The sequence below is a fragment of the Lentzea sp. NPDC054927 genome (assembly GCF_053610285.1).
On sequence record NZ_JBSGXZ010000025.1, the window covers coordinates 57,672 to 115,342 of the forward strand.

General features: G+C 67.9%; 48 protein-coding genes and 1 pseudogene (2 of these 49 cut by a window edge). 23 read left to right on the top strand and 26 right to left on the bottom strand.

Features of this window, described 5'->3' with window-relative positions:
- Positions 1-1,631, top strand: partial view of an SF1B family DNA helicase RecD2 gene (gene recD2 / locus ACWGE0_RS28100; RefSeq protein ID WP_452263888.1) — the 3' portion only. The gene continues 568 nt to the left of window position 1, outside the view; the window shows 1,631 of its 2,199 coding nt (coding positions 569-2,199); its start codon lies off the left edge, out of view; its stop codon occupies positions 1,629-1,631.
- Here the strand turns inward: recD2 and ACWGE0_RS28105 are convergent.
- On the bottom strand, positions 1,606-2,370 hold the full coding sequence (locus ACWGE0_RS28105) for an alpha/beta fold hydrolase (protein WP_452263889.1): 765 nt from the start codon (positions 2,368-2,370) through the stop codon (positions 1,606-1,608). The two genes, recD2 and ACWGE0_RS28105, sit on opposite strands and share 26 nt — an antisense overlap.
- Positions 2,371-2,688: 318 nt before the next feature.
- Here ACWGE0_RS28105 and ACWGE0_RS28110 point away from each other — a divergent pair, with 318 nt between their 5' ends.
- From ACWGE0_RS28110 to ACWGE0_RS28120, 3 genes are all read left to right on the top strand, one after another.
- Positions 2,689-3,966, top strand: coding sequence for a M14 family zinc carboxypeptidase (locus ACWGE0_RS28110; protein WP_452263890.1), 1,278 nt, complete (start codon positions 2,689-2,691; stop codon positions 3,964-3,966).
- A gap of 16 nt (positions 3,967-3,982) precedes the next feature.
- Positions 3,983-5,074 (top strand): serine hydrolase domain-containing protein, encoded by a 1,092-nt coding sequence (locus ACWGE0_RS28115; protein ID WP_452263891.1) that lies wholly within the window; start codon positions 3,983-3,985, stop codon positions 5,072-5,074.
- A gap of 81 nt (positions 5,075-5,155) precedes the next feature.
- Entirely contained in the window at positions 5,156-6,247 is a 1,092-nt protein-coding gene (locus ACWGE0_RS28120) for a serine hydrolase domain-containing protein (RefSeq protein WP_452263892.1), read from the top strand.
- Between the two features lie 52 nt (positions 6,248-6,299).
- Here ACWGE0_RS28120 and ACWGE0_RS28125 read toward each other — a convergent pair whose 3' ends face one another.
- Entirely contained in the window at positions 6,300-7,913 is a 1,614-nt protein-coding gene (locus tag ACWGE0_RS28125) for a glycosyl hydrolase family 18 protein (protein WP_452263893.1), read from the bottom strand.
- 334 nt (positions 7,914-8,247) lie between these two features.
- On the opposite strand from ACWGE0_RS28125, the gene ribB reads away from it, so the two are divergent.
- Both ribB and ACWGE0_RS28135 read left to right on the top strand, forming a co-directional pair.
- Entirely contained in the window at positions 8,248-8,862 is a 615-nt protein-coding gene (ribB, locus tag ACWGE0_RS28130; RefSeq protein ID WP_452263894.1) for a 3,4-dihydroxy-2-butanone-4-phosphate synthase, read from the top strand.
- Positions 8,859-9,530 carry an HAD family hydrolase gene (locus ACWGE0_RS28135; protein WP_452263895.1) on the top strand — a complete coding sequence of 224 codons (672 nt, stop codon included), beginning with the start codon at positions 8,859-8,861 and terminating at the stop codon, positions 9,528-9,530. Before ribB ends, ACWGE0_RS28135 begins: the two co-directional genes overlap by 4 nt.
- Here ACWGE0_RS28135 and ACWGE0_RS28140 read toward each other — a convergent pair.
- Complete coding sequence (locus ACWGE0_RS28140; protein WP_452263896.1) at positions 9,520-11,928, bottom strand: ATP-binding protein; 2,409 nt, start codon at positions 11,926-11,928, stop codon at positions 9,520-9,522. The genes ACWGE0_RS28135 and ACWGE0_RS28140 overlap by 11 nt on opposite strands.
- A gap of 204 nt (positions 11,929-12,132) precedes the next feature.
- Between ACWGE0_RS28140 and ACWGE0_RS28145 the strand changes: the two genes are divergently transcribed.
- Both ACWGE0_RS28145 and ACWGE0_RS28150 read left to right on the top strand, forming a co-directional pair.
- Positions 12,133-12,855 carry a response regulator gene (locus ACWGE0_RS28145; protein WP_452263897.1) on the top strand — a complete coding sequence of 241 codons (723 nt, stop codon included), beginning with the start codon at positions 12,133-12,135 and terminating at the stop codon, positions 12,853-12,855.
- Positions 12,856-12,996: 141 nt separating this feature from the next.
- The gene (locus ACWGE0_RS28150) at positions 12,997-13,857 is read left to right on the top strand and encodes a DNA-3-methyladenine glycosylase family protein (RefSeq protein WP_452263898.1); all 861 of its coding nucleotides are present in this window, start codon (positions 12,997-12,999) and stop codon (positions 13,855-13,857) included.
- On the opposite strand, the gene ACWGE0_RS28155 is transcribed toward ACWGE0_RS28150, so the two are convergent.
- The gene (locus ACWGE0_RS28155; RefSeq protein ID WP_452263899.1) at positions 13,763-14,713 is read right to left on the bottom strand and encodes a serine/threonine-protein kinase; all 951 of its coding nucleotides are present in this window, start codon (positions 14,711-14,713) and stop codon (positions 13,763-13,765) included. The genes ACWGE0_RS28150 and ACWGE0_RS28155 overlap by 95 nt on opposite strands.
- A gap of 418 nt (positions 14,714-15,131) precedes the next feature.
- On the bottom strand, positions 15,132-16,514 hold the full coding sequence (locus tag ACWGE0_RS28160) for an HsdM family class I SAM-dependent methyltransferase (protein WP_452263900.1): 1,383 nt from the start codon (positions 16,512-16,514) through the stop codon (positions 15,132-15,134).
- A gap of 52 nt (positions 16,515-16,566) precedes the next feature.
- On the opposite strand from ACWGE0_RS28160, the gene ACWGE0_RS28165 reads away from it, so the two are divergent.
- Positions 16,567-17,262 carry a PP2C family protein-serine/threonine phosphatase gene (locus ACWGE0_RS28165; RefSeq protein WP_452263901.1) on the top strand — a complete coding sequence of 232 codons (696 nt, stop codon included), beginning with the start codon at positions 16,567-16,569 and terminating at the stop codon, positions 17,260-17,262.
- An 81-nt stretch (positions 17,263-17,343) separates the two neighbouring features.
- Here ACWGE0_RS28165 and ACWGE0_RS28170 read toward each other — a convergent pair whose 3' ends face one another.
- The 3 genes from ACWGE0_RS28170 to ACWGE0_RS28180 form a co-directional block, all read right to left on the bottom strand.
- Positions 17,344-19,116 carry an alpha/beta hydrolase gene (locus tag ACWGE0_RS28170; protein WP_452263902.1) on the bottom strand — a complete coding sequence of 591 codons (1,773 nt, stop codon included), beginning with the start codon at positions 19,114-19,116 and terminating at the stop codon, positions 17,344-17,346.
- Between the two features lie 177 nt (positions 19,117-19,293).
- Positions 19,294-20,184 (bottom strand): helix-turn-helix transcriptional regulator, encoded by an 891-nt coding sequence (locus tag ACWGE0_RS28175; protein WP_452263903.1) that lies wholly within the window; start codon positions 20,182-20,184, stop codon positions 19,294-19,296.
- 38 nt (positions 20,185-20,222) lie between these two features.
- Positions 20,223-21,044 carry an oxidoreductase gene (locus tag ACWGE0_RS28180; protein WP_452263904.1) on the bottom strand — a complete coding sequence of 274 codons (822 nt, stop codon included), beginning with the start codon at positions 21,042-21,044 and terminating at the stop codon, positions 20,223-20,225.
- A gap of 133 nt (positions 21,045-21,177) precedes the next feature.
- Between ACWGE0_RS28180 and ACWGE0_RS28185 the strand changes: the two genes are divergently transcribed.
- Both ACWGE0_RS28185 and ACWGE0_RS28190 read left to right on the top strand, forming a co-directional pair.
- Entirely contained in the window at positions 21,178-21,705 is a 528-nt protein-coding gene (locus tag ACWGE0_RS28185) for a TetR family transcriptional regulator (RefSeq protein WP_452263905.1), read from the top strand.
- Between the two features lie 65 nt (positions 21,706-21,770).
- Positions 21,771-22,082: a hypothetical protein gene (locus ACWGE0_RS28190; RefSeq protein ID WP_452263906.1), complete on the top strand. Its 312-nt coding sequence runs from the start codon at positions 21,771-21,773 to the stop codon at positions 22,080-22,082.
- Here the strand turns inward: ACWGE0_RS28190 and cobF are convergent.
- The 7 genes from cobF to ACWGE0_RS28225 all read right to left on the bottom strand — a co-directional run bounded on the left by cobF (position 22,036) and on the right by ACWGE0_RS28225 (position 30,901).
- Positions 22,036-22,794 carry a precorrin-6A synthase (deacetylating) gene (gene cobF / locus ACWGE0_RS28195; RefSeq protein WP_452263907.1) on the bottom strand — a complete coding sequence of 253 codons (759 nt, stop codon included), beginning with the start codon at positions 22,792-22,794 and terminating at the stop codon, positions 22,036-22,038. The genes ACWGE0_RS28190 and cobF overlap by 47 nt on opposite strands.
- 10 nt (positions 22,795-22,804) lie before the next feature.
- Positions 22,805-23,971 carry an MFS transporter gene (locus ACWGE0_RS28200; RefSeq protein WP_452263908.1) on the bottom strand — a complete coding sequence of 389 codons (1,167 nt, stop codon included), beginning with the start codon at positions 23,969-23,971 and terminating at the stop codon, positions 22,805-22,807.
- The gene (locus tag ACWGE0_RS28205) at positions 23,965-25,185 is read right to left on the bottom strand and encodes a phenylacetate--CoA ligase family protein (RefSeq protein ID WP_452263909.1); all 1,221 of its coding nucleotides are present in this window, start codon (positions 25,183-25,185) and stop codon (positions 23,965-23,967) included. Before ACWGE0_RS28205 ends, ACWGE0_RS28200 begins: the two co-directional genes overlap by 7 nt.
- A gap of 3 nt (positions 25,186-25,188) precedes the next feature.
- On the bottom strand, positions 25,189-27,663 hold the full coding sequence (locus ACWGE0_RS28210) for an acyl-CoA reductase (protein ID WP_452263910.1): 2,475 nt from the start codon (positions 27,661-27,663) through the stop codon (positions 25,189-25,191).
- Entirely contained in the window at positions 27,660-28,796 is a 1,137-nt protein-coding gene (locus ACWGE0_RS28215; RefSeq protein WP_452263911.1) for a LuxE/PaaK family acyltransferase, read from the bottom strand. Before ACWGE0_RS28215 ends, ACWGE0_RS28210 begins: the two co-directional genes overlap by 4 nt.
- Positions 28,793-29,914, bottom strand: a complete 1,122-nt coding sequence (locus tag ACWGE0_RS28220) for a GNAT family N-acetyltransferase (RefSeq protein WP_452263912.1) — start codon at positions 29,912-29,914, stop codon at positions 28,793-28,795. Before ACWGE0_RS28220 ends, ACWGE0_RS28215 begins: the two co-directional genes overlap by 4 nt.
- Positions 29,915-30,259: 345 nt before the next feature.
- The gene (locus ACWGE0_RS28225; protein ID WP_452263913.1) at positions 30,260-30,901 is read right to left on the bottom strand and encodes a peptidylprolyl isomerase; all 642 of its coding nucleotides are present in this window, start codon (positions 30,899-30,901) and stop codon (positions 30,260-30,262) included.
- Positions 30,902-30,957: 56 nt separating this feature from the next.
- On the opposite strand from ACWGE0_RS28225, the gene ACWGE0_RS28230 reads away from it, so the two are divergent.
- Positions 30,958-31,221: a hypothetical protein gene (locus ACWGE0_RS28230; RefSeq protein ID WP_452263914.1), complete on the top strand. Its 264-nt coding sequence runs from the start codon at positions 30,958-30,960 to the stop codon at positions 31,219-31,221.
- Here ACWGE0_RS28230 and ACWGE0_RS28235 read toward each other — a convergent pair.
- A complete protein-coding gene (locus tag ACWGE0_RS28235) occupies positions 31,211-31,873 on the bottom strand; it encodes a DUF2306 domain-containing protein (protein ID WP_452263915.1) in 663 nt (220 codons plus the stop codon). The two genes, ACWGE0_RS28230 and ACWGE0_RS28235, sit on opposite strands and share 11 nt — an antisense overlap.
- 142 nt (positions 31,874-32,015) lie before the next feature.
- Here ACWGE0_RS28235 and ACWGE0_RS28240 point away from each other — a divergent pair, with 142 nt between their 5' ends.
- From ACWGE0_RS28240 to ACWGE0_RS28250, 3 genes are all read left to right on the top strand, one after another.
- Positions 32,016-32,435, top strand: coding sequence for a DUF2690 domain-containing protein (locus tag ACWGE0_RS28240; protein WP_452263916.1), 420 nt, complete (start codon positions 32,016-32,018; stop codon positions 32,433-32,435).
- A 78-nt stretch (positions 32,436-32,513) separates the two neighbouring features.
- Positions 32,514-32,939, top strand: a complete 426-nt coding sequence (locus ACWGE0_RS28245) for a hypothetical protein (protein WP_452263917.1) — start codon at positions 32,514-32,516, stop codon at positions 32,937-32,939.
- 33 nt (positions 32,940-32,972) lie between these two features.
- The gene (locus tag ACWGE0_RS28250; RefSeq protein ID WP_452263918.1) at positions 32,973-34,181 is read left to right on the top strand and encodes a peptidase inhibitor family I36 protein; all 1,209 of its coding nucleotides are present in this window, start codon (positions 32,973-32,975) and stop codon (positions 34,179-34,181) included.
- A gap of 1 nt (position 34,182) precedes the next feature.
- On the opposite strand, the gene ACWGE0_RS28255 is transcribed toward ACWGE0_RS28250, so the two are convergent.
- On the bottom strand, positions 34,183-36,855 hold the full coding sequence (locus ACWGE0_RS28255; RefSeq protein WP_452263919.1) for a BTAD domain-containing putative transcriptional regulator: 2,673 nt from the start codon (positions 36,853-36,855) through the stop codon (positions 34,183-34,185).
- Positions 36,856-36,907: 52 nt separating this feature from the next.
- On the opposite strand from ACWGE0_RS28255, the gene ACWGE0_RS28260 reads away from it, so the two are divergent.
- The 5 genes from ACWGE0_RS28260 (at position 36,908) to ACWGE0_RS28280 (ending at position 45,036) form a co-directional block, all read left to right on the top strand.
- On the top strand, positions 36,908-37,369 hold the full coding sequence (locus tag ACWGE0_RS28260) for a (2Fe-2S)-binding protein (RefSeq protein WP_452263920.1): 462 nt from the start codon (positions 36,908-36,910) through the stop codon (positions 37,367-37,369).
- Positions 37,366-39,198 (top strand): molybdopterin cofactor-binding domain-containing protein, encoded by a 1,833-nt coding sequence (locus ACWGE0_RS28265; protein ID WP_452263921.1) that lies wholly within the window; start codon positions 37,366-37,368, stop codon positions 39,196-39,198. Before ACWGE0_RS28260 ends, ACWGE0_RS28265 begins: the two co-directional genes overlap by 4 nt.
- A gap of 106 nt (positions 39,199-39,304) precedes the next feature.
- Positions 39,305-41,434: a bifunctional diguanylate cyclase/phosphohydrolase gene (locus ACWGE0_RS28270; protein ID WP_452263922.1), complete on the top strand. Its 2,130-nt coding sequence runs from the start codon at positions 39,305-39,307 to the stop codon at positions 41,432-41,434.
- Between the two features lie 27 nt (positions 41,435-41,461).
- Positions 41,462-43,435, top strand: coding sequence for an amino acid transporter (locus ACWGE0_RS28275; RefSeq protein ID WP_452263923.1), 1,974 nt, complete (start codon positions 41,462-41,464; stop codon positions 43,433-43,435).
- A gap of 50 nt (positions 43,436-43,485) precedes the next feature.
- On the top strand, positions 43,486-45,036 hold the full coding sequence (locus ACWGE0_RS28280) for a tannase/feruloyl esterase family alpha/beta hydrolase (protein WP_452263924.1): 1,551 nt from the start codon (positions 43,486-43,488) through the stop codon (positions 45,034-45,036).
- On the opposite strand, the gene pip is transcribed toward ACWGE0_RS28280, so the two are convergent.
- The 3 genes from pip to ACWGE0_RS28295 all read right to left on the bottom strand — a co-directional run bounded on the left by pip (position 45,033) and on the right by ACWGE0_RS28295 (position 47,279).
- Positions 45,033-45,980 (bottom strand): prolyl aminopeptidase, encoded by a 948-nt coding sequence (gene pip / locus ACWGE0_RS28285; protein WP_452263925.1) that lies wholly within the window; start codon positions 45,978-45,980, stop codon positions 45,033-45,035. The two genes, ACWGE0_RS28280 and pip, sit on opposite strands and share 4 nt — an antisense overlap.
- 184 nt (positions 45,981-46,164) lie before the next feature.
- On the bottom strand, positions 46,165-46,707 hold the full coding sequence (locus ACWGE0_RS28290) for a DUF305 domain-containing protein (RefSeq protein WP_452263926.1): 543 nt from the start codon (positions 46,705-46,707) through the stop codon (positions 46,165-46,167).
- Positions 46,708-46,796: 89 nt separating this feature from the next.
- Positions 46,797-47,279, bottom strand: a complete 483-nt coding sequence (locus tag ACWGE0_RS28295) for a hypothetical protein (protein ID WP_452263927.1) — start codon at positions 47,277-47,279, stop codon at positions 46,797-46,799.
- Between the two features lie 287 nt (positions 47,280-47,566).
- On the opposite strand from ACWGE0_RS28295, the gene ACWGE0_RS28300 reads away from it, so the two are divergent.
- From ACWGE0_RS28300 to ACWGE0_RS28310, 3 genes are read left to right on the top strand one after another with little or no spacing between them, the layout of a single operon-like run.
- Complete coding sequence (locus tag ACWGE0_RS28300) at positions 47,567-48,307, top strand: lytic polysaccharide monooxygenase (RefSeq protein WP_452263928.1); 741 nt, start codon at positions 47,567-47,569, stop codon at positions 48,305-48,307.
- A gap of 4 nt (positions 48,308-48,311) precedes the next feature.
- Positions 48,312-48,914 (top strand): DUF305 domain-containing protein, encoded by a 603-nt coding sequence (locus tag ACWGE0_RS28305; RefSeq protein ID WP_452263929.1) that lies wholly within the window; start codon positions 48,312-48,314, stop codon positions 48,912-48,914.
- Positions 48,915-48,950: 36 nt separating this feature from the next.
- Positions 48,951-49,973, top strand: coding sequence for an FAD-dependent monooxygenase (locus tag ACWGE0_RS28310; RefSeq protein WP_452263930.1), 1,023 nt, complete (start codon positions 48,951-48,953; stop codon positions 49,971-49,973).
- On the opposite strand, the gene ACWGE0_RS28315 is transcribed toward ACWGE0_RS28310, so the two are convergent.
- The 6 genes and pseudogenes from ACWGE0_RS28315 to eccCa all read right to left on the bottom strand — a co-directional run.
- Positions 49,942-50,463 carry a hypothetical protein gene (locus ACWGE0_RS28315; RefSeq protein WP_452263931.1) on the bottom strand — a complete coding sequence of 174 codons (522 nt, stop codon included), beginning with the start codon at positions 50,461-50,463 and terminating at the stop codon, positions 49,942-49,944. The two genes, ACWGE0_RS28310 and ACWGE0_RS28315, sit on opposite strands and share 32 nt — an antisense overlap.
- Positions 50,417-52,258 carry a BTAD domain-containing putative transcriptional regulator gene (locus tag ACWGE0_RS28320; RefSeq protein WP_452263932.1) on the bottom strand — a complete coding sequence of 614 codons (1,842 nt, stop codon included), beginning with the start codon at positions 52,256-52,258 and terminating at the stop codon, positions 50,417-50,419. Before ACWGE0_RS28320 ends, ACWGE0_RS28315 begins: the two co-directional genes overlap by 47 nt.
- Before the next feature lie 248 nt (positions 52,259-52,506).
- Complete coding sequence (locus ACWGE0_RS28325; protein WP_452263933.1) at positions 52,507-52,806, bottom strand: tetratricopeptide repeat protein; 300 nt, start codon at positions 52,804-52,806, stop codon at positions 52,507-52,509.
- A 136-nt stretch (positions 52,807-52,942) separates the two neighbouring features.
- On the bottom strand, positions 52,943-54,112 hold the full coding sequence (locus tag ACWGE0_RS28330) for an NB-ARC domain-containing protein (protein WP_452263945.1): 1,170 nt from the start codon (positions 54,110-54,112) through the stop codon (positions 52,943-52,945).
- Between the two features lie 456 nt (positions 54,113-54,568).
- A pseudogene (locus tag ACWGE0_RS28335) lies at positions 54,569-54,832 on the bottom strand (hypothetical protein); the annotation flags it as partial.
- Between the two features lie 778 nt (positions 54,833-55,610).
- On the bottom strand, positions 55,611-57,671 hold the 3' portion of the coding sequence (eccCa, locus tag ACWGE0_RS28340) for a type VII secretion protein EccCa (protein ID WP_452263934.1). Its footprint extends 1,956 nt past the window's final position; 2,061 of the gene's 4,017 nt are visible here — the last part of the coding sequence; its start codon lies beyond the right edge, outside the window; its stop codon occupies positions 55,611-55,613.

The following is a 57,671-nucleotide window of genomic DNA, read 5'->3' on the forward strand; positions in this document are numbered from 1 at the left end:
GTTTCAAGACCGCCGACGTGATCGCGAAGGCAGTCGGCATCCCGCACGACAGCCCGCAACGAGTCAAGGCCGGCCTGCAGTACACGCTCTCCGAGGCCACCACCGACGGCAACTGCTACCTGCCGGAACAGGCCCTCATCGCGGAGGCCATCAAGATCCTCCAGGTCGACACCGGCCTGGTCATCGACTGCCTGGCCGAGCTCGTCGACGAGGAAGGCGTGGTCCGCGAGGAGCTCCCGGACGACGAGATCGCCATCTACCTGGTCCCGTTCCACCGCGCGGAGATCTCGATGGCCGCGCAGCTCAAACGCCTGCTGCACAGCGACACGGACCGCATGCCCGCCTTCTCCGGCGTCGACTGGGGCAAGGCGTTCGCCTGGCTCGGCACCGACCTCGAGGAACACCAGTCGGCAGCGGTCAAGCTCGCGCTGACGCAGAAGGTCGCGGTGCTCACCGGCGGACCGGGCTGCGGCAAGAGCTTCACCGTCCGCTCGATCGTCCGCCTGGCCCAGGCGAAGCGCGCCAAGATCGTGCTCGCCGCGCCCACCGGCAGGGCGGCCAAGCGCCTCACCGAACTGACCGGCCACGAGGCCCGCACGGTCCACCGCCTGCTGGAGCTGAAGCCCGGCGGCGACGCGGCGTACGACCGCGACCACCCGCTCGACGCCGATCTGGTCGTCGTGGACGAGGCCTCGATGCTGGACCTGTTGCTGGCCAACAAACTCGTGAAAGCTGTTCCGCCCGGCGCCCACCTGCTGCTCGTCGGTGACGTCGACCAGCTGCCGTCCGTCGGCGCGGGCGAGGTGCTCAGAGACGTTCTGGCGCAAGGAAGCCCGATCCCGAACGTCCGCCTCACGCACATCTTCCGCCAGGCACAGGAGTCCGGCGTCGTCACGAACGCCCACCGCATCAACAGCGGCGATTATCCGTTGGTGCAAGGACTTCCGGACTTCTTCCTGTTCGGCACCGACGAAGCCGAAGAAGCGGCGACGATGACCGTGGACGTCGTGGCGAACCGCATCCCGCGCAGGTTCGGGCTCGACCCGCGCAAGGACATCCAGGTCCTCGCGCCGATGCACCGCGGCCCGGCCGGCGCGGGCTCGTTGAACACCGTGCTCCAGGAAGCCCTCACCCCGTCCCGCGACAACCTGCCCGAGAAACGCTTCGGCGGCAGGGTGTTCAAGGTCGGCGACAAGGTCACCCAGATCCGCAACAACTACGACAAGGGCAAGAACGGCGTCTTCAACGGCACCCTGGGCGTCGTCATCGCGCTGGACCCGGTCGAGCAGAAGCTGACCATCCGCACCGACGAGGACGAGGAGGTCGACTACGAGTTCTCGGAACTGGACGAGCTCAGCCACGCCTACGCCATGACCATCCACCGGTCACAGGGCAGCGAGTACCCGTGCGTGGTCATCCCGATCACGACCAGCGCGTGGATGATGTTGCAGCGCAACCTGCTCTACACCGCCGTCACGCGCGCGAAGAAGCTCGTCGTGCTGGTGGGCTCGAAACGCGCGATCGGCCAGGCCGTCAGAACCGTCGGGGCGGGCCGCCGCCACACAGCGTTGGCCCACCGCCTCAGAACAGCCGCCTCAGAACAGCTCAAACCGACGTCAGGTAGTCCGTGATCAGCCGCGCCCACGGCATCGCGGCTTCCAGTGCGATCGCGTGTCCGCAAGGGATGTCGGTGTACTTGGACCCCGGGATGAGGTCCGAGACCTGCTTGCCCAAGTCGTGCGACAGCAGCTGGTCACCGGACGCGCCGATCACCAGCGTCGGCTGCGACACCCGCGGCAGCACGTCGGTCAGGTCGATCTTGAGGATCAGGTCGACGTGCGCGGGGGACCCGGTCGGCACGCTCGCGCCGATCAGCTCGGCGAAGCCCTCCGCCTGCGCGGGCGTCAGCCTGGCCAGGTACTCCTTGCTGCACATCACCGAGAGGATGAACCGCGACAGCACCGCGCGGGACCCGTCCAGCAGCGACTTCCAGTGGTCGATCTTCGCCTTGGTCGCGTCGTCGATCTTGGTGAACGGCGTGCTCAGCACCAGCCCGCGCACCCGCTCGGGATGCCGGACGGCGATGGTGACGGCGACCGCGCAGCCCATCGAGTAGCCGGAGACGAAGAACGACTCGTGCCCTGCCTCGACCGCGATGTCCACCAGGTCGTCGGCGAGCTTGTCCAGGTCGAGCGCGCCCGCCGCCTTCGGTGAGCCGCCGGAGCCCGGCAGGTCCGGCGCGATGACGGTGAAGTACTGGGTGAGGGTGCCCACGATCGGGCCGTAGTTGGCCTGGATGCTGCCGCCGGCCCCGTGCACGAGCAGCAGGGCAGGGCCGGTGCCCTTGACGACGGTGGACAGGCCGGTCATGGGAAACCCCCGAGTTTCGTCAGTCCATGCTGCGGACGATGGTCGGCTCCAGTCCCTCGTCGTCGTCCGTGAGAGAACCGCGCCATGGGAAGTGGGAGATCTCAGTGACGTCGTCGTTGTAGAGGTGATCCATGGTTTGAGCTCTCCCGTTGTCTTCCCGAGAACGACAATAGCCGGTGCGGTTCTGGGAGAAAGCCTATTGATTTCCGTCACAACGCGCCAAGCGGTCGCTTTCTCGATCCCAAGCACCGGACGGTAATCATCCGGTCGGTCGAACGGACTGGCGGGACCGCGCAGGACGGTCGATCATCGTTGATCATGCGCACCGCCGTCGCCCTGCTCGCCTGTCTGGCTCTCCTGCTGGGCCCCTCACCAGCGCCGGCGGAGGGCCCGCCGACGACATACGTGCTGCGTGTGCCCGCCCCGCTGGGTGATTCCGCCCAGCGGTTGCTCGGACTGGGCTACGACGTGCTGGAGCAGCGCGACGGCGACGACCTGTTCGTGATGGGTGACGCGCACACCGCCGGCAAGCTGCGCTCCGACGGTTATGGGTCCTCAGTCGAGACGGCGATGCCTCCGTCTCAATGGGCGCCGCGCTCTCTCGCCGATACGACCTACTACGGCGGCTATCGGACCATTACGGCTCATCTCGCCCATCTCGACGAAGTGGCTCAGGCGCACCCCGAACTCGCGACCGTGGTCGATTACGGCGACTCCTGGCGCAAGACGCAGGGCAGCGGCGGACATGACCTGAAAGCCATCTGCATCACGCGGAAAGGCCCCGGCGACTGCGCATTGACGCCCACCGCGCCGAAACCGCGGTTGTTCGTGATGGGACAACTCCACGCCCGCGAAATCACGACCGGTGACATGGCGTGGCGATTCATCGACGACCTGGTCGGCTCGGACCTCGAGGCCATGCTCGGCGACGTCGAGGTCTGGGTCGTGCCGATCGCCAACCCGGACGGCGTCGAGATCGTCGAGTCCGGCGGCGACTCGCCGGTCCTGCACCGCAAGAACGCCAACGGCACCTGCAGCTCCGGCCCGCGCGGCGTCGACCTCAACCGCAACGCCGGCTCGCACTGGGGTGAGGTCGGCACGTCCACCAACAAGTGCAGCGACATATACCGCGGTCCGCGCGCCGACTCCGAGGTGGAGACCCAGGCCCTGGAGTCGTTGTGGCGCAAGCTCTACCGCGACACCCGCGCGCCCGGTGACACAGCAGCGGCCGCGGCGGACACCACCGGCGCCGTGATCTCCATGCACAGCTACGGAAACTACGTGCTCTTCCCGTGGGGCTGGAGCACGGAGAAGACCGGCAACGACGCGGCGCTGCGCAAGATGGCGAACGACATGGCTTCGCTGTCGGGTTTCCGCGCCGGACAGCCAGGTGAGCTGCTCTACAACGCTTCCGGCGCAACGGACGACTGGGTGTACGACGACCTGGGCGTGCCGAGTTTCGTGTGGGAGATCGGGGCTTCGTCGGGCACCTGCGGCGGTTTCGTCCCGCCGTACTCGTGCCAGCAGGACGTGCATTGGCCGAAAGTGCGTTCCATGCTCGTTTCGGCCATGAAAGCGGCGCCCAAGCCCTACTGACGGCATCTTGGACGTCATGGGGACACGCTTACTGGCAACTGTTGCCGCCTTCAGCCTGCTGTTCAGCGGCACCGCGGTCGCCGACGACCAGCAGACCGACCGCAAGATCGACCGCGAGGTCGTCCAGCGGGCACTCGACCAGATCACCGGCACCGCGGCCCAGGGCGCGCAGGTCCGCGTCACGGAAGGCCGCGACAGCTTCACCGCCCGGTCCGGCACCGCGGAACTGGGCGGCACCCGCCCGGTTCCGTTGAACGGCAGGTTCCGCGCGGGCAGCATCACCAAGTCCTTCACCGCGACGGTCGTGCTCCAGCTCGCCGGCGAGGGGAAGGTCGAGCTGGACGCGCCGGTCGTCCGTTATCTGCCCGGCCTGGTCGACGGCCGCATCACCGTCCGGCAGTTGTTGCAGCACACCAGCGGCCTCTACAACTACACGAACGCCATCGGGTTCAGCCCGCAGGAGTTCGAACCGATCAGGTTCAAGCAGTGGCCGCCGTCCGAGCTGATCGCGATCTCGACGGGCAGGCCGCTCCAGTTCGAGCCCGGCACCAGGTGGGAGTACAACAACACCGGGTTCGTCATCCTCGGCCAGTTGATCGAGAAGATCACCAGGCAGCCCTACGAGCGCGCGGTTCAGCAGCGCGTCCTGAAGCCGTTGCACCTCAACGACACCACGCTGCCCGGCGACAACCCGAACATCCACGGGCCGCACGCCCACTCGTACGGCATCGTGAACGGTCAGCCGACCGACACCACCCGCTGGAACCCGTCGGTGTTCTGGGCCGTGGGCGACATCGTCACGACCACCAAGGACCTCGACACCTTCTACGCGGCGCTGCTCAGCGGCAAGCTCCTCGAGCCAGCCCAGCAGGCCGAACTGATGAAGACCACGCCGGTCAGCCCGGAGTACGGCCTCGGCCTGTTCATCCAGAAGGCCCCGTGCGGCACCACGATCATCGGCCACACCGGCAGCGTCCCCGGCTTCGGCAGCTACGCGTTCTTCAGCCCGGACCTCGAACGCCGCGCCGAGCTGTCCGCCTCCGCGGGCGTCGGCACGGGTGATCCAACCCCTGGCTACTTCGGGCTGCTCAACGAGATCTTCTGCTGATCGGAGCAAGGGCAACCCCTAGGGCCTTCGTACGACTCAAGGTGGATGCGGCCGGCCCCGTGCCTCGACAAGGTGTGAGACATGGGGATTCGATTGGTAGCCACAGTCACCGCAGCCAGCCTGCTGGCCCTGACCACCGCGGGCGTCGCGACGGCGGACACGTCGAGCGTCGACCGCAAGGTCATCCAGCAGGCGTTGGACCAGATCACGCAAAGCGGGGGAGCGCTCGGCGTGCAGGCCAGGGTCACCGACGGGCGGCAGCGTTTCACCGCCCGTTCCGGCAAGGCCGACCTGAACAGCAACCAGCCGGTGCCGCTCGACGGCAGATTCCGCGTCGGCAGCATCACCAAGACGTTCGTGTCGACCGTGATGCTGCAACTCGCGGGCGAGGGCAAGGTCGACCTGGACGCCCCGGTCGTCCGCTACCTGCCCGGCCTGATCGACGGCCGCATCACCGTCCGCCAGGTCCTGCAGCACACCAGCGGCCTCTACAACTACACCGACGCACTGCCGCTCAGCCCCGACGAGTTCGAGAAGATCCGCTACAAGCACTGGTCGCCGCAGGAGCTTCTCGCGCTGTCCACGAGCAAGCCGCTGGACTTCGACCCCGGCACGAAGTGGAGCTACTCCAACACCAACTACGTCGTCGCCGGCCTGCTCGTCGAGAAGCTGACCGGCAGGCCGTACGCGAAGGCCGTCGAGCAGCGGATCCTGAAGCCGTTGCGCCTCAACGACACCGAGGTACCCGGCGACAACGTCAACATCAAGGGCCCGCATGCGCATGGCTACTGGACCGTGGGCGGCAAGCCGTCGGACATCACCCGCATCAACCCGTCGGTCGCCTGGGCCGCCGGTGAGATGATCTCGACGACCCGCGACCTGGACACGTTCGCCACCGCCCTGGCCGACGGCAAGCTGCTCAAGCCCGCGCAGCAGCAGGAAATCAGCAAGACCACGCCCGTCAGCCCGCAGTACGGCCTCGGCCTGCAGGTCGAGACCCTGCCGTGCGGCACCAAGGTGTGGGGCCACGGCGGCGGCATCCCCGGCTACTCGTCGCAGGTGCTGACCACGCCGGACAGCAAGAAGCGCTTCGAGCTCAACGCCACCAGCGCGCCGGTCGAAGGCAACCCCGGTGACGCCTTCAACAAGCTCCTCACCGAGGTTTTCTGCTGAACGCAAAAGGGGAGCTGGGTTGACCCAGCTCCCCTCCCGGCGTTGTGAAGAACTAGCCGAGCGCGTTCTTCATCGCTGTGATCAGTTCACCGTTCGCGGTGTCACCGGTGAGCTCCCAGAAGAACGCACCGCCGAGGCCCTGGCCACGTGCCCAGGAGATCTTGCTGGCGATGGTCTGCGGGGTGTCGTAGCTCCACCACTGGCCGTTGCAGAACGCGTAGGCCGTGCCGGCGACGGTGCCCGTTGCGGGGCACTTGGTCTTCAGAACCTTGTAGTCCTCGATGCCCGCCTCGTGCGTGCCCGGAGCCGGACCAGTGGCCGTGCCACCAGGTGCCGCCTGCGTCACGCCCGTCCAGCCGCGGCCGTAGAAGCCGATGCCGAGCAGCAGCTTGGACGCGGGAACGCCCTTCGAGCGCAGCTTGGAGATCGCGGCCTCGGAGTTGAAGCCCGCGGTCGGGATGCCCGAGTACGAGGTGAGCGGGGAGTGCGGGGCCGTCGGACCCTGCGCCGCCCAGGCACCGAAGTAGTCGTACGTCATGACGTTGTACCAGTCGAGGTACTGCGCCGCGGGACCGTAGTCGGCCGCGTCGATCTTGCCACCGGCCGAACCGTCAGCGGTGATCGCCGAGGTGACGAGGTAGTTCGAACCGAAGCGGGCACGCAGCGCCTGCATCAGGTTCTTGTACGCCGCCGGACCGCTGGTGTCACACGACAGACCACACGCGTTCGGGTACTCCCAGTCGATGTCGATGCCGTCGAACAGGTTCGCCCAGCGCGGGTCCTCGAGCAGCTTGTAGCAGGACTCGGCGAACGCGGTCGGGTTCGCGGCGGCCTGGCCGAAGCCACCGGACCAGGTCCAGCCACCGAACGAGTAGAGAATCTTGAGTTCCGGGTACTTCTTCTTCAGCTTGAGCAACTGGTTGAAGTTGCCGCGCACCGGCTGGTCCCACGTGTCGGCGACGCCGTCCACGCTCTCCGCCGCCGTCATCGCCTTCTCGAGGGCGGGGTAGGACTCACCGATGGTGCACTGCCCGTTCGACACGTTGCCGAACGCGTAGTTGATGTGCGTGAGCTTGCTGGCGGAACCCGAGGTGTCGATGTTCTTCACCTGGTAGTTGCGCGCCGGGTAGACACCCCACTCCGCGAAGTAGCCCAGGTTGATCTTGCCGGGAGGCGGCGGCGGGCCAGTCGTGGTCGTGGTGGTGGTCGTAGTAGTCGTAGTGGTGGACGTCGTGGTGGTGGTCGTCGGGTTGGTCCCGCCGGCGTCACACGAGCCACCGTTGATCTTGCAGTTCGTCGGCGCGCCGAACGCACCGGTGTAAGCGCCGTTGAAGCCGAAGCTCACCGACCCGCCGACACCGATGTTGCCGTTCCAGGTGTTCTTGACCGTGACGGTCTGACCGCTCGTCGTGTACGAGCCTTCCCACAGCGAGGTCACGCGGTGGTTGGCCGGCAGGGTGAACTCGACAGTCCACGACGTCAGGGCCGCCGAGCTGTCGTTCTTGATCGTGTACTTGCCCTCGAAGCCCGTTCCCCAGTCCGAACCCTTGGAGAACGTGGCGGAAACGCCGCCGGCGCCGCTAGCAGCGGGCACCACGACGATTCCGAGGACCAACGCGGCGACGGCCGCGAAGAGAGCAGCTAGATGCCATCGGAACTTGGACATCGGTCTCCTCAGTCGCAGGGGGTACCGGAACGATGTGGTTTAGACCACTTCCCGGTCAAGGTCTAGACCTCTGCCGTCACTCGAATGGAGCAGTCCGAAAACGGTTCCAGGACGCTCGCTGTCTGTTCTTCGTCTATTTGGTTAACCATTCGCGGTCCGGGAGACGACTGCGCAAAGAGGACTCTCGGCCGAACCTCGTTCCAGGCCAAAGCGGTTCTCCACACGTTCGGGTCAAACTGACCGGTCCGCCGAGCAACGCCACCCCGCGCGCCGTGACGATTGCGGAGTGAACTTCACCGTCCCTGAACAGGTACGACGCGACCAAACTCCCAGCTTGGACTCGGTCCAGGCGGCTCTCGCCGACCTCCGCGCGGGCCGCCCGGTGATCGTCGTCGACGACGAGGACCGGGAGAACGAGGGCGATCTGATCATGGCCGCCGAACACGCCACCCAGCACGCGCTGGCGTTCTACGTGCGGCACACGAGTGGCCTGATCTGCGCACCGCTGGCCCCGGAGGTCGCCGATCGGATGCGCCTGCCGTTGATGATCCAGGACAACGAAGACCCCGAAGGTACGGCCTACACGGTCTCGATCGACGCCGCCCAGGGCATCGAGTCCGGCATCTCCGCCGCTGACCGCGCCCACACCCTCCGGATCCTCTCCGACCCCGCGAGCACCCCGCTCAGCGTGCGCCGGCCTGGGCACGTGTTTCCGTTGCGCGCCAGGGCAGGCGGCCTCGCCGAACGGCGCGGGCACACCGAAGCCGCGGTCGAACTGATGAGGTTGTGCGGCCTCGAGCCGGTCGCGGTGATCAGCGAGGTGTGCAACGACGACGGCAGCGTCGCACGGCTGCCGCAGCTCAGGGTGTTCGCCGACCAGCACTGGCTGAAGCTGGTGTCCATCGAGCAGGTCGCGGCGTTCGTGCCGGAGAGGGCGGTGGCGCGGTGACGCTGCTTGCGACGGTTTTCGACCTCGACGACACGCTCGTCGACAGTGCCGCGACGTGGAACCAGGTGATCCGCGCTGTCGCGGCGCGGCACGACCACGTCTGGACCCGTGCGGACTGGGCGGCGATCCAGGGCACGTCCACCTGGGGCGCGTACCTCGCCGAACGTTGCGAGGGCCTCACGCCGGAGCGTGCGGTGTCCGAATGTGTCGACGGGATGGTCGACGCGATCACGCGCGGTGCGTTCGGGATGCTGCCGGGTGCCGCGGAACTCGTTGCCCTCGCGGCCGAACTCGGGCCCGTCGGGCTGGTGTCGGCCTCGCCGCGGCGTTACGTGCGGGCGGCCGCGTCGGCGTCCGGGCTCATGCGGCACGTGCAGGCGATCGTGACGGGCGACGACGTCACCAACGGCAAGCCCGCGCCCGATCCGTACCTGCTCGCCGCGCGCAAGCTGGGCCTGGATCCCGTGCACTGCCTCGCGGTCGAGGACTCCGCGTCCGGCATCCGCTCGGCGCACGCGGCCGGGATGACCGTGCTCGCGATTCCCAACGCCACCACGGCCCGCGATGCCGAGGTGCTGAAGCTGGCGGCGCATCAGGCGTCCACCGCCCAGGTGGCGGCCAAGGAAATCTGTCAACTGTGGGTAAACGTTTACGCGCTCAGCCGATAGCGCGTTCCGCACCCCAGGCCGCGATGTCCTCCCGGCTCTGCAGCCCCAGCTTGTCCCGCAGCCGCTGCAGCCGGGAGGCCACGGTCCGCACGGACACGTTGAGCCTGTTCGCGATCTGCTGGTTCGTGAGACCCGTGGCGAGCAGCGCGATCACCCGTCGTTCGTGGTCGTCCAACGAGTCGTGCGCCGCCTCCGTGCGATCCAGCCACACCTCGTCCTGAATGAACGCCTCGGTCTCCGCGGCGGTCAACGGCGTGGAGGCAGCCTCCGCGCACGCGACAGACAGCATCAGCCGTGCAGTGCGCATTGCGCCGGCCACCTTCTCCGCCCAGAACGGATCCGGCACCACACCAACTGACCTGCGCAACGCCCGTCCGGTCGCTTCTAGCCGTAGCGCGCGCTCAGCCTGACCGCGCATCAACGCAGCAACAGCCAAACCTTCCAGAGCATCAGGCGCGCTCAACGGATTGATGCCGTCCATCCGCAACGCTTCCTGGAATGCGTGCGTCGCCTCGTCGAGGTCGCCCTGCACCAACGCCACGACGCCGCGTGTGTTCAGTGCAGAGGCAATGCGCGCGGGAACGCCCGACGCGCGCGAGATCGGCAACGCCTTCATGACAGCCTTCTCGGCGCGTTCGTGCTTGCCCAGCGATAGTGCCGTGCGTGCCAAATCCACCAAGCACGTCGCACGCGCGAGGGGTTCGCCCAACAACTCGGCAACCCGCAGGCACTCGGTGTTGTTCTCGTCCGACGCTTCCCACTCGCCGGAAGACTGCTGCACCGCCGCCAACGTGCTGCGGCAACTCATCACCAGGGCCGGTTGGCCTAGCTCGCGCACCAACCGCGAGGCCTCGCCGGACAGTTCGATCGCCTCGTCGTGATCTCCTTGCTCAGCGGCGAACCGGGCGGCGTGGTTCAGCGCGACGCACCGGTAATCGTCCCGAGTGGACGGTCGCCGCAGCGCGTCCCGCAGCATCACCCGCGCCTGGCCGAGCCGTCCGCGCCGGGCCGCGCAGTCGGCGAGCGCGGAAGTCAGCAGCAGCAAGCGTTCGTCGCCGCGGTCCGCCGCCCACTCGACCGTGCCGAGCAGGCTGTCGACGTGGTTGTCGAGCTTGTCCTGCACCTCCGCGGGCACCGACATAGGCGCGGTGATCAGCACGTCCGACAGGTCCGTGAACCAGCGGGCCAGCGCCTCGTAGGCGATGTCCAGCTCGCCGGCTGCGAGCAGCTTCTCCCGTGCGTGCAACCGAACCGATTCCAGCTGCCGGAACCGTGTCGTGCCAGGGATCGCCGTCAGCAGCGACTTGGCCTGCAGCCGGGACAGCACGTCCAGCACCGGTTCCGCGGAACGTTCCGACGAGCAGACCTCGGTGGCCGCGGCCAGGTCGAAGCCGCCGTCGAACACGGACAGCCGCCGCAACGCGAACTGCTCGTCCGGCGCGAGCAACTGGTAGCTCCAGTCGATGGCCTCACGCAGAGAACGCTGGCGTGCGGGCGACTTCCGGCAACCCAGCGTCAGCAGTTCGAGTGGTTCGTCCATCCGGTCGCAGATGTCGATGACCGGCAACAACTGCACCCAGCGCGCCGCCAGTTCGATCGCGAGCGGCATGCCCTCCAGCCGTGCGCACAACAACGCGACCGCCGCCGTGTTCTCCGTGGTGAGCCGGAAGTCGGGCTTGCGTTCACGCGCCCGGTCCACGAACAACTTCACGGCCTCAGAGCGCGGCGCAGCAGTGGTGACGAGGTCTCGGTCCGTTGACGGCACCGGCAGGCCTTCTACGTGAAAGCTGACCTCGCCCGTGATCCACAGGGCTTCGCGTGACGTCGCGAGCACCCGCACGCCGGGACAGCGGTTCAGCAGCATGTCCGCGAGTTCGGCGCACGTGTCGAGAAGGTGTTCGCAGTTGTCGAGGACTACGACCACTTTCATGTTCACGAGCGTTTCTACGACTGTGTCGCGTAACGGTTCGTCGGACTGTGCGACGACACCGAGCGCGTGTGCGACGGCAGGCAACACGTCCTGAGGGCAGGTGACCTCGCCGAGTTCGACGAGGAGAACCCGGTCCGTTCGCCCACGTCGCAACCGTCCCGCGGCCTCCAGCGCGAGCCGGGTCTTCCCTGCACCCGCACTGCCCAGGAGCGTAACGAGACGGTGCCTGCGCATCAGCTGGTCGAGCTTCGACAGCTCTTGCTGGCGTCCGATGAACGTGTCGCGCGCTGCGGGCAGGTTCGCGAGCACGCGCGAGTTCTGCCTGGTCACGGGCGTTGGCGCCGGAACGGTGGCACGGCGGCGATAGGCCCGTTGGCGGCATGCGTTGGAGCAGTAGGACCTGCGCTGCTCGGAGGTGGCGGGAGGCAGCGTGCCGTCGCACAGGGCGCAACGTCCGGTGCTGGTCATGAGTCTCTCTCCTCCAGCCGTAACGGCAGGGCGTCCCTGTCTCGGTCCGGCATGTGCGCAGGTCGTGCGTGCTGACCTGCCGTGTGCAACCCGTTACACGTCTTTGCGTGCGAGACGGTTCGCACTGTGCTCGTTATGCCTGCCTTCCCGAGATCCTCGTTCGGGAACAAACTGGCGGCTGGTCCGGTCTGACAGGGAGTCCGTATGACGTTGACGACGAGCTCGTCCGAATACTCGTGGGCGAGCGGAGGTCTGCAACTGGTGGACAAGCCGCGCACGATCACCGTTGGCATCGCTGACGACGAGGTGCTGATCCGCACCGGAGTCCGCGGCGTGCTGGAACGTTCCGGCAACGTCGTGGTGGTCGGCGAGGCCGGCGACGGCGGCGGCGCCGTCGAGCTGGCCAGGCGCCACCGTCCACAGGTGCTGCTGATGGACGCCGCGATGCCCGGCATGGAAGGCCTCGCAGCGGTGCGCATGGTGCGCAGGCACGTGCCGGGAACGCAGGTGATCATGCTGTGCACCCCGCAGACCGAGGAGATGCTGTTCCCCGCTCTGCGCGCCGGCGCGGCAGGATTCCTGTTCAAGAACGGCGAACCCGACGCCCTGGTGAACGCCGTCCGCGTGGTGGCCGCCGGCGAGGCGGTCCTGTCGCCGTCCGCGACCCGCGCGCTGGTCGACCACTTCACCGGCGCCGACTCGGAACGCCGTGACGCCGCACGCGGACGCATCGGCCTGCTCACTCGGCGGGAGCAGGAAGTGCTCGTGTACCTGGCGCAGGGCATGGCGAACGCACGCATCGCAAGGCTCATGTACCTCTCGGAAGGGGCGATCAAGGCCCACGTCAGCCGACTGCTGACCAAATTGAGGTGCGACAACCGCGTCCAAGCCGCTCTCATCGCACGCGACGCCGCCCTTCCCTGCTGAACCGAGTACTGCTGCAACGGCGCAAAGGCCAGACTAGCCACGAATTTTCGCGCCGCGAAGCAGGTCACCCGGTTGGCTCCGTCCAGAGTGATGTCCTTTTCCCGCCAGCGTCTCGGTTGGAACGACGTCATGCTTGGCGGCATGCGGCTGCACAAGTTCTCGGAACGCTTGCCCTTTCAAGCACCTCTTTGCCCCGACAACCTGTTCGGTCACCTCATCGCCACCGCCGTTCCCGGCGTGGAGGAGTGGCGGGAAGGCGTCTACCGGCGCACTCTCCGACTCTCTTTCGGTTGCGGGATCGCGTCTTTGCAGCCGCACGCCTCCTACGTCGCGTGCACTGTGGAGCTGTCCGATCCTCGCGATCTGGCTAGTGCTCTAGACCTTTGCCGATTCCTGCTCGACCTCGACGCAGATCCATCCGCAATAGATGGAGCACTGTCCGCGGATCCAGTGCTGGCCCCACTGGTCTCCGCCGCACCCGGCCGCCGTGTGCCGCGCACGGTGGACGGCGCGGAGTTCGCCATCCGAGCCGTGCTGGGCCAACAGGTCTCAACCAAAGCCGCCCGCACCCACGCCGCCCGTCTCGTGTCGCGTTACGGCACTCCGGTCGGCGACCTGTTCCTCTTTCCCTTGGACTTCGATCCGGCGGACCTGGCCATGCCCGAGTCTCGCCGGCGCACGATGGCCGCTCTTCTGGCCGCTCTTCAGTCCGGTTTGGACCTCTCGCCCACAGCCGATCGCGCTGCCGCCCGGTCGTGGCTGACAACGCTGCCCGGCTTCGGCCCGTGGACGGTGGAATCGATTCTGATGCGCGCCCTGGGCGATCCGGACGCGTTCCTGCCAACCGACCTGGGAATCCGTTTGGCCGCCGAAGCCCTGGGTTTGCCGGTGACGCCCGCAGCTCTGGTCAGACGCTCGGAGGCGTGGCGACCGTGGCGGGCCTATGCGGTGCAACACCTGTGGGCGACGGGCGATCACGAGGTGAACCGAATCCCGGCGTGAACTGCACACTCGCGTACATCGCCGCCGCCGACCCGTCCCGCACAAACCCGGGCAACGGCGGCAGATCCTGCGCAAACCCTTGCAAATCCCCAAAAACATCCACCGCCGTAGCGGGACGATCACCAGGATCCTTGGCCAGCAACCGCTGCACCACCGGGTCAAGCACCCCCGGCACCCTGCGCGGCGCCTCCTTGACATGCTTGTCGAACACCGCATACGCCGTCGGCCCGGTGAACAACTGCTCCCCGGTCAACATCTCGTGCAACACACACCCCAGCGCATACAGGTCGCTGCGCGGCTCGGCAATCCCACGCTGAATCTGCTCGGGCGCCATGTACGACGGCGTGCCCAGAATCTGCCCGGCACGACTGAACGGCGCAATGTCGCTCTCCTTGAGCAACGCGAGCCCGAAGTCCAGCACCTTCACCGCACCGTCCGGCCCCAGCATCAGGTTGGTGGGCTTGAGATCCCGGTGACAAATACCGTGCTCATGAGCCGCCGCGAGCACCGCGGCGGTCTGCGCGGCAATGGTCGCCGCCCAAGCCTCCGGCAGCGGCCCGAACTCACCCACCAGATCCGCGACCGTAACGCCGTCCACGAACTGCATGACCTGGAACAGCCGCTGGTCATACGTCCCGAAGTCGTACAGCACCGGCACCCCGGGATGCTCCAGCCGGGCCACGATCCTCGCCTCGCGCGCGAACCGGTGCTGCACCTCCTCGTCGCTGCCGGGCAGCCGCAGGAGCTTGACCGCGACCCGTCGATCCAGCCGCAGGTCCCGGCCCTTGTGGACGGCACCCATGCCACCCCGCCCCAACGGCAGGTCGTCGATCTCGTAGCGGTCGGCGATCAGCACCCGCGAAGCCTAACCGCCACTGCCCGCCGCCCAGCCCTCGTCGCCTGACCCGCGGCCGCTGCTGCTGGGTGCCCGGTCTCCGCTGCCTGGGATCCGGCCGCTGGTGCCAGACACCCGGTCCTCATCGCCTGACCCTCGGTCGCTGCTGCTGGGTGCCGCGACCCCGTTGCCTGGCGCCCGGTCTCCGCTGTCTGGCGCTCGGCTGCTGCCGGCTGCCCAGTCGCCACTGTCTGGCCCGTGGCAGTTTCCTGGCGTCCGGTCTTCGTTGGCCGGCGTCCGACCAGCCCTGCCCGATGCCCAGCCGCCGTTGGCTGGTGCGTGGCCGTCGGTGTTCGTTCGCCGGCCCCGCGCGCTTCCTCGTTTGCGAGGGATTGGTAACGGCGTTTCAGGACATCCCGATCGGGTGAATCTGTCCCGCTCACGCCGGGCCGATCTGGCCGCTCAGGAGTCCACCATACCCCAAACGGACTAGGGTGGCGGCGTCTTCCAGGCCCGCTTCCAGGGCTTTGAGCTGCGCGAATGCTTGGCCATAGCGGCGTTGTGCGTCGAGGGGGAGTGAGGGCACCTGGGTTCGGCGGACGTCCAGCCTCGTTGAGCCGGTCGGGGTGCGGGCGAACGCCGCGCGCAGGACGCCTTCCAGGAAGTCCGGGTCCAGTTTGCGCGGGTTGATCTCGTAGGTGGCGCCGGTGGGGGAGGTGACCGCGTGATTGCCGGGGGCGGTGCGGATCAGTTCGCCGATGGTGGTCATCGGCAGGCCGGACTGTGCATGGAGGGCGGGCAAAGGCGGTAGGGCGAAGGTTGGTTGGGCGGCCAGGTAAGCGGAGGCGTCGGTGCCGGTGTGGCGGGCTGGGCTCAGGTCTACGTCGTCGTCGAGGAGGTCGATCACGCGTGTGTTCGGTTCGATCGGGCCGGGGTTTTCCAGCAGGGCGATGTGTTCGGGGGCGCGGCCGATCGGGTTGCGCAGCAGCCAGAGGTCGCGGCCTGGCTGGACGGTCATGACGGCGCGGAGGGCGCCGGCGCGGAGGAGGTTGCCGCGGATTCGTTTGCCTGGGCGGCGGGAGGCGGCGGCTGAGGGGAGTAGTACGGCTGCCAGGCCGCCTGGTTTGGCGAGGGAGAGGCAGTGTTGCACCCAGGCCAGTTCTGGTTCGCCACGTGGGGGGAGGCCGTAGGTCCAGCGGGCGTCGCCGATCAGGTCCTCGTGGCCCCAGGTGCGGTCGTGCCAGGGCGGGTCGCAGATCACGGCGTCGGCCTGGTGGACGATGCCGTTGTGGCGCAACGAGTCGCCGGTGATGATCTGGGCCGCGGGCAGGCGGCGGCGGGCGATCACGGCTGAGACGGGGTCCAGTTCCTGGCCGATTTTGTGGCGGGCGGCGGAGGCCTTCAGGAGGGAGCCGGTGCCGCACGCCGGGTCGATCACGGTGTCGCCGTCGGTGGTGGCCAGGACGATGTCGATGACTTCGGGTGGAGTGGGGTTCAACAGCCGTGAGTGTGCTTCGAGGTAACGCTCGTGCAGGAACTCGAACGTGACGGCGTCTGTGTCGACTGAGGCCAACGCGTTGCCCAGTCGTAGGTCGTCGACGGTGCGTAGCTGGGTCCACAGGCGTTCGGCCGGGGAGACGCGGAACGGCTTGCCGTTGCGTCGTAGCCATGCCTCGACGTCGCGCAGCAGGTACAACGGACTGGAGGCCGTTCCGCCCACCGGTGACGGGAAGTCCTCGAACCGCCGCCGCCAGTTCGACACGGCCGCCCGCCCCACGTCGGCTAGGCGCGCTATGTCGCCGGCGTTGACCGTCTCATCCATGGGCGTAACCGTATTGCTTGTGAAGTGACTTCACAACTGATCTACTGGAGACATGACACACGAGCTGCGCATCGCCGTGGCGACCGATCCTGGGCTCGTTCGTGAGCACAACGAGGACTCGGTCTACATCCGCGCGGACTTGCAGGCCGTGGCGGACGGCATGGGCGGCCACGAGCACGGTGAAGTCGCCAGTGCGCTCGCGGTGGACGTGCTCGCGGGGTGGCAGGGCGATCTTGGCCCCGCGGTGGCCGAGATCGCGCGCAGGCTCGACGCCGAGGCCCCGCAGGGCGCCGGCACCACGCTCACCGCGATGCGCTGGGAGGGCCTCGAGTTCCAGCTCGCGCACATCGGCGACTCCCGCGCGTACGTGCTCAGGGAGGGCGAACTCCGCCAGATCTCCCACGACCACACCATGGTCCAGGCTCTCGTCGACGCCGGCCGGATGACGCCGGAGGAGGCCGCGAACCACCCGCGCCGCGCGTACGTGCTGCGCGCCCTGCAGTCCGGCAACTCGCACGAGCCGGACCTGTCGTGGCACCAGGCCAAGATCGAGGACCGCTACCTGCTCTGCAGCGACGGCCTGACGGACTACGCGCACCTCGAAGACGTCCACGAGATTCTGCTGTCCACAGAGGACGGAACCGAGGCGGCCTGGCAGCTGATCGCGCTCGCGAACGGCAACGGCGGCCCGGACAACATCACCTGCGTGATCATCGACGTGGCCAAGAAGAAGTGGTGGCAGCGCTGAACAAGAGCGCTGAACCAAGCCGTCGAGCAAATGGAAACGGCCCCCGGCGGGACGCGCCGGGGGCCGCAGCTATAAAGGGTGTTACAGGTTGGCCGGCATGCCCGACTCGTCGGCCGCCCCCGTCGAGGAACCGCTGAGCAGGTCCTTGACGATCTTGTTGGCCTCCTTGACGGCAGGCGTGATCATCTTGATCTTCACCTTGCCGTTGGTCAGCTTGCCGCCGACGTCGAACGTCTTGTCCTCGCCCGGCAGCGGGAGCGCCTGGCAGCCGGTGAACTGCTTGCGCGGGGTCGCACCGGTCTGGAAGTAGAAGACGATCGGGTCGTCGACGCAGTCCGTGTTGTACGGGAACAGGCCGTGCGAGCCCTCGTTGTCAACGCTGATCAGCTTCGCGTTCGGCAGCGCCTTGGCCGTGGCCAGTCCGCCCTCGTAGGCGGTGGCGGCGTCGAGCTCGGACTGCGCGACCAGCAGGCGCGGGAACGTCTTCTTGTCCGGCTTCGGCATCGAGTTCTTGGTCGGCCAGTAGGCGCACAGCGGGGTGCTCATGAACGGCGCGATGAACGGCGCGTTCACGGTCAGGTCGGCCAGCCAGTAGTTCCAGTAGTGCAGGTTCTGGTTCCACTGACCGTCCTGGCAGCGGATCGCCTCGAACGTCGCGTCCCAGCTCTCGACCTCGGCGGCGGCGGTCGTGGCCTTCACCGCGACGCGCTCCTTCTTGGCGATCGCGGCGAGCGCGTTGCTCTTGCCCTTGGCGATGAACGCCTTGTTCTCGGCGGAAAGGCCAGGCGTGGCAAGCATCTTCGAGACGAGTGCCTCGACCTTCTCGGAGTCCGAGGAAGCCGGAGCCGAGTCACCGATCACCGCGGCCACCGCGGACGCGGCCGTCGGGTACTGGGTGGTGTCGTACATGGCCGGGATCACGAACCACGCGACGAACAGCTGGCCGATGAACTCACGGGTGCCGCCGGCCTTCTCCCACTTGCGGCGGATCTCCATCGGGTCGGTGCCCTGGGCGTACGTGGCGTCGTTGCGCGCCATGTACGGCAGCAGCGCCTCCTGGAACTGGCGGTCGCGGGTGCGTGGCTGCAGGTCCCAGGTGTTCTCGAGGGTCGACTGCGAGGCGTCGACGGCCGAGTCGAGCAGCATGCGGTGGACCTTGCTCGGGAACGTGGCGCCGTACCACGTGCCGAGCCAGGTGCCGTAGGAGTAGCCGATGTACGAGGTCTTCTTCTCGCCCAGCAGGACGCGGATGAAGTCCATGTCGTACGTGGTCTGCTCGGTGGTGATGAACTTCGTCAGCGGGTTCTCCAGGCAGCCCTGGACCTTCGCCTTGTTCAGCACGTTGATGTCCGTGCTGTTCGGCACGGTGTAGCTGCACGTCAGCGGCGTGGAGAGGCCGACACCGCGCGGGTCGAAGCCGATGAAGTCGTACTGGCCGGCGAGAACCGGGGTGCGCAGGGCCATCGCCGCGCCCCACGGCAGGCCGGAGCCGCCCGGGCCACCGGGGTTGACCAGCGCGATGCCCTGACGGCTGGTGCCCTTGTACGCGGTCTCGGTCTTGGAGACCCGGATGCCGATCGTGTTGCCGTCGGCCGGGTTGTGCCAGTCGCGCGGGACCTGGATGGTCGCGCAGGCCAGACCCTTGACGGTCTTGAACTTCTTGACGGTTTCCTCGGCCACGCCGGGGAACGTGCACTCTTCCCACTTCACGGACTGGGTGGCCAGCGCGCCCGCCAGCTTCGCCGTGTCCGGGTCCTGCTGAGGCGCCGCGCCGGCCGCCGGCGTGAGCACGATGCTCGTGGCGGCCAACACCCCTGTCACCGCGGCGATGCCGCCTCTGAAGTACTTCCTCACGGTGGATCCCTTCCTGCCCCCGCACGACCGAATGAGGCCGCGCTTGCAACAGAGGAGAAAGGGAAAAGCCCTCGTTTAACACTCCTGGGTGATGGCAGAAAGTCGCCATGTCTGGAAACTGTCACGAATGATGTTCACAGAGTGATGAACACTCCTCATCTTCGTTACTACGTGTGATCAGAGCCATCCGCGCCGTGACGCCTGGACGCCGAGCTGAAACCGGGTCTGCGCGCCCAGCAACTGCTGCAGCCGGCTCACCCGGCGGTGCACGGTCCGTTCGCTGACACCGAGCTCGCGCGCGATCGACTCGTCCGTCAGACCGGCGCTGAGCAGCGCCATCAGCCTGCGGGTGGCCGTCGTCGGCTCCTCCTGGGTGTCCTCCTGACCGCCAGGGGTGATCGACACGGCCATCCGCCAGAACGCCTCGAACAACTCGATCAACGCACTCAGTAGCACGGACGGGTGAATGAGCAGTGCCACGACGTTCCCACCGGTGACCGTCGGCACCGCGATCAACGCCCGGTCCGAGTCGGCGATCACGAGCTTGAGCGGCACGCCGGGGAACGTCCGCGCCTGCTCGCCCACCGCGATGCTCTCCTGCACCGACGCGAACCCCAGTTCGGTCTGGAGCAACGACGACTCGTAGACGACCCGGTAGCCGACGCCGCGAGCCAGCGCCGGAGGCTGGGCAGGACTCGCCTCCGGCTGCGGACTCAGGTACGAACCGGGATCGAGCGCCCGGATCTCCGTCTTGGCCTGGCTCTGCATCTCCTCGAACGCGCTGATCACTTCGTCCGCGTCCTTGAGGACCTCGACGAAGTCGACCTCTTTCGCGCCGTGCACGGCGTAGGCGGCGGCCAGGACCTCCGCGGTCTCCCTGGCCCTGGCGGCCGCGGCCTCGTGGCTCGACGCGATCGCGGCCAGCGCCGAACGCGGCGGGCGCACGTCGTGGTTGCGGACCAGGCCTAGTCGTTCAAGCTCTTCGTGCGCCGCGCCGGGCTCGCTCTGCGCGCCTTGCAACATCGCCAGGTACAGCTTTTCGGCTTCCTGCGACAGCCCCTCGTGCACACGACTCCCCTCGGTGGTTCTGAACCGAAGGTACCTGCTCAGACACGCCCTGCGCGGCGCATGGCCCCGAGGAACAGCGCGTCGAATCCGCGGTCGGTCAACACCCTGCGGGCGAACAGGATCGGGCCCGCGCCGAACCCCGCCGCGTACCGGGTCTTCGGCCGCCGGGCCTGGGCCGCCTTCACGATCACGTCCGCGATGACCTTCGGTTCCGAGCCGCGGTCGGCCTGGCCGAAGAACGCGGACAGCTGCCGGACCTGCTCCTTGTACGCGCCCTCACCGGACGTTTTGCGCAGGTTGTCGACCGCGATCCCGCCCCATTCGGTCTTGATCGCGCCCGGCTGGATCACGATCACGTCGATCCCGAACGGCTTCAGCTCGAGCCGCAACGAGTCGCTCAGGCCCTCGACCGCGAACTTCGTCGAGTGGTACCAGCCGCCGAGGGGCTCGTAGATCTTGCCGCCGATCGACGACACGTTCACGATCCGTCCGCTCTTCTGCTTCCTCATGTGCGGCACGACCAGCTGCACGAGCCGGGCCAGCCCGAACACGTTCACCTCGAACTGGTACTTGCCCTCAGCCAGCGGCACGTCCTCGAACGCCCCGTACGACCCGTAGCCGGCGTTGTTCACCAGAAGGTCGATCCGGCCGGTCTCGGCGATGATCTGCTTGACGCCCGCGACCATCGACTCGTCGTCCGTCACGTCCATCTCCAGCACCCGGACGCCCTTCGCCGCGAGCCCCTCCATCCGCTGCACCCGGCGCGCCGCCGCGTACACGGTGTATCCGGCTTTGTGCAGCTCATCCGCCGTGGACTCGCCGATCCCCGACGAGGCTCCCGTGACCAGTGCGACCTTCATGACGCTCTCCCGACTAACCGGTTGGCTGGACCAACTAACTGTTTGGTTGCTAAAACCAGGCAACCACGCCGGCGCCGGTCTGTCAACCAACTAGTTGGTTGCTTCTACCAACCGGTTGGTTAGAATGGGAGGCGTGGTGAGGGACAAGGAAGCGACCAAGGCCAAGCTGCTGGAAGCGGCCCTCGACGAGTTCGCCGAGTACGGGATCGCCGGCGCGCGGGTCGATCGGATCGCCGCGAAGGCGGGCTGCAACAAAGCGATGATCTACGCCTACTTCGTCAGCAAGGATGGGCTGTTCGAGGAGCTGCTGAGGATCCAGATAGACCGCATGATCAAGTCGGTGCCGATCACGCCGGAGGACCTGCCCGGCTACGCGGGCCGGCTGTTCGACTCCTACGTCGAGAGGCCGCAACTGCTGCGGCTCGCGGCCTACCACCGCCTGGAGAACGGCTTCGACAGCGTTCCGGCGCCGGAGGCCGAGGCCTACCAGCACAAGGTCGCGGCCATCGCGCAGGCGCAGATGGAAGGCAAGGTCTCCGCCGCGTTCAACGCCTCGGACCTGCTGGACCTGGTCGTGCACACGTCGATACTGGCTTTCAGCACCCCGAACGCGACCAGGGATCTCGTCGAACGCGCGGTCCGGCGCCTGATCGCCGAGTAACGTCGGCCGCGGAACGAAACCACTGGTTCAGCGAGAAAGCCGGGCAACGGATCGTCGTGTCCTTTGTGGATGAACTCGACGAACACCTGCGAGAAACAGCCGAAAGGCTGGGCCTCGTCTGGATCGTCGACGAACCACGCGAACCACTGCCCGGCGTCACCGTCATCGTCGACGACGGCCAGATCGCCGGCCTGTACGGCATCGGCAAGGCCTCCGCGCTGCTCGACGCCAACCTCCGCGTCGAAGCGATCGTGCCGGAAGGCGAGCGGATCCCGGACCTGCCGGATACCGAGCTGGCCGCGTCGGTCCTGACCGTACCCTGCCGTTCCTCTACGACGAGGCGGGAGAAGCCCTGCGCAGCAAGTAGGTGTCCATGATCCAGCCCTTGCGCGCACGGGCTTCCTCACGCACCGAACGGATCTCCGCGGCCACGTCACCGACGCGGCCGGAGATCAGGATCTCGTCCGGCATGCCCAAATACGCACCCCAGTAGATCCACGTGTCCGGGTCCACGCCCTCGAACGAGTACTTGGCGTCCAGCATCACGGCCACGTCGTCCACGTCGGAGGGCCACCCGGCCGCCAGCCGCCGCCCGGTCGTGATCTGCACGGGCTTGCCGACCTGGTTCAACGACACCCGGTGCCCGGCCGTCAACGCCGCCACCGACGTCACGCCAGGGATGACCTCCACCGAGAACTCCGAGCCGCGCGCCAGCAGGTCGTCGAGGATCGCCAGCGTCGAGTCGTACAGGGACGGATCGCCCCACACCAGGAACGCCCCGACCTCGTCCTCACCGAGCGAGGAGAGCAGCGAGAGACACACGTCCGCGCGGGCCCGGCGCCAGGCGTCGATCGTCGCCACGTAGTCGGACGGGTTCCGGTCGCGGTCCGGGTCCCGGCCCTCGACCCATCGGTACGGCCGCGTCACGTGCGCTTCCAGGATCGACGAGCGCAGGTCGACGAGCTCCTGCTTCACCGAACCCTTGTCCAGCACGAAGAACACGTCGACCGTCTGCAACGCCTTGACGGCCTGCACCGTCAGGTGGTCGGGGTTGCCCGCGCCGATACCGATGACCAGGATCTTTCGCACGGGCCACACCCTAACCGAGCGCTGGAACAGGCTCCTTCACGCGCGACAGCACAGCGCCGAGAGCGAGCAAGCCCACACCCTGCACCACCACGAGCACCTGCGCGCCCAGCAGATCGCCGAAGACACCGAAGCTGAGGAACGCCACCGGGAACGTGAAGCTCAGCACCGCCGTCAACGCGGCGAAGAACCGTCCCTTCGCCGCGGGAGGCACGATCTGCTGGAACAACGTCATGAACTTGACGTTGCACACCCCGAGGCAGAACCCGCTCAACACCAGCGCCACCACGTAGACCGGCAGCGACACCACGACACCCGGCACCGCGAGGAACACCCCGAACAACGCCACGCAAACAGCGCCGAACGACGTGATCGAGCCACGAACCGGAATGCGCGGCGCCAGCAAGGCACCCGCGATCAGCCCGAACCACACCGCCGATTCCAGCAGCGCCAACGATCCGGCGCCCGCACCCAGCACGGACTTCGTGTACAGCGGCAGCACCAGCACGGTCGGAGTCGAGAAGAAGTTGACGCCGGCGAACACCAGCATCACCGGCTTCACCCCGGGCAACGTGCCGAGGAACGCCCACGTGCCGCGCTCGCCAGGAACACCGGGAACGGACTCGAACCGGGCCAGCAGCAGGCAGAACACCGAGATCAGGTACGTCAGCGCGTTGACCACGACCGCGCCGGAGAACCCGACGGAAGCCAGCAACACGGCGCCGAACGCGGCTCCGGCGAAGTTCGCGACGGGCTGCGTCGACGATCCGTAGCTGACCGCCCGCGGCACGTCGGCGGGAGAAACCAGCTCCGGCAACGCCTTCATCAGCGTCGGGTCGAAGAACGCCTGGCAGGTCGCCAGCACCAGCCCGACGACGTAGACACTCCACACCGGAGGGTCGCCCAGCAGCACCAACGACGACACCGCGAGGAACGCCACCGCCTCGGCCCGCAGCAGCACGGTCCGCGCCGGCACCCGCGAGATGACCCGCCCGATGTAGCCGACGAGCGTCAACGACGGCAGCACGCCGACCACCAGGAACGCCCCGGCCGCGAGCCCGCGCGACGACGCCGGCATCTGCTCGAGCAGCCACCACAGCAACGCGATCTGGTACAGCCGCGTGCCGCCCTGGCTCAGCACCTGGCCGAGCCACACCAGCCGGAAGTCGCGGGTCAGCACGGTCGTTCGTCGATCAGCCGCACGGTCTTCCCGCTGCGGGGATTGACCTCCAGCGCCGGCACCCACTCCACGGCCAGCGGTGCCACGGTTCCGCGCCCGACCTGCAGTTCGAAGCGCGGGCTGATCACGTACACCTCGTCCCGGACAGCGTCGAAGTCCTGGGGCTCAGCAGCGATCCGCAGCACCAGCTGGTCCCGCGCGTCCACCCGCCGGATCACGATCTGCACGCCGTTGTGCACCACACCAGCGCGATCGACAGCCGCCCGCAGGTGGTCGAGGTGCAACGTGACGGGTCCGACCCGCGCGCCCTCGTCCGCCCGTCCGAGCAGCCGGAAGATGCCGTCCTCGACGTCGACCCATTCGGCCAGGTCGCCGACGGGGTAGCGGATCATCGGCTGCAACCGCCGGGTCAGATCCGTCTGCAACAGCCTGCCCGGCCGGCCCGGTGCGGTGATCAGCTCGCCGGTCTCGACGTCGACGATCTCTAGCACAGAGCTGTCCACAAAGGAGCGGAACACCCGCGGGTCGTCGGACCCGAGCACCGCGGTCCCGATGATCCCGCCGTCCACGCTGCCGTAGACGAACGACCGGAACTCGGCTTGAGGGAACGCTTCCGACAACAACGCGCGCTGGTCGTCGTAGAGAGCCTCGCCGCTGAACAGGATCAGCCGAACCAACGGCAGCGAACCGACCTCACCAACCACGTGAGAAGCCAGGCGGCACAACGTCGTCGGGAAACCCGCCACGACGGTCGCGTCGAAGTCCTGCATCGTCGTCAGCGTGAACTCGACGGGCGCGCTGCCGGTGATCGGCAGCTGCACCAGGTCGATCGGCGACCGCTGCAACGAGTTCAGCGCGAAGATGAAGCTGGAGTACAGCTCACCGGCCGCGAACAGGTTCGCGATCCGGTCGCCGTGCCGCAGTCCCGCCGCGGGCAGGGTGTCCGCATACGTGCGGCACATCGCGTCCCATTCCTCGTTGGTGTAGAAGGAAACGCGCGGAGCCTTGGTGGTGCCGCCGGTCTTGAAGATCAGTCCGTCGGTGTGGGCACGGGTCAGCACCTTGTTGTCGCGGATGGTGTTCGCGGCCCAGAACGCGGCCTGGTCGATCACCGGCAGGTCGGCCAGCGGCGCCGACGAGTCGATGTCGTCGTACAGCTCCTTGTAGAACGGGGAGTGCGTGCGGGCATAGCAAACGAGGTCGAGCACGGACACGGTTCACACACTCCTGCTGCTGCGCTGGTCGACGACACCGATCAACTTGCCGCTGCTCTTCGTGCGCAGGAAGTCGGAGAGCGGCGCGTTCTCCACTCGCAAGGTCAGCAGCTTGTCCTGTTCGACCGCCTCGGCGACCTCGGCGTACTTCGACAGAAGAGTGATCCGGCTGGCGGCCGGCTCCGGCGCACGACCGTGCTCCAGCCGCACGACCAGCTCCTCGCCGGAAGCGGACTCGGTCAGCTCGATCTGCACCGCGCCGGCGTAGCTGTGCTCGTCCTCCATGATCGTGAGGAACCGGCGGTAGTTCAACGTCTGCGCGGCGGCCCGGAACACGTCACCGGTGCGCCCCAGCAGCTCGAACCGCGGGGTGCGGCGGCCGCACGGGCAGTCGCCGGGAACCCAGCGGCCCAGGTCGCCGATCTCGTAGCGCTCCAGCCGCTGGCCACGCCGGGTGTGCGTGGTGAAGACCAACCGGCCTGGCTCGGATCCCGGGACGGGCCGATCCGTCTCGGGATCGAGGATCTCCAGCGTGTGCAGGCCGGTGAACAGGTGGTGCACCTTGCCGGACGACTCCTGGCACTGGTAGCCGACCGGGCCAGCGTCGACGGTCGCGTAGGCGGCCGAGCGAATCGTCTCGATGCCGAACTCGTCGCGCAGCCGGGCGATGGCCTGGGCGCCGAAGTGCTCTCCCGCGTAGAAGATCTTGCGGATCCCGCCGTACGCCTTCAGCTGGTCACCGTGCTCGGCGAAGAGGCGCTGCACGAACGAAGGCGCGGTCAGCAGCGTGTCGACCCGGTTGTCCACAATGGCCTGGGCGATCGAGTCCAGCTGCCCCCACTCGCCACCCATCGGGAACTGCACGGCGTTCATCCGCTCCAGCGCGGAGAAGAAGCTGACGAAGCTCGCGTACATGTGCCCGTTGAAGAACAGGTTCATGATCCGGTCGTGCCGCGGGTCGAGCCCGGTGGCCAGCAACGCCTCCGCGCCGACCCACATCTGCTCGTCCCAGTCCGCCCACGTGTAGGCGGACAGCTTGGGCGCGCCGGAGCTGCCACCGCTGCGGAAGTACACGTCCGCCGGACGGTCCTGCAGCGTCTCGAAGTCCGCCTTCAACGTCACCGGAACCTGGGGAACGGGGAGCTGACGGGACTCGGCGAGGTCGTCCAGGGATGCGTCCGACGCAAACCTGTCGTCGAGCTGCACGGACACGCGGTTGCTGTAGCGCTGCAACGCGTAGACGCCGTCGTGCGGCTCACCGCTGTAGCCGCCGAGCATCGAGCCCGGCGTGGTGATCCGCTGCACGCCGACGGACACGAACGAACGCGCCAGCAACGCGGTGTCGGGCCGGTCCGCCGCGAGTCCGACGGTCTGCAGGTAGCGGCGCATCGGGCGCAGAACCGAGGTGATCTGCTTGCGCGGCAAAGGCTTGACCCATACTGTCCGGTACAGCGGCGAGGTGCGCAACGCGGAACGCACGTCGGCCAGCACGCGCCAGCTCTCGCCGGTGTGCACCTTCGTGAGGCCGAGGTGCTCCTCCAGCTGCGCGACGACCACGGTGTTCGTGATCTCCGCCCACTCCGCCTGCGACGGCTCACGCGTGGGCGGTCCGGTCAGCTCCAGCACACCGGCGAACCGCGAGGCGAACGCGAACACCTCGGCGGGGTCCTCGGTGTCGAGGTAGATCACCTGCGGGCTGGAGCACGCCTGCTGCTCCAGCTGGCACACGTCCGCCGCCAGCGCGTGCAGGGTGTCCACATCGGACCACGACGCGCGGGTCAGGTAGGCGAACGACAGCTTCGGGCCCCAGTCGATCACCCGCGTGCCGGGCCGGACCAGCTCCGTCACACCGTTGATCGCCTCCTCGCCACCCCAGACCGCGACAGCGTCGGCCGCGCCGAGCACGCCCGTCATCCAGTCGGTGCGCGAAGACGAGAAGTGCAACACGACGAGTCGTGCGGCGATCTGGCCGGTCTGGTCCAGAGCGGCCAACGCGGCGAGCACCTCGACGGTGAAACCGGAGTCGTCCGAAGCGACCTTCACGACGTTGAGGTTGCCCGAGAGCAGGCCCTCAACGGCGCTCAGCACGCCTGCTGCGGGCGCGTTGCCCGCCGTCACGTGGGCGAGCAGGCCGAGCGGCACCCAGGCCTCGTACGTGGGCGTGCGGAAGTCGAACCGGACCATCCGCGCCGGGTCGAGGTTGCCGAGCTCGCGCTTGAGCTTGCGCTCCAACGCACCACGGCTCAACGCGTGCCGCAGCGCGTCCAGCGTCTCGTCGATCTCCAGCGAGTCGAGCCCCCACGCGACCAGCGCAGCGCGGTGGTCCTCCAGGACCAGCTTCTCGGCCGCGGCGAGCACCACGAGCGGGTTCAGCCGCGGGCCGGTGACGACCTGCTGGGTGCGGTCCTCGAGGGTGCCGAGCCGCACCGCGACGGCCTCGTCGTCGATCCACTCTCCCTGCCAGAAATGCCGGTTCATGCCTTGCCCTTCAGGAGCTCTGCCGCCGCGATGGCGCAGGAACGGTTGCGGGAGACGCCGGCGCGGCCGAGGATCTCGAACCACGGGGTCTCGTTGCCGCAACCGCACTCCTCAGGTGCGTGCAGTGCGGCGAGGTCACCCATCAGCACGCTCTGCGCCGGCGCGGAGGTGATGTACGGGGACACGAACTGGATGTAGCCGGATTCGCCGTACGGCAACGGCTCCAGCGTCCGGACGTCCCGGACGATCGCACGCGACCAGGTCGGCACGTGCAGGTTGTGGTGCGCGCACTCGACGTACGGCACCGAGTGCTCGACCGAGCCGTAGCTGTCGCGGATCCGCTCGTCCGGGATGCCGAGCATGTCGCCGACCTTCGTGCGCAGCTCGGCCTTGGAGATCTGCTTGTCCGCGTTGCCCTTCCAGCCACCGCCGAACCACACCATCGAGCGCTCGTTCAGTCGCAGCGGCTCGATGCCCATGGCGTGCATGCGGTCGATGGTGAAGCTGAGGAACGCCGGGAAACCGAAGATCCGCACCGGCCGGCCGCTGTCCGCGAACCGTTGCAACGCGCGGATGCTGCCGAACGCGTCGAACTCGTGGCCGGTGCCGGTGTGCGCGAGGCCGTAGTCGACCGACTCGACGGGCGCGAAGTCGGTCATGAACTGCCCGGTGAACGAGCTGCCCAGCTTCACGTTCGGTGTCGGCTGGTTGAGGTTGATCAGGTAGTGCACCGGTTCCGGGTCGATGAACCCGTTGTGGTCGTAGATCCGCGCGACCATCCGCTGGCCCGCGCGCAACGTCCAGGCGTCCCAGAACATCTGCGACTTCTGCCCGGTCGTGCCGGACGAGGTGGCGTGCACGACGACCTCGTCACGCGGCACCGACAGCACCTCGTGCATCTTGAAGAAGTTGGCGTGCACGTAAGGCTGTTCGGTGACGTCCTTGAGCGGCTTGCCGTTCCACAGGCTGCGGAAGAACTCGTTGCGCTGGGCGTGCCAGCGGTTCGACTCGTTCATCGCTTCCAGGAACAGGTCCGGATCGCTGTGGTCGTACGGCGCCGCGATGTCGCACAACGCCTGGACGGCGCTGAGCGAGGGGTCCGGCACCGTTGCTGGACCGAGGTGCGGGTTCATGCTCGAAAGACTCCGTTGGTGTTGAGGAACTTCTGCGTCCACAGCTCGATGTACTGCTCGGTGAAGGGCCGGAACGCCTCGTCGATCGCGAGGCCGCGGAAGTCCGGCGGCTGCGGCGTGTGCACCATGACCACGTAGTCGTGGTAGACCTCGCCGTCCCTGCGCATCGCCGGGTACAGCGCCACCGGCAGGAAACCGAAGGCCAGCAAGGCACTCAGCTCGTCGAACTCGTGCAACGGCACCAGCGTCTCGACGTGCGGCGCGCCCAGCCCGGCCAGCGTGTCGATCACGCCACCGAGGTGCGGGAGAAGTGCTTGGGGGCTGGGGGTGGCACCGAAGATCGTGCAGTAGCCGTCGTGGCGGTTGAGGTGCCCGTAGATCTGGTACTCGCCGTGCTCGTCGGCGAGCAGCACGTTCGGCTTGTGCAACGGGTAGAACCGCCGCGCGGGGTCGTTGATGTTGCGCTCGAAGTGCCGCTGCACGAACTGCGGCGCCTCGATGACCTCGATGCGGGACGGAACGGCTGCGGGGAAGCCGGTGTCGTCGACGAACTCCGGCAGCACGGGCAACCCGACCGTGCGATGGGCTGCGGTGACGAGCTTCTCCAGGCTCCGCGGCACCTTGTGCACCTCGGCCCGGCGGTCGAGAACACCGTCGCGGTGCCTGGCCAGCAATGCCATGGTCTCCCGTTTGGCGTGCTTGAACAGGTTCGGCACGAGTCCGAGGGGGTGGAACCCGTTGCGCAGGCACACTCGTTGCGGCGCCAGGTGAATCGTGCGCGCGGTGCCGTAGACCGAGTCGACGTCGGTGGTCTCGAGCATGTGCGCGGTGATCTGCCCGACCGCGTGGTGGGCGATACCGCCGCCCTGCGCGTCCGGGTCGACGACCAATCCGGCGATCTTGCCCATGCCTTCCTCGACGTGCCCGGTGATCGAGGCGACGACCTGGCCGTCGCGGCGCCACACCAGCCACGTGGTGTGCGCGGCCTCGATCTCGGCCGCCATGACGTCGGGGTCGGTGCCCATCGCGATCGGGTAGTTCGCGCCGTGCGCCCGCCGGTAGAGCCTGAGCAGATCGTCGACGTCGTCGAGTCGAGCCGGCTCGAACTCGGGTGCCACTCCTGTGCCTCCTTCAACGCACGCGAAAACAAACCAATGCACGTGGGGGATTGACCGAAATCCAGGCTACTGGCCGGTACTACCGCCGTTCAGGTGAGAGAAGCGCGGGAGCAGCGGAATTGATTCCTGAGGGCGAGCGGGATCACATGAAGTATCAAATCCGCCTTAATTGGCGATGGTCCTTCCGGGTTAATATGCGCTGGTAGGTGGTGTGACGGAGATCGCCCGCCGGAATTTCTCTTGCTGTCACATGTCAACACAGCGCGCTCTCGCGGCGCTATTCCCGGGCCAAACGCGAAGTAGTCGCCGTTTCAACGAAACGGCGACTACTCGGAAAATCGGTGACTAGTGAGCGAGTACGTGCAGGATCCGGACCGGCTTCTTGGGCGCACCGTCCAGCAACCCGTCCGGCTGCGGCACGATGCCGGCCTTGACGATCCGGTCCAGCGTGTCCATGCCGAAGGTGACGTGGCCGATCACGGTGTACACGGGCTTGATGTTGGCGAACGAGTGCACGATGAAGAACTCGCTCCCGTTCGTGCCCGGTCCCTGGTTCCCGTACGCGATGGTGCCGCGCGCGTAGGTCTCCTTGCCGGTCACCTCGTCGGCGAACCGGTAGCCGGGCCCGCCCTCCTCGGCGCGGTAGATGTCACCGCACTGCAGCACGCCCAGGCGGGTGGTGTCGGTCAGCCGCCAGCACTGGGACATCGTGTAGAACCAGCTCCGCGCGAGGTGGGCGAAGTTCTCCACCCCGCACGGCGCGTTGGCGCGGTCGAGATCCGCGATGACCACGCCGTAGTTGGTCACGATGGTGACCTTCACGGTGCCCTTGGCCGGAACCTTCGCGGGCGGTGGCTGGACCGGGCGGGCGGCCGGGTTCTCCGGGGTGGGGATGAACTCGCACTTCGCGGTCGGCACGGTCTCGGGTGCGGCCGCGGCGACCGGGGCCAGCACGACCATCATCAACACAGCGAGCAGTAGCCTCATGAGTGCCGACGGTAGTCGCCGCATAACCCCTTGTCAGCCCACCTGGGTTGGGTTGCATGGGGGACGACTTCGTCATCGACTGGACCCGTCAGTCCGTCTCGATCAACGCGAGCACGGACGTGCGCACGACAGCGGGCATCGTCGCGGAACGCCTCGGCATCGAGTTCGACGAGGGCGTCGATCACAACGGCGATCTGCGTTTCGCCGGCCTGGAGGTCGGGGAGGTCGAGCTCGACGGCGAGTTCTCCGCGAGCTACATCCTCCCCGACGACGCGGTCGCGGTCCTGCGTCAGCTACATCGGGAGTGGCTCACACGCTGACGGTTTCACGTTGCTCGACCGGCGCCTGACGACGGCGAGGCTTGCGCTCCAGCCACCACTGCGAGATCAGCAACGGGATCGTCCAGCCCATCCACGTCGCGATCCCGCTGATGGTGTTCGGCAGCTCGGCTTCCGGCACCCGATCCGCCAGCAGCACGAACGCGACCACGCCCCAGATCCGGTTCGAGATGATCGAGACGGTCAGAGCGAAGCTGCGGATCATCCACTTGCGGTGGTCGCGGAACCGGCGTTCCCTGGCCGCGCGCCACGCCAGCCAGGTGAAGGACAGCCACATCGTGGCCAGCATCAGCGTGCTGACCATGGCGATCGGGCCGAACGGCGTCATCCAGCCGATGACCAGACCGGCCAGGCCTCCAGGGAGCACGCCTCCCCACACGTACACACGGCCGATCCGGCGGTGCCACACGGGGAAACGGCCTCGGAACCACGGCCAGATCTGCACCACGGACGCGAGGATGGCGATCGACGAGCAGACGACGTGCACGACCAGGATGGGGTAGTGCGGTCCCCAGTCCGATTGCACGCGTGACTGCAAACGGTCACCGGTCAGGTAGGGCGGCAGCGAGAACGCCACGAACGCCACCACCACGAAGGCCAACGGGCCTACCCAAGGCTTGCGCAACCACGTCATGGCGTCACGATCGCCAACATCGCTTACCGATCACGCACCGCTCGCTGACGCGGCTGTTGTAGTGCTGTTCTGACACCTCGCTGACACCTGACGGGGTGTAGCTGTCAGGTCGCTGTGAGCGCTCGTCGGCACTGTCAGCGCCATGAAGTCGACATGCCTGATCGCCGCGGCCGCGCTGACGCTCCTCATGGCGCCGGACGCGCAGGCGGCGTCCTGCAGCGGGCGTGGCTGCAACAACCAGGACCCGGTCCAGACCGGGTGCAACAGCAGCACCACCGTCGCCGACACCGCACCCATGTACACCGGCGGCAAGGCCGAACTGCGCTGGTCACCGGGGTGCAGGACGAACTGGGTCCGGATCTCGAACTACTCCGGCGGCGACTCCGCGCTGCGCATCACCGTCTGGTCGAGCAGCGACCACGTCGGCTTCGTCGCGCCGGGAACGCCCGGCAACCACTGGGGAAACATGGTCTACGCACCCGGCTGCGCCCGTGGCGAGGTGCTCTACGTCGACACCAACGGCGTTCATCGCACCGCCCGTCTCGCGTCCAGCGACTGCTGAGGGGGCGCGCCGTGACCGGCTACATCACCGACTGACTTTCCCTGCCAGCAACAAGAGCGAATTCGTCGAGGGAGAAGCATGTTCATCAGGATCGCCAGCGCCGTCGGCACCGTGGCGCTCGCAACGGGTGCCCTGCTCGGGATCGCGTCGCCGGCGAACGCCGAGACCAACCCGAGCTGCAGCCGGGTGGACCAGATCGGCAGCACCGCCTACATCAAGTCGGGCGGCACCACCATCGCGTCGGTGAAGCAGTTCAAGGGCTGCAACAAGAACTGGTCCTACACCTACGTGTGGGAGGGCTTCCGCAACTCGCACAGCGGCACCTGGTGGGCCTGCTCCGGCGTCTCCACCAGTGGCGGCCTGCAGGACTACAAGTGTGGCGGCAACCACCAGAAGGAAGTCTGGTCCTCCGGTGCCAACACGCTTTCGGTGTGCACCAAGGCGTACGGCCAGCTCGAGTGGTCCAACGGCGAGGGTTCGGCCGCCACCGACCAGCGTTGCTGAAGTTTCCGGGTTCCTTAAAGAGAAGGGCTCACGGTGTACAAGAGATTGACCTTTGTAGCGCTGGTTGGCGCGATGCTCGGCGTTTTCTTCGGTACGGCTCCGGCAAACGCGGCGACGGCCCGCAACGGGGTTTGTGAGGCAGGGGAGTTCTGCCTCTACTTCAACAGCGACCAGGCCGGTTCGGTGTCGGACTTCGACACGTCGATCTCCGACTACGGCGACAGCCAGCCGTCCTGCTACGACTTCAAGGGCGCGGGCAACGGTCAGGGCGTCTGCGTCAAGAACAACGCCGCCGCTGTCTGGAACCGCATGGGCAGCCCGGTCACCGTGTTCTTCAACAGCGGGTACGCCGGCACCAGCCAGACGATCGCGGCTGGTGGCAAGGCAAACCTCAAGGCAGGGTTGAAGAACGAGAACGCCTCGCACCGGATCGGCTCGCCGGCGGAGGCTCGTGACGGCGTCTGCAACGACGACGAGTTCTGCCTGTACTACAACAGCGACCAGGCCGGTTCGGTCTCCGACTTCGAGACCTCGGTCGCGAACTACGGCGACAGCCAGCCGAGCTGCTACGAGTTCAAGGGCGCGGGCAACGGCCAGGGCGTGTGCGTGAAGAACAACGCCGCGTCGGTCTGGAACCGCACCAGCAAGCCGGTCACCGTGTACTTCAACAGCAACTACGGTGGCACGAACCAGACGATCGCGGCCGGTGGCAAGGCCAACCTCAAGGCGGGCCTGAAGAACGAGAACGCCTCGCACCGCATCGGTGACAGCGGCGGCGGCAACCCGGACCCCGACCCAGGCGACCCCGGCCCCTACCCCACGCCGGCGGAGAACACGAACCCGTCGGAGGCCGTCCGCGCACCGGCAGCGAGCGCCCGCACGGCGTTCGTGCGCGGCCAGATCTCCTCGAAGACCGGTGAGACGCAGTGCTACGTCGGTGACTACCGGCCGGGTGAGCCGTCGACGAGCAACCACAACACCGGCAACGCGCTCGACTGCACCATCTCGAACGCGATCGGCCAGTACCCGAACGCCGCTCAGGAGGCGCAGGGCTGGAAGCTCGCCAACTGGCTGAAGCAGTACGCCGACAGGCTCGACGTCCGCTACGTGATCTGGGACGGCAAGATCTGGAGCGTGGCCCGTGCGTCCGAGGGCTGGCGCACCTACACCGCCGGTGGCGGTGTGACGGGTGGTCACTACGACCACGTCCACGTTTCGATGCAGAACCCTTACGGCGACTGATCTAACGGATCAGGCTGTCCAGGAGGTTGTCTCTCCGCAGACCGGGTGTGCCGAGCAGTTCGGCCGCCCGGTCTGCGTGCTTTTCCCGCCCTGCCTTGGCGAGCACGAGGTGCGCGACGCCCTCGCCGTACCGGTCACCGCGAGCGCTGGTGATCTCCAGGCAGCGCTCGGCGTCCTTCGTGGCCTCTGCGGTCCTGCCCTGAGCCAGGAACACTTCCGCGCGGCACAACAGGGCCTGCCATTCGTCGTTGTGCTCGCCCGTCTCCCGGCACAGTTCGATGCACTCGCCCAGTGCGGCCGACGCCTCGTCCAACCGGCCGAGCTTGAACAGCGCCTGACCCTGCGAGGCCAGCGCATACGCCGTTCCGGCAGCGTCTTGGTGCGCACGAGCGTGCTTCAGGCTTTCGGTGGCGGCGTCGAACGCCTGCCCGTAGCGGCCGGCTACCTGATGCACTTGAGCCAGAGCGGACAGCGGAACTCGTTGCGCGCCAGCAGGTCCATGGGCATCAGTGAGTTCGATGGCCTGCGCGAGCGTGTCCGAAGCCTCGTCGAGCTGACCCAGTTCGCGCTGGATCGTGCCGATGCCGGCCAGCGCACGGCCCTGTCCGAACGGGTCGTCGGCGCGCGCCTCCAGCACCTCTTCGAGCTGGGCACGGGCGGTGTCGAACTGACCGATCCGGCGATTGGCCGCCGACCGCACCAGAAGTGCTGTCTGCAACGCCTCAGAGGTGTTGATCGTGCGTGCCGCCCGGTCCGCGATCTGGCCCAGTTCGATCAGATCCGCGACCCTGTCCTGTTTGAACAGATGCGGGTACAGCATGTGCGCGATCGCCAGAGCGTGCTCCGCCAGCGACGGCTCTGCCATCGTGGAGCGGGCCGCCGCCAGCAGGTTCTCGGCCTCGTCCGTCAGCCACTGCAACGGCTCGTCGATGTCCTGCTGCGTCGCGGAGTTCGTGAGGGCGCCATACGCGTGCGGGCGCAGCTTCTTGAGTGCCGCAGTCAACGTCTCGCGGTAGTGCGTGAGCGCGCGGGTGAGAGCGTCGTGCGTCTCGTCGTTGACGTGCTCAGCGCCGAACAATCGGAGCAGGTCGTGCACCCGGTACCGCTCCGGCCCGCACGGCTCGACGAGCTTGGCGTCCACCAACGGATCCAGCGCCCGATCGACGTCGTCCTGCCCGAGCAACGCCTGCGCGACCGACTCGCTGACCGTCGGCACGTTGAGGCAGCACAGCAGGGTGAACGCCCTGGTGGAGCTGGCGTTCAGGCCCTCGAAGCTCAGCTGGAAGCTCGACCTGACCCCGAGGTCGTCGAAGTTCAGCTCGTCCAGCCGGTGCCGCTGGTCCGCGAGCCGCTTCGCCAGGTTCGCCGTCGTCCAGTCCGGTCGCGACCGCAACCGAGCGGCCGCGATCGTGAGAGCGAGCGGCAGGTAGTCGCAGGCTTTGGCCACCTGCCTGGCCTCCGGGCTGGTGTCGCCCAGCAACCTCAGCGCGTCCTCTTCTGGCAACGGGTCGAGCTGGACGTGCCGGGCGCTGAGCGTCGCCAGCATGCGGCGGCTGGTGATCAGCACGGACGAACCGGACTCGCCCGGCAGCAGCGGCCCGACCTGTGCCGCGTCCACCGCGTTGTCCAGCAGCACCAGCACTTTGCGGCGGGCGAGCGTCGACCGGTAGAGCGCGGCGGCCTCGGAGGTGTCCGTGGGCACCGCGAGCGGTGGTGTGCCGAGCGCGCGCAGGAAGCGCCTGATCACCTCGGCGGGGGACAGCGGTGACCGTCCTGGCGTGGCGCCGTGCAGGTCCACGTAGAGCTGACCGTCCGGGAACCGGTTCGCCATCGCGTGCGCGGCCGCACTGGCGAGAGCGCTCTTGCCCTGCCCTCCCGGCCCGTGCACCGCGATCACCGGCTCCACCGCGGTCGTGATCAGCTCGATCTCCGCACGCCGTCCGACGAACGGGTCCGGCTTCGCGGGCAGCTCACGCGGAACGGCGGGGATGTCGCCCTGCAGGATCGCGGCGTGCAGGTCCTTGAGCTCCTGCCCCGGATCGAGCCCGAGCTCCTCCGCCAGGTGCCGGCGACCCTCGTCGTACGTCCTGAGCGCGTCCGCCTGCCGCCCGCTGCGATGGAGCGCGACCATCAGCGCGCCGCGCAACCGTTCTCTGGTCGGGTGATCGCTGACGTACCCGGTCAGCTCGCCGATCACCTCGTGGTGGCGGCCCTCGTTGATCGCCTTCTCGGCCCGGCGCTCGGTGGCCGCGAGCCGTTCCTCCTCCAACTGGTTCGCGAGCTGGGTGTTCGTGGTCAGCTCGGCCAGTGCGGGTCCGCGCCAGTGCGCCAGCGCCTCGTCGGGATCACCGGCGTCGCGGAAGAGCTGAAGATCGAGCGAGCGGTCGGGAATCTCGAGCCGGTACCCCTGCCGCGACCACTCCAGCGAGACCCCTGGCAGGTCCTTCAGCGCCCTTCTGAGCTGCGAAACGTGCACCTGCACGGCCTTGCGCGCGCTCGCGGGCGGATCGCCGTCCCACAGGATCGACATCAGGTGGTCGACGCTGACGGTCTGCCCGGCGTGCAGCAGCAGCAACATCAGGACCTGTCGTGGTTGACCTGCGGGAATGTGCACGTCCCGCTGCCCGTGCGTGACGAGCAGCGGCCCAAGCACCCCGAACCGAACGCCGTCCACGGGCCAACGATATCCGGTCCAAAACGGTGTTGCGGCCGCTACGCTCGGTGAGGTGACCATGCACCGGCTGCGCATCAACGGTGAGATCCACGACGTCGACGCCGATCCGGAAACCCCGCTGCTCTGGGTTCTCCGCGACCACCTGGGACTGACCGGCACCAAGTACGGCTGCGGTGTCGGCGCCTGCGGTGCGTGCACGTCCATAGTGGACGGCCAGGCTTTCCGTCCGTGCGAGCACTCCGTGGCGAGCATGCGGGAACAGGACGTGCTCACCATCGAGGGCATCGCCGACCATCCGGTGCAGCAGGCGTGGCTGGACGAGGACGTCGCGCAGTGCGGCTACTGCCAGCCAGGTCAGATCATGGCGACGATCGCGTTGCTGGCCAAGCAACCCGACCCCACCGACGAGGACATCGACGAGGCGTTGCGGAACAACGTCTGCCGGTGCGGCACCTATCCGCGGATCCGCAAGGCCGTCAAACTGGCCGCCGAACGAATGCGAACCGAAGCGTGAACCCGTTCGTGCGCATCGACGGCGAATCCGGCCGGATCACCGTCACCGTCCCGGTTCCGGACACCGGCCAGGGCGTGCGCACCGCCGTCGCCATGATGGTGGCGGAAGAGCTGAAGGTTCCGGTCGAAAGCCTTGCGATCGAACAGGCAGAAGGTGACCCGGAGACCTACGGATCGCAGATCTCGGCCAACTCCAACACGATGCAGCGCCTGCACGAGCCGATCCGCACGGCCGCGGCCACCGTCCGGCACCAGCTGATCAAGGCGGCCGCCCGACGCTGGCAGGTCTCGGAAGACGAGTGCCGCGCCGACAACGGTTTCGTCGAGCACGGCGAGGACCGGCTCAGCTATCGGGAACTGGCAGGGGAAGCCGCCCAGCTCACCCCGTCCGCCGTCGTGCTGACCCCGCAGGACGAGTGGCGGGTGCTCGGCAACCCGGCGATCAAGCGCGTCGACCAGGCCGCGATCGTCACCGGCAAGCTCGCCTACGCCATCGATCAGCCGGCGGACCTCGTCGCGGTCGTCGCCAGGCCACCGTGGATCGGCGCCACCCCGGCCCGGTTCGACGCCACCGACGTCCGCGACGCAGAGGTCGTCCAGCTGGCCGATGGGTTCGCCGTGCTGGCGCGGGACACCTATACCGCGATCAAGGGCAGGGAGAACCTCACGACGACCTGGGAGGGCGGCACGCCGGACGCGGACAGCGACGAGTGGCTGGCCGAACTCGAAGCCGCCCTGCCGGAAGGCAAGACACCATCGGGCGACTACGTGGAGAAGATCTACGTCACACCGATGCTCGCCCATGCACCGATGGAACCGCCGACTGCGACGGCGAGCGTCACGGGCGACGAGGTCACCCTCTGGGTTCCGACCCAGGCACCTGATCGGGTGCGCACACTTCTGGAAGAGGACTTCAAGACCGTCCGGGTGATACCGACCCGGGCGGGTGGCGCGTTCGGGCGGAAGTTCGAAGTCGACTTCGTGCTGGAAGCAGTCCAACTCGCACGGAACACCGGCAAGACGGTGAAAGTGCTGTGGACAAGAGACGACGACATGCGACACGACTCGTACCGTCCATTGTCGGTCCATCGCATACGAGCAACGGTCAACGACGAAGGTCTACCCACTTGGCGGGATCACGCCGTTTCCACATGGCCTCTCTCGGCGGTGCTCGAAGTGACGAGCAACCCCCAGATCATGAAGATGATGGCGAACAAGTTTCCGTACGACGTGGACGGCGAGCTCCACTTCGCCATCTCACCGCCGCCGATCAGAACCGGCTTCTGGCGCAGCGTCTACGCAGGTCAGTCCGTTTATGCCGAAGAGATGTTCCTGAGTGAACTGGACATGCCGCACAACCAGGTGGAACGCCGGTTGCGGTTGCTCACCGACCAGCGGGTCAGAAAAACGCTCGAAGCGGCCGCCGAAGCGCACGACGGAGAACCGCAAGCGGCCGCCTGCCATCAGAACTACGGATCGGTCGTCGCGGTGATCGCTGAAACGACTCGGGACGGCCGTACGAAAATCACCGCGGCGGTCGACGTCGGCCCGGCACTGCATCCATCGGGTGTCCGCCAGCAGGTCGAAGGAGCGATCATGGACGCGGTCTCCACGACAGAAGGTGCACGAATCACCGTCAAGCAGGGAAAAGTCGTGCAAAAATCGTTCGGGGACTACCCGTGGGCGCGGATCGGCGACACACCCGAGATCACGGTCGTGGTGATGGCGTCGGACGCGCCGGTGGGCGGATTGGGTGAGCTGGCGTACCCGGCTGCCGCAGCGGCACTCGGTTTTCTTTCGCACGGAAAGCAGAACGGTGATTCGCGGTAGCGTCCGTATTAGTGGGTCACCTCATTGGAGTAACGGCGGTGCCGCGGTGATGCCAAGTCGGGCATCATCATCGGGCTCGACCAAGTCGTAGAACGAGGGGTCTCGTGTGACCATCTTCCGTACCGGCCATACCGGACTGTGGTGGATGTACCTGGTGGCGGGTCACCTGCTGCTGGGCGTCTACTACCTGATTCCGGTCAGCCCTGCGGGGACAACGGGGCAAACGGTACGAGTGGTGCTCTACTGCACGATCAGCGCCTCGGCCGCGGTCGCGACATTCGCCGGTGTCAAGCGCAACCGCCCCCAATGGCGGCGGCCATGGGTGTTCCTCGCACTCAGCCAGGTGGTTTACGCGATCGCGGACCTCACGTTCTACGCATCGCACTACCTCTTCAAGTACACGGTTTACCCCTCATACGCGGACATCTTCTATCTCGGGCATTACCCGTTGATGGTCGCGGGCGTGATCCTGCTGATCCGCCGCCGCACTCCCGGACTCGACCTGCCGAGCCTGCTCGACGCCGCGGTGCTCGCGGTCGTGGCGGGCATGGCCTCCTGGCTCTACGTCATCGGCCCGCAGGCGCGGCTCACGTCACCGGTGCTGGTGAAGATCGCCTCGCTCGGCTACCCGATGATGGATCTCGCGCTCTTCGTCGTGGCGCTGCGTCTGATCTTCGGCGCCGGGCCGCGGCCGCGCGCGTTCGTGCTGCTCACGGCGAACCTGCTGGGAATCCTGACCGCGGACACCATCTACGTGTTGCAGCGCCTGGACGGCAGCTACCACGCGGGCAACTTCCTCGACGCCATCTGGTTGTCGGCCAACCTGTGCATGGGCGCTGCCGCACTGCACCCGACGATGGCGCGGCTCGTCGACCGCGGGCACGTCAAGGACGTGGGCCTGAGCCGGGGCCGGATCATCGCGCTGTCGTCGGCCGCGCTCGCCGCGCCGATCCTGATGCTGATCCACGACGTCGGCCAGTCGACGCAGGACGTCCTGGTGATCGCGGCGGGCAGCGCCCTGCTGTCGTTGCTGATCATCGCCCGGCTCGCGGGGCTGGTGGCGGACCAGCGCAAGCTCGCGATCACCGACAGCCTCACCGGGCTGCACACCCGCAGGTTCTTCGAAGCCCAGCTGCCGTTGGAGATCTCGCGCGCGCGACGCAACGACGGTTCGGTGGCGGTGTTCATCATCGACGTCGACCGCTTCAAGTCGATCAACGACAACTACGGCCACCCGGCGGGCGACGACGTGCTGATGGAGGTCGCGGCACGGCTGCGCGCGGCATCTCGATCAGGTGAAGTGCTCGCGCGGTACGGCGGCGAGGAGTTCGCGCTGCTCGTCCCGGAAGCCGGCCCCGGCAGGCTGTCCGTGATCGCGAACCGGCTGCGCGAACGGGTGGCGGAGAGGCCGATCCCGGTCAGCGCGAGCAACGACGACATCCCGTTGTCCGTGACGGTGTCCGTCGGCGCGGCGAGCTTCCCGACGCACGGCGACGGTCCCGACGACATCGTGGTGATCGCGGACCGCGCGCTGTACGCGGCGAAGGCGGCCGGGCGCAACCGGGTCGCGGTCGGGCCGGAGCCGCTGCCCGCAGTCGATCCGGACACCGACGGCGCGATGGCGGAGTTCCTCTGCCAGGTCGCCGACCGGGTGGACGGCTGGCTGCACCGCTACGACCACAGCCGCTCGGTGTCGCGCTGGGCGGGAGTCGCCGCGGGGGAGTTCGGGCTGGACGCGCCGACGATCAGGGTCGCGCAGCTCGCCGGTCGCCTGCACGACATCGGCAAGATCATCATTCCCGAGGTGGTGCTCACCAAGCCCGGTGCACTGTCCGAAGAGGAATGGCGCTTGCTGCGGCAACATCCCGACTTCGGCTACCGGCTCGCGCGGATGGTGCCGGGGTTCGCGGGCGTGGCGCACGTGATCAGGCAGCAGCACGAGCGTTACGACGGCGAGGGCTACCCGGACAAGCTGCGCGGTGCGGACATCCGTGCGGAAGCAAGGATCCTGTCCGTTTGCGTGGCGTGGGCCGCGATGCGGTCGAACCGTCCTCACCAGACCGCACTGGACGAGAACCGCGCACGACGCGAACTGTGGGCGGGCCGCGGTGAGCAGTTCGATCCGGACGTGGTGGACATGTTCCTGGATCTGCACACCCAGGGCACGATCGGAATGTTGCGTCCGTCCGGATTGTCCGTTCAGGAGGCTGGATTTCCGGCGGAGTTCCGGCCTTGATCACCTGGTGATGGCATGCTCTGCGCCATGAGCACGGAGTACGCCATCCCCGCCGAGGTGCCGAGTCCGGAACGTCCGGCCCCGCCGGGTGGGCCGGTGGGGAGGTGGCTGCTCGCGGACCGCGTGGCGCCTTCCGGCCCGGAGAGCCAGGAGTCGCACGCGAAGCCGCATCCGTGGTGGAAGGTCATGACGCTGACGGGCGTCGACTACTTCTCCACGCTGTCGTACCTGCCGGGCATCGCCGCGCTGGCCGCGGGCGCACTGTCGCCGCTGGCCACGCTGCTCATCGTGGCGCTGACGCTGCTGGGCATGCTGCCGATGTACCGGCGGGTGGCGCGCGAGAGCCCGAACGGCCAGGGCTCGGTGGCGATGCTGGAGGACCTGCTGCCGTTCTGGCGCGGCAAGATCTTCGTGCTGGTGCTGCTCGGGTTCGTGGCGACGTCGTGGATCATCACGATCACCCTGTCCGCGGCCGACGCCTCGGTGCACGCGCTGGAGAACCCGTACGTCCCCGAGTCGTTGCACGGCTACGAGCTCGCGTTGACGATCGTGCTGTTGCTGATCCTCGGCGGCGTGTTCCTGATGGGCTTCAGCGAGGCCGTGGGCGTCGCGATCCCGTTGGTCGCGGTGTTCCTGGCGTTGAACGCGGTCCTGGCCGTGGTGGGCCTGGTGGACGTCTTCGCGACGCCGGACGCCCTGCAGCGGTGGTTCGACGCGTTGGGCTCGCACGGCGGCGGGTTCTTCGGGGTGATCGGCCCGGCGATTCTGGCGTTTCCGTTGCTGGTGCTCGGTTTGTCCGGCTTCGAGACCGGCGTGAGCATGATGCCGCTGGTCGCGGCCTCCGGCAAGACGCCGGAAGAGCGCCTGGAGAGCCGGGTGCGCAACACCCGCAAGCTGCTGACGGCCGCCGCGCTGATCATGTCGGTGTACCTGATCGCGACGTCGTTCATCACGACTGTGCTGGTACCGCAGGACAAGTTCGCGCCGGGCGGGCCGGCGAACGGCCGTGCGCTCGCGTACCTCGCGCACGAGCTGCTCGGCGAGGCGTTCGGCACCGTCTACGACATCAGCAGCATCCTGATCCTGTGGTTCGCCGGCGCGTCCGCGATGGCCGGCCTGATCAACATCGTGCCGCGGTACCTGCCTTCCTACGGCATGGCACCGGAATGGGGCCGCGCGGTCCGTCCGGTCGTGATCGTCTACACGATCATCTGCATCATCATCACGATCATCTTCAAGGCCGACGTGAACGCGCAGGCCGGCGCGTACGCCACCGGCATCCTGGCGATGATGGTGTCGGGTTCGTTCGCGGTCACGGTGTCCGCGTGGCGCAAGAAGCAGCGCGGCGCGACGATCGGTTTCACCGTGCTGACGCTGGTGCTGCTGTACGCGTTGGTGGAGAACGTGATCGAGAAGCCGGACGGCATCACGATCTCCTTCTTCTTCATCATCGGCATCGTGGTGATCTCGTTGGTGTCACGCATCTCCCGCACCACGGAACTGCGGGTCGACAAGATCAAGTTCGACGAGCGGGCGCGCCAGTTCATCACCGACACGATCGCGAACGACGACCGGATCACGCTGATCGCGAACCGCCGCCAGGACGGCGACAAGGCGGAGTACGACGAGAAGGAGAGCGAGCAGCGCGGCATCAACCCGGTGCCCGGCTCGGCGGACGTGATCTTCCTGGAGATCGACATCGTCGACCCGTCGGCGTTCAGCAACGTGCTGTGCGTGCAGGGCGTCGAGGTCGACGGCCACCGCATCCTGCGTGCTTCCGCACCCGCCGCCCCGAACGCGATCGCGGCGATCCTGCTGGCGTTGCGCGACTCGACCGGTGTGATCCCGCACGCGCACTTCGAGTGGTCGGAAGGAAATCCGCTCGGTCACCTGTTCCGCTACCTGATCCTCGGCCGCGGAGATACGCCTCCGGTCGTACGCGAGATCATCCGCTCGGCCGAGAAGGATCCGTCCCGACGGCCACGCGTGCACGTCGGATAGCTGGAAGACTTCCCCCGGTACGTCCGACTACAGGGGGAAGGACGCTCTACATGTCTCGCAAGCTTTTGATCGCTTGTGTGTCGTTTGTGCTTGTGGCGGCAGGGATTGCTCCTGCCGTCGCAAGCGAGTCCGGGTCTCGTCCAGTGCGTTCGTGTGCCGATCTGGTGCGCTCGTTCGACGTTCCGGATGCCCGCACTCGTGTCACGTCAGCCTCAGTTGTCGCTGGTGCAACGGAGTTCTGCGACGTGCGCGGCACCATCGAGCCGAACATCGGGTTCAAGCTGAGGCTGCCCACGAAGACCTACCAGGGCCGCTATCTCCAGTACGGATGTGGCGGATTCTGTGGATTCGCAGTCGATCCGGCCTTTCCGCAGGGCTGCGGGCCGTCGTTCGGCGACGCGGCCGTGGCGTCCACGGACGACGGGCACCAGGTCACGCCGGAGAACGGGTTCGACACGACCTGGGCGGCGAACAACCAGAAGGCCCGTGACGACTACTTCTACCGCGCACCCCACGTGTTGTCGAAGGTTTCCAAGACGATCATCAAGACCTTCTACGGCAAGGCGCCGGTGAAGTCGTACTTCAGCGGCTGTTCCAACGGCGGCCGCGAGGGCATGCTGCTGGCTCAGCGCTACCCGCGCGACTTCGACGGGATCATCGCCGCCGCGCCCGCGGTGAGCTACACGGCGTTGATCGGCTACCAGGCGTGGATCGCGCGCAACACCATCCCGAACGACAAGATCTTCATCCTGCACGCCGCGGTGATGCGGGACTGCGACGGCCTCGACGGCTTGGTGGACGGCCAGATCGACGATCCGCGACTCTGCAAGTTCGATCCAGCGTCGTTGGCCGGCACGCTGACCGCGGACGAGATCGAGCGCGTCAAACGGCTCTACGCCGGTCCGGCCGATCGCGGCGCGCGGCTGTACCCCGGTGGCCAGCCGTACGGGTCGGAGATCGGGTGGACGTTCTGGCTCAACCCCTCGCCGGAGCTCGGCCAGGGGGTGGCCGCCGGGCTCGCCGACAACGCGTTGAAGCACCTCGTTTACCCGATCGGCCAGCCGCATTCGTCGCTGGCGACGTTCGAGTTCACCTCCCGCGAGCTGCACCGAGGAGCGATGGAGACGTACAAGGCGAACGCGCTGTCGCTGGACCTGCGTGAGTTCCGGCGCGCGGGCGGCAAGCTGATCATCTGGCACGGCGCTGGCGACCAGGGAATCCCCTTCGAGGGCACGCTGGACTACTGGCAACGGCTCACCGGCGGTCGCGCGCAGGACTGGGCGCGACTGTTCGTGGTGCCGTCGATGTGGCACTGCGAGGGCGGCGACACGCTGACGAACTTCGACCCGTTCCGCGAGCTCGTCTCGTGGGTCGAGGGCGGTTCGGCGCCGTCCAAGGTGATCGCTTCTGGCCAGGACCAGAACGGCAACGTCGTGCGCACGCGTCCGGTGTTCCCGTATCCGTTGCGGGCCAAGTACGACGGCTCGGGTTCGATCGACGACGCGGCGAACTTCGTCGCGGCACCGGGATTCCAGTTCCACGACCGGATCAGGTGGGCCGGTGAGGATCTCTACCACCGGCCCGGACCCGTTGCGCCCTAACGGAACTTCTCCACCGCCGCGGTGATGGCGTGATCCATGCTGTTGCCCTCCATGATGACGTGCCCGGCGTCGTTCAGAATGACGAGTTCGGCGTCGGGCCACCTCTTCGCGACCTCCCACGCCGTGTGCAACGGCCCGCCGAAGTCGTTGCGCCCGTGGATGAGCACCGCGGGGATGCCCTTGAGCTTGTCGAGGTTGTCCATCACGTGGTTGGGCTCGAGGAACGCCTCGTTGCCCCAGTAGTGAGTCACGGTCCGCGCCAGCTGGTAGCGCACGACCGGGTCTTCGTACCTCGTGCCGGCGAAGTCGTTGTCCCCGCCGGTGATCGTGGACAGATCCCACTTGCTCCAGTCCCACGCGGCCTTCTCGCGGACCTTCTCGTCGGGTGAGTTGAGAAGCTTGTTGTACGCCAGCGCGAGGTTGCCGTCGCGGTCCTGCACGGGAACGCCGTTGCGGAAGGCGTCGAAGTAGTCCGGGTAGAACATGGCGAGGCCGCGGGTGATCCACGCGTGCTCCTCCGGCCGTGACGTCGTGACGGCGGGGATGATGATCTCGCTGACCCGCTGCGGGTGCTGGATGGCGTAGGCGAGGATCAGCGTGGAGCCCCAGGAACCGCCGATCAGCAGCCACCTGTCGATGCCGAGGTGTTCGCGCAGCTTCTCGGCGTCATCGATGAGGTGCTGGGTGGTGTTGTGCTCCATGCTGGTGGCGGGGTCGCTCACCGGCGGTGTGCTCCGGCCGGCCCCGCGCTGGTCCCACAGCACGAGCTTCCAGTGATCCGGGTCGAAGTCCTCGCGCCATCGGGGGTTCGAACCTGATCCGGGGCCGCCGTGGAAGACGACCGCGGGCTTGCCGGCGGGGTTGCCGCTCACCTCCCAGTGGATGAGCTGGCCGTCGCCGACGTCGAGCATGCCCTGGTCGTATGGGTCCACGCGTGGGTACATGCGGGGGAGCGTATTGAGGCCGGCCGGTTGGGTGTAGTTACGCGCTCGATGATCTTGAGTTGGTGGTACTTGCACACGCCACGGTCAGCACGTCCGGGCTGCGGACACGCCGACACGCCCACTGCGATGTCACAGCGGACGTGTGCTTGGCGTTCCCGAACTCCCGCTCAATCCCGGTGAAGCGTCAGGACTTCTGCTTGGCCGCGATCTGGTCGATGACCTCGGACTGCGACACGATGATCTTGCCGGCCAGTGCCTTCGAGCCCACGTGCACGCCCTTGGCCTGGGCGTTCTTCGCCATGTCCACGCCGCTGCGGAGGTGGCGCGAGAGGGTGGCGAGGAACAGTTCGTCGAACTGCTTGCCCTGGGCGGACTTGAGGGTCTCGATGTCCTTGACCGTCATCATGCCCGCCATCTTGTGGGTGGCGTTCGCATCGTTGCCGGGGACCTGGATGTTCCACGAGCGCAGGTACGTGGCCATCTGCTCGATCTCGCCGGACTCGGCGGTGGCGATCTTGTCCGCCACGTCGATGACGAACTGATCCTTGGACTTCTCCATCGCGACCTTGGCGATGTCGATCGTCTGGTGGTGGTGCGGGATCATCTGCAACGAGAACGTCGCATCCGCCTCGTTGGCCGCCGCTTCGCCGGAGTTACCACCCCCGACCGATGAACAGCCCGTCAGTGCCAGCAGTCCCAGCACGATGATGAGCAGACGCGCTCGCATGAAGCCTCCCGTCACGGTTCCCTGACGAGGCATACGGGTGGCCGATGTGTCCGGTTCAGTGAAACTTCTGGAACCTAAGTGCTTCGGGATCAGCCCAGCTGGTTCAGGGCCTCTGCCACGCCGAACACCACGTACGGGTGGCCGAGCGGGAGCGGTGCCGGGATGCGGTCGTCCGGGACGTCCTGGCTGCGGGCGACGACGCGGACGAACGGGTCGTCGACGTCCACCTCCGGGTCGACGAGCAGGACCGAGCGCACCAGGTCCTCGTGGCCGCGGGCGAGGTCGATCACGTCGGCGGCGATCGGGCCGCTGGTGACGACGTCCAGCATGGTCCGGGTGTCGTCGCGATGCCTGGTCAGCACTTTGTCCACAGTGGACCGCCACTCCGGTGCGGCTGGTACGCGCAGCCACACGATTCGCAGCCGGTCGCTCAGGGTGCGCCAGGTCGCGGGAATCTCGTCGTGCAGGGCCTCTCCGGCTGGATCGATCACGAGCACTGTCGTCGCTCCGGCCGGACCGTCGGCGACGACACCCGGACCGGTAGCCCTGGCGGGCTCGCTGAAATCACGCATGTGCGGGGCTACCCACCCGGGCGGTGGTTTGCACCCAATACCAGTGGGTCGAGTGGTCTGGTCCCGTTACCTGGTTCGTCAACGGTAAGACCACTCGCTCGCGTGGACTTGTTGACAGTCACCGATTTCCGGTCCACGGCCCGTGACTGCTTGACCACTTTCTGAATCCCGGTTTATGGTCTAGACCACACCGAAACTTGATCGGCGAGCGATCCAACACGCTGCCGGTTCCCGCCCCTGCATCGGGGTCCACCCCGCCTGGGAACGAATCCAAGGAGTTCGGACGAATGAAACTCACCCGAAAAGCGGCGCTGGTCATGGCCGCGGTCCCTGCAATCGTGTTCATCACGCCCGTCGGCTCGGCCAGCGCACACGGTTACGTGTCCTCGCCGGCCAGTCGTGCCGCGCAGTGTGCGACCGGCGCCGTCGACTGCGGCAGCACCGGCCCCCGGTACGAACCGCAGAGCGCGGAAGGCCCCAAGGGTCAGGTGACCTGCAGTGGCGGCACCCGCAACGACTTCGAGGTGCTCAACGACGACAGCAAGCCCTGGAAGGTCACGAGCGTCGGCAGCACCATGTCGCTGACCTGGACCTTCACCGCCCGGCACGCCACCCGCGACTACGAGTACTTCATCGGCGGCACGCGCGTCGGTTTCGTCGCCGGCAACAACCAGCAACCGAACAACCCCACCACCCACACCATCAACCTGGGCGGGTTCTCCGGCCGCCAGAAGCTCCGCGCCGTCTGGAACATCGCCGACACGGTCAACGCGTTCTACTCCTGCATCGACATCAACATCGGCGGTGGCGGTACCCCGCCGCCTACCACCACCACGAACCCGCCCACGACCACGACGAACCCGCCGACCTCCCAGCCGCCCGTCGGCGGTACGTGGGCGGCGAACACGCCTTACGCGGTCGGTACGACGGTCACCTACGGCGGCGCGTCGTACAAGTGCCGGCAGGCCCACACGTCGCTGACCGGCTGGGAACCGCCGAACGCGGCGGCGCTGTGGGAGAAGATCTGATTCGATGAAGCGCCTGGTGATCGCGATTGCGGCTGCGGTCCTGGCGCTGGCGGGGTGCGGCGGAGAGGCCATCGTGCCGGAGGGCCAAGGAGCCCACGGTCACGGTGCGTCCTCCGCCGCACCACCCGTTCCGGCGGCCAGCGCGAGGTTCAACGACGCGGACGTGACGTACACGCAGATGATGGTGGACCACCTGCAACTCGGCATCAGCCTCTCGCAGGTGGCGCTGGCGAAGGCCACCAAGCAGGAGGCGAAGGACCTCGCGGGCGCGATCGACGCGACCCAGCGCGAGGAGCTCTCCATGCTGAAGTCGTGGCTGAAGCTCTGGGGCAAACCGGAGACCGGAGGCAAGGACCTGCACGCCGCGCACGGCGGCCAGCCGTTGCTCGACGACAAGGTCATCACCGACACCAAGGACAAGAGCGGAGCCGAGTTCGACCTCTCCTTCCTCAACCTGATGGCCGGGCACCAGGGTGCCGCGGTGGAGATGGCCCTCGCGGAGAAGAAGGACGGCTCGAACCCGGAGGCCGTGGCCTACGCGGAGCGCGTGACCACGACCCGGCAGGGTCAGATCTCGCAGATGCTGAAGGTCATCAGCGAACAGTAAGCGTTTGGTCAGCGGCCCGGCGTTGGCTTCCCGGTCATGGACGTACTGATCTCGGGAGCGGGCATCGCCGGGCCCGCGCTCGCGCACTGGTTGTCGCGATACGGCTTCTCGGTGACTGTCGTGGAGCGCGCGTCGTCGCTGCGCAGCGGCGGTCAGGCCGTGGACTTCCGCGGCGAGGCACACCTGGGTGTGCTGCGGCGGATGGGCGTGCTCGACGCTGTGCTGGAACGGCAAACCTCGCCGCGGGACATGGTCTTCCGCGGTGTCGACGGCCGTGAACGCTCCCGGCTGCCCGCGTCGTTCACCGCAGGCGAGGTGGAGATCCTCCGTGGCGACCTGTCCCGGCTGCTGTACGAGCTGAGCTCATCCGACACCGAGTACGTGTTCGGCGACTGGATCACCTCGCTGCACGACGACGGCGCCGGCGTGGACGTGACGTTCGCGCGCGGCCCTTCCCGGCGGTTCGACTTCGTCATCGGCGCGGACGGGATGCGGTCCGCGGTGCGGCGGCTGGTCTTCCCGTCCTACCGGCCGAAGTTCCAGGGCTACTACTTCGCGATCTGGGACGCGGACGGCGACGACAAGGACCTCGTGTGCGCGCCGGGCACGCTCACGGCGCCGGGCTGGTTCATGTTCAAGTCCTCGGTACCGCCGGAACTCATGCCGGACACCCTGGTGGCGCCCGGCGTCTACTTCGACTCGATCAGCCAGGTCAGGATGCCTTCGGTCAGTTCGGGCCGCGTCACGCTGATCGGCGACGCCGGGTTCGGATCGACGCTGGGAGGCATGGGCACTGGGCTCGCGATCGTCTCGGCCTACGTGCTGGCGGGGGAGATGGCGGCCGGAGGGGACGCGTTCGCCAGGTACGAAGCCCTGATCGGCCCGTACGCGCGGGGCTGCCAGGGCAATCCCGGGCCGTTCCTCGCGCCGGCGACCCGGCTCGGGATGTGGGTGAGGGACCGGATGTTCGGGCTGCTGCCGAAGATGCCGGTGTTCGCGCGGATGGACCTCCGCGCGGCGACCGCGATCAAGCTTCCCGACTACGCACCAGTTCGGTGAGCACGGCCTCGACCTGTTCCTTGGCCGTGGAGTGCATCCAGCCGAACCCGAGCTCTCCCTGGGCTTCCCGCAGGAGCTGTTCGGCCTCCGCCAGGTTTCCCCTGCGGTGGGCGATCCTGGCGAGGCCGGCGGTGGCCAACGCCCGTGTGGCGGTCACACCGGCTCTGCTCGCCAGCTCCAGCGCCTGGTGGTAGTCGCGTTCCGCCTCGTCCTGGTCGAGGTCCAGCAACCGATCCGCGCGCCGGCAGCGCATCTCGGCCAGTTCCTCGTTGGCACCCAGCTCGCTGACCGCCCTCAGCGCCTGATCGGTGAGTGCGAGTGCCTCGTGCGGGTCCTCGGTGAGGTTGGCGAGCACGTCGAGGACCTGGGCGGCGCCCCAGCGTTCGCCCAGGTCCTGGAACTTCCGCAGGGCCGCCCGCGACTCCGCGACGGCCTTGGCGCGGTCACATGAGCGCGTCGGCCCACGACGAAAACGGCTGGGGCACCACACCGGTCTGCACCGCACCGGCTCGCGTCACCATCTTGTTGCCGTCGAGGGCCGTGGCGTTCTCCAGGCTGTGCACGTACCACTCGGTCATCCGCAGCGCGGCCGCCTCGTCGTCCCCGCACAGTTCGGCCGCGTAGGCACCCAGCAGGTCGTGCAGGCAGTAACGGCCGAGTCCCCTCGACTGCACCAGGGCGTCGGCCACCAGCCGTTCCAGCAACCGCCGGCCTTGTGCCACCGACACACCGGCGATCGCGGCGGCGGCGCTCACGTCGAAGTCCTGACCGGGATGGACGGACAGCAGCCGGAACATGCGCGCGGATTCGTCGTCCAGCGCTCGATACGACCACGAGAACACCGCGCGGACGTCCACGTCGTAGAAGTCGCTGAACGCGTCGAGCCGCTCGTTCCGCAGTTCGGTGACGAACTCGTGCAGCGGGACGTCCGGGAAGCGCGCGACGCGTTCGGCGAAGACCCGCAGCGCCAACGGCAGTCCGGCACACCGTTCGACGATCTCGCGGGCAGCCTCCGGTTCCGCGTCCAGCCGCGCCGGCCCGAGCACCGCGGCGAGCAACGACCGCGCGTCCTCGAACTCCAGCTGCCGCAAGCCGATCGTGGTCGCGTCGTGCTGCGAGACGAGGGCGCGGAGCTGGTTGCGGCTGGTGATCACCACGCGCACGCCGGCCGCGCCGGGCAGCAGCGGCAGGACCTGGCTCGGCGAAGCGGCGTTGTCGAGCAACAGCAACAACCGCTGATCGACGAGTGTGGTGCGCAGCAACGCGAACCGCGCCTCGGCGGCGGCCGGGATCTCGTCCACGCCCAGCCCCACGAGCAGCATCTCGGCCGCGGCGGCGGGGTCGACCGGCTGCCCATCCGGGTCGAAACCGCGCAGGTTCAGGTAGAGGTCGCCGTCCGGGAAGTCCTCGCGTGCCTCGCGGGCCCAGCGCAGCACCAGCGCGGTCTTGCCGACACCGCCGACGCCGTGCACGACCGTCACACCGGACGCCTTGTCCAGCAGGTCGAGTTCCGCGTCCCTGCCCACGTAGTTCCGGACGCCGCCGGGGAGCTGGCGCGGCACCTGCGGGCGTCTGCCGGGCGCGACCTCGGCCCGCAGGATCTGCTGGTGCAGTTCTTGCAGCTCCGGACCCGGATCGACGCCGAGCTCGTCGGCCAGGCCGGTCCGGACCTCCTGGTACGCGTTCAACGCCTCTGCCTGCTGCCCCGACCGGTACAGCGCGAGCATCAGGTGCCGCCAGAACGGTTCCCGCAACGGATGTTCGGCGACCAGCGACCGCAGCTCGGCCACCAGCTCGCCGGAGAGCCCTCGCGCCAGCTCCGCGTCGATGCGCCGCTCCAGCACCGCGAGTCGTTCGTTGACCAGCTGCGGCACGTCCTCGCGGTGCAGTCGCTCGGACGGCACGTTGGCCAGCACCGATCCGCGCCACAACGCCGACGCCGCACCGAAGTCGCCGGAACCGGCCAGCGCGCGGAACCGCGACAGGTCGAGCTGGTCCGGGTCGACCGCCGCCTGATAGCCGCCCGACCGGGTGAGCACGCAGTCCGCGTCGCCCAGCGCGACCCGCAACCGCCGCACGACCATCTGCAACGTCTTGTGCGCGCGATCGGCTGTGGGCGGCTCGCCGTCCCACACCCGGTCGACCAGCTCGTCGACCGACAGGAACTGGTTCGGGCGCAACAGCAGCACTGCCAGCAGCACGTGGCACCGGCCGGCCGGGACAGCCACCGGCTCGCCGTCGAGCAGCACCTCCAACGGCCCCAGCACGCGATACTCGGCTCGCACACGTCCCCCCAGGTCAAAGGCAGTTTAGACGGCGTGTGATCGACGTGTGAGCGAAGTGTGACCGGTCCAGGGCAGAGTTCTCCTCAGCGGCGCTGGTGGCTGAGTTACCTGGGGGGCCACCAGCGCCGCTGATCAGTTCCCGGGCCCTTCCAGCGACATGTGACCGAAGTGTGAGCCTGCTCCGCGACTCTGTGCGTGGCCGGTCCAGTCGCAGTCACCTCCCTCTTCACTGTGGCGGGACCGGCCGCTCAGCCCAGCGAGGTCAGCAACTCACGCACGTCGTCCGCCTTGGCGAAACCGAGGTCGTCGTAGACGTCGAGCGCCGCGAGGTAGTAGCCGCGGGCCGCGTCCCGTTCGCCGAGCTCGCGTTTCATGTCGGCCAGCCGCACGAGCGTGTCCGCCTGGTAGTGCCGGTAGGACAGGGTGGCCTGCAGTTCGACGGACCTGAGGTAGTTCGCCTCCGCCTCCTCGAAGCGGCCCAGTGCGCGGTAGATGCTGCCGAGGGTGTCGCGGTTCGAGGCCACGACGGTGTCCCGCTCGTCCGGCACCAGCTCCAGAGTTCGATGCGATCACCGCTGCGCAAGGCCACGTCCAGGGCGCGCAGCAACGGATCGAGCGCGTCGGCGTACTTGCCCTGGCGGCCCAGCAGGTAGGCGAGGCCGCGCAGGTCGTTGGACAGCCCGATCAGGTCGCCCAGCCGTTCGTCGAGCGCCACGGCCGCGCGGAGCTGGAGTGCCGCCTCGTCGAACTCCTGCTCCGGCACCAGGCACGACACCAGGCCGCGGCGGGCCCGGCACTCACCAGAGAGGTCTCCGGCTCGTTGCGCGGCCGCGACGGCCAGCCGTTGCAGGCGCTCGCCCTCACGCCATCGGCCGGTGGCCACCAGGAAGTGCCGGATCGCCCACACCGTGCGCCACACGTGACCGTCGAAGCCCGCCTCGCCCGCCGCGACCACCGCCGGGCCGAACACCGCGCGTTCCTCGGCGTACCAGCGATCGGCGTCGGTGCTCGCCTCGAACGCCAGGACCACCGCACCGGGGCGGGGTCCGGCGTGCTGATGGGCTGGCGCAGCGGGTCGGACTTCTCGGTGGCGGCCAGCGCGGAGTGCAGGAGATGGTCGAAGAACCGTTGCTGGGCAGCCGTTCGCTCGGCCGACGACAACCGCTTAGCCGCCTCCTCCGCCGCGTACGAACGCATCAGGTCGTGCAGCCGGTAGCGGCCGTGCTGACCGTTGATCAGGCTGTAGCGGGCCAGTTCGTCCAGCGCCTCAGCCGAGGGTTCCGCCAGCAGGCTGGTCGCGGCGGGCTCCGTCACGTCCGGACCGGGGTGCAGGCCGAGCACGACGAACAGGCGCGCGGCTGTCGGGCTCAGGCATCCGAACGTCCACGAGAACACCGCCCGCACACTGGTCAGCGGATCGTCGGTGTCCAACGCGTCGAGTGCGGCATGTTCGAGCTCCTCCACGAGCATGCCCAGCGGGTGCTGGTCGAGCGTCGCCCGCGCCGCCACCACGGCGAGCGCCAGCGGCAGTCCCGCGCACAGTTCGACCAGCCGGGCCGCCGCCTCGGGTTCCTCCGCGACTCGTCGCGCGCCGACCCTGCCGCCGAACAACACCATCGACTCACTCGGATCCAGCACGTCCAGCGGGAACGCGCGGTCCTGTGGAACCAGCCCCTGCAGGCGGTTGCGCGAGGTGATCACGGCCAGGCTCTGCGACCCGCCGGGCAACAGCGGCCGCACCTGCTCCAGGTCACGCACGTTGTCGAGCAGCACCAGCACGCGCCGCCGCGACAGCACGTCGCGGTAGCTGTCCAGCATCGCCTCGGTGCCGACCGGGATCTCGTCCGCAGGCACCCCGACGGCCAGCAGGAAATCGCGGGCGTGCTGGTGGGGTTCACCGGCGCACCGGCCGGGTCGAAGCCGCGCAGGTCGCGGTAGAGCTGCCCGCCCGGAAACCGCCCGGCGATCCGGTGCGCCCACTGCACCGCCAACGACGTCTTGCCGATGCCACCGCTGCCGTTGATCACCGCGACCAGCCGGTCCGCTTCGAGCAGGGCGTCGAGCCTGCCCAGTTCCAGCTCCCTGCCGACGAAGTGCGGCAACGCGGTCGGCAGCTGCCGGGGCACGTGGTGCGCGGGTGCCGGCACGTCTCCGGCCAGCACCTGCTGCTGCGCCTCCCGCAGCCGCGGCCCCGGCAGGACGCCGAGCTGCTCGTCCAGCACGACCGCGACGTCGTGGTAGGCGGCGAGCGCCCAGGTCGGCGTCGATCCGCTGTTCCAGCGCGGTGAGCCGTTCCTCGGCCAGTGCGGGCACGACGTCGCGATGCAGCGATTCCGAGGAGACGTTCGCCAGCACCTGCCCGCGCCACAACGCGGTCGCCTCCGCGTGCTCACCCGCTGCTCGATGGGCGCGGAACCGCAACAGCCGTTCGACGATCTCGCCGGTCGACACGAACTCGTTGGCGCGCAACAGGAGCGTGGCGAGCAACACGCGGCAACGACCGGCGGGAACGCTGACCGGGACGCCGTCGAGCAGGACCTCGAGCGGTCCCAGCACGCGGTACTCGACTCGCACGCCACCCCTCTCCCACGGCTCGCGGAGCGTTGAGTGCAGGTGTGCCGACTCGGTGTGACCGAAGTGTGAGCGCCGCCGTGCACAGTGGTGATCAGCCGGACGACGAGAGTGACAACGAGTTCTTGGGGGGTGTCACGATCGTCGAACTCCGCCGTGGCCGAGCCTCCCCAGTGGATCGGCCACGACGGAAATCCGGTCATGGGGGAACCGGACAGTCCCCTGCTGTTCGGTGCGGGCCCGCAGCTTCGGCTGCGGGCCCATTTACTTTTCCCGACAGCGGACGTCATCGAGGCGTGAGCGTCGCGAGAGAGGCGTGCGGCAAAGTCGGCATTGCCGCGGTCCTGCCCCGGCCGGCCCTCCCCAGTGGATCGGCCAGGGCGGGCCCGGTCTGGGGGGGGAACCGGACAGTCCCCTGCTGTTCGGTGCGGGCCCGCGGTTTCGGCCGCGGGCCTTTCGCTGTCGTGGCGGTGAGAGCGTGTGTCATCGATACGTGAGCGCCACGTGAGAGGCGTACGGCAAAGTCTCACTCGACCGGTTCGACGGAGACAGGCAAGACCTGGGGGAACCTCCGAAGAATCCCGGCCGGTGCGGTCGCCTCCCTCTTGACCGCACCGGACCCGGGCCGGTCATGGGGGGAGCAGGTAGAACCCCTGCTACCTGGGTGGGCCCGCAGCTTCGGCTGCGGGCCTTTTCAGTTGGTGCGGGGAACTTCCCCGGAAACGACTCGTGGGTGGCCCCGCCGAACGGCGAGACCACCCACGAAGACGCTGTGCCGGCTTTATTCCGGCGGGATCCAGGCGAACTGGATGCGTTGCTGGCCGAACTTGCGGGTGACCAGCGTGCCCCGGCCGGGAGGCTGCGGCGACGGCTTCAGGTTGCCGACGATGTTGCCCTCCTCCTTCGAACCGGAACCGACGAAGATCGGTGCCGCGATCTCCTTCAGCTTGCCGATGATCGGGTCGTACAGCGCGCGGGACGCACCACCCATGCGGCGGACGACGACGACGTGCAGACCGACGTCCTTCGCCTGCGGGATGAACTCGGCCAGCGGCTGCATCGGGTTCATGCCGCCCTGCGGAGCGACCAGGTCGTAGTCGTCGACGATGACGAACACCTCGGGACCCGACCACCAGGACCGGTTCTTGAGCTGTTCCTGCGTGACGTCGGGCCCGGGCAGGCGCTTGGCGAGCGAGCCGCGGACCTCCTGGACGTTCTGCGTGAACTGGTTGCCCGACACCGCGTAGCTGAGCAGGTGGTCGGTGTCGATGAAGCCGAGCATCGTGCGGCGGTAGTCCGCGAGCAGGATCAACGCCTCGGACGAGGTGTAGCTCTGCATGATGCCGCGGACGATCGTGCGCAGGATGTTCGTCTTGCCGGACTCGCCGTCCGCCAGCGCCACGAAGTGCGGGTCGGCGTCGAAGTCCAGGTAGACCGGCGCGAGCTCGTCCTCGTTGACGCCGACCGGGACCAGGTGGCCGCGGCTGGGGAGGATCTGCTGGACCTGCGCCATGAACTGCGTGTGGTCGAGCAGGTCGGGCAGCATCCGGACCTGCGGGGCGCGCGGCCCCTGCCACGCCTGGTTGAGCTTGGCGCTGAGGTCCTGGACACCCGCCGAGATCGTCTGCGGGTCCTGCGAGGTGTCGACGCGCGGCAGGCCGGTGAGGAAGTGCAGCTTGTCACCGGTCAGACCGCGGCCGGGACGACCGGGCGGCACGTTGACCGCGACCTTGCGGTCGATCTCCGACTCGCTCGGGTCACCGAGGCGCAGCTCGAACCGGGTGCCGAGGAGGTCCTTCATCGCGGGCCGGATCTCCGCCCACCGGTTGGCGGCGACGATCACGTGCACGCCGTAGGACAGACCCTGGGCAGCCAGCGCCTGGATCTGCGGCTCGACCATCTCGAACTCCTGGCGGAAGTTCATCCAGCCGTCCACGACCAGGAACGCGTCACCGAAGGCGTCGTCCTTGATCTCACCGCGGCGCTTGCGGTTGCGGAACTCGACCATCGAGTCGATCCGCTGTTCGCGCCAGCGGAGTTCGCGCTCGGTGATCAGGGTCTGCAGCTCGGCCACCATGCGGCGGACCTTGTCGACGTCGAGACGGCCGGCGAAGCCACCGACGTGCGGCATGTCCTCCAGCGAGGCGAGCGTGCCACCACCGAGGTCGATGCAGTAGAACTGCGCCTCCTGCGGGGTGTGCGTCAGCGACATCGAGGCGATGATCGTCCTGAGCAGCGTCGACTTGCCCGACTGCGGACCACCGACGACCGCGCCGTGACCGGCCGCACCGGAGAAGTCAGCCCACAGCAGGTCGCGGCGCTGTTCGAACGGCTTGTCGACCACGCCGACCGGGATCTGCAGCACGCCGTTCGCGCCGTAGCCGGGCGAGGTGAGGCCGCGATCGGGCGTCACGTCGAGCGGCGGCAGGATCGTGTCCATCGTCGGAGGCTCGTTCAGCGGCGGCAGCCACACCTCGTGCGCGGGCGGACCCTGGCCGATGAGACGTTCGACGATCAGCTCGAGCTGGGTCGGCTCGTTGCCCTCGGTCTCCTTCTTCGGGGCCTCGGGCTTGACCGGCTCGAGCGGCCGCTCCGGCTCCTTCGGGATCTCGATGAAGTCCGGCACGAAGAACCGCGGGCGCTTGTCGCTGCGGACCGCCACCGACTCACCGGCGGACTGCATGCCCGACGGACGGTAGGTGCCCGAGACGTAGAGCGCCTTGAACCTGGTCAGCGGCATGCCCTGCACGCTCAGGTAACCCGAACCCGGGATCGGCGGCAGCTCGTAGGCGTCCGGCACACCGATCGCCGCACGGGACTCGGCCGCGTTGAACGTCTTCAG

Coding starts and splice junctions, on each gene's coding strand:
- ACWGE0_RS28105 (WP_452263889.1), bottom strand. CDS start 2,370: ATGACCGGCCTGTCCACCGTCGTCAAGGGCACCGGCCCTGCCCTGCTG.
- ACWGE0_RS28110 (WP_452263890.1), top strand. CDS start 2,689: ATGCGCACCGCCGTCGCCCTGCTCGCCTGTCTGGCTCTCCTGCTGGGC.
- ACWGE0_RS28115 (WP_452263891.1), top strand. CDS start 3,983: ATGGGGACACGCTTACTGGCAACTGTTGCCGCCTTCAGCCTGCTGTTC.
- ACWGE0_RS28120 (WP_452263892.1), top strand. CDS start 5,156: ATGGGGATTCGATTGGTAGCCACAGTCACCGCAGCCAGCCTGCTGGCC.
- ACWGE0_RS28125 (WP_452263893.1), bottom strand. CDS start 7,913: ATGTCCAAGTTCCGATGGCATCTAGCTGCTCTCTTCGCGGCCGTCGCC.
- ACWGE0_RS28140 (WP_452263896.1), bottom strand. CDS start 11,928: ATGACCAGCACCGGACGTTGCGCCCTGTGCGACGGCACGCTGCCTCCC.
- ACWGE0_RS28145 (WP_452263897.1), top strand. CDS start 12,133: ATGACGTTGACGACGAGCTCGTCCGAATACTCGTGGGCGAGCGGAGGT.
- ACWGE0_RS28150 (WP_452263898.1), top strand. CDS start 12,997: ATGCGGCTGCACAAGTTCTCGGAACGCTTGCCCTTTCAAGCACCTCTT.
- ACWGE0_RS28160 (WP_452263900.1), bottom strand. CDS start 16,514: ATGGATGAGACGGTCAACGCCGGCGACATAGCGCGCCTAGCCGACGTG.
- ACWGE0_RS28165 (WP_452263901.1), top strand. CDS start 16,567: ATGACACACGAGCTGCGCATCGCCGTGGCGACCGATCCTGGGCTCGTT.
- ACWGE0_RS28180 (WP_452263904.1), bottom strand. CDS start 21,044: ATGAAGGTCGCACTGGTCACGGGAGCCTCGTCGGGGATCGGCGAGTCC.
- ACWGE0_RS28210 (WP_452263910.1), bottom strand. CDS start 27,663: ATGAACCGGCATTTCTGGCAGGGAGAGTGGATCGACGACGAGGCCGTC.
- ACWGE0_RS28215 (WP_452263911.1), bottom strand. CDS start 28,796: ATGAACCCGCACCTCGGTCCAGCAACGGTGCCGGACCCCTCGCTCAGC.
- ACWGE0_RS28225 (WP_452263913.1), bottom strand. CDS start 30,901: ATGAGGCTACTGCTCGCTGTGTTGATGATGGTCGTGCTGGCCCCGGTC.
- ACWGE0_RS28230 (WP_452263914.1), top strand. CDS start 30,958: ATGGGGGACGACTTCGTCATCGACTGGACCCGTCAGTCCGTCTCGATC.
- ACWGE0_RS28235 (WP_452263915.1), bottom strand. CDS start 31,873: ATGACGTGGTTGCGCAAGCCTTGGGTAGGCCCGTTGGCCTTCGTGGTG.
- ACWGE0_RS28240 (WP_452263916.1), top strand. CDS start 32,016: ATGAAGTCGACATGCCTGATCGCCGCGGCCGCGCTGACGCTCCTCATG.
- ACWGE0_RS28245 (WP_452263917.1), top strand. CDS start 32,514: ATGTTCATCAGGATCGCCAGCGCCGTCGGCACCGTGGCGCTCGCAACG.
- ACWGE0_RS28275 (WP_452263923.1), top strand. CDS start 41,462: ATGAGCACGGAGTACGCCATCCCCGCCGAGGTGCCGAGTCCGGAACGT.
- ACWGE0_RS28280 (WP_452263924.1), top strand. CDS start 43,486: ATGTCTCGCAAGCTTTTGATCGCTTGTGTGTCGTTTGTGCTTGTGGCG.
- pip (WP_452263925.1), bottom strand. CDS start 45,980: ATGTACCCACGCGTGGACCCATACGACCAGGGCATGCTCGACGTCGGC.
- ACWGE0_RS28290 (WP_452263926.1), bottom strand. CDS start 46,707: ATGCGAGCGCGTCTGCTCATCATCGTGCTGGGACTGCTGGCACTGACG.
- ACWGE0_RS28295 (WP_452263927.1), bottom strand. CDS start 47,279: ATGCGTGATTTCAGCGAGCCCGCCAGGGCTACCGGTCCGGGTGTCGTC.
- ACWGE0_RS28300 (WP_452263928.1), top strand. CDS start 47,567: ATGAAACTCACCCGAAAAGCGGCGCTGGTCATGGCCGCGGTCCCTGCA.
- ACWGE0_RS28305 (WP_452263929.1), top strand. CDS start 48,312: ATGAAGCGCCTGGTGATCGCGATTGCGGCTGCGGTCCTGGCGCTGGCG.
- ACWGE0_RS28310 (WP_452263930.1), top strand. CDS start 48,951: ATGGACGTACTGATCTCGGGAGCGGGCATCGCCGGGCCCGCGCTCGCG.